The organism is Prochlorococcus sp. MIT2304 (assembly GCF_059772405.1).
In genome coordinates this window covers 1,462,318-1,519,557 of the sequence record NZ_CM186286.1, presented here as the reverse complement: position 1 = coordinate 1,519,557, position 57,240 = coordinate 1,462,318, and the positions used below count along the sequence as shown (strand labels likewise).

The following is a 57,240-nucleotide window of genomic DNA, read 5'->3' as shown; positions in this document are numbered from 1 at the left end:
GATGATCCCTGGCGCCGTTTTGGAAGAATTAGCGAACACAACACCTTGGATTGAAAATGCGATGTCAAAAATACCGGTTCTTCAAGTGGGGCAATTTATGCTCCCTTTAATAGGTTTTTCAACTATGGCTTTACTTTTGCAGGGCTTACTTCCTAGTAGAAGAGTACCTTTGAAACCACTAATACCAGGAGCTTTCATGATTGGAACCTTGCTAACTATTTTAAATTTAGCGGTTAGCAGAAGTATCCTCTCTTTGGGGTCAAGGTTTCAAGCTTATGGATTCATCGGAGGAGTCTTAGTATTGACTCTTTGGGTTTGGATGGTAGGTGTCATTATTTATTTTGGTCAGTGTTGGAGCGTTGTAATTGCAAGCATGCGTCGCAATCGATACGTTTAAACATCAATTAAACAAGCATCAAAATTTAAATTACAATAAACAAGCAGATATCTTAAATACTCATGAACAAGCCATCTTCATTAATTTGGATGGTATGTATTTTACTTCTCATTTTTCCTACACCAGCTGGGAAATTCATTATTGATTTAGCCGGTGGAATATTCATTTTGATTACATTAATACCACTAATATTAGGAGGGTTAGGATGGTTTTCTTGGAAAAGAATCCAATCAAAAATACAAAAATGTGATTCTTGTGGTTCAAGCTTTTTAAATAATCAAAATATTTGTCCAATATGTGGGGCAAATATTAATAATAGAAAGGATATTCTCGAAAACATACCAGCAAGTGCGGCAACAATTGATATTAAATCGGAAGATATGAGTTTATAAAATTAGTCTAGTTTTATAAACGCAGAGTTAATTTCAGTAATCTCTTGTTCAACAACTTCCAGAAGTTCCTCACAATGTTTAAGAAGTAAGTGACCTTTGACATAATTAATCTGAATTTTGTCTAGTGAAATATTTTCATCCTGTATATTTGTTAAAATGGATTCCAATTCAGAGAGAGATTCTTCATAACTTAATTTATTAATATCTTTTTTAAAAGCTTCTATAGTTTTAATGCTGGCAACTTTTTTTGACATTGATGATTTTTTAGTACCCACATCTTCACATTAAATAGAATAAAGAGGTATTATTCAGTAATTTATATTTTACTATAATTGATACTATCAACCTCTGCAGTGATTTCCCCATCCAAAAATTTAACCACGAGCTTATCTTTTGCCTTCACACTTTGTACACTATAAATCGAATTACCTTCCTCATCATTAATTAAAGCAAAACCTCTTTTCAGCCATTTATCCGGGGACAATGCTTCGAGAAGCTGATATATATAATTTAGTTTTCCTCTTTGATTTTTTATTAATAGCTGAGGTGAATGAGATAGAAAAAAAGATTTTTTTGTATTTAAAAAATTCTTTTTGTTCTGAAAACAAATTTTAAAATAATTATTGAGTGTTTTCTTATTGTGCAAAAATTTGTTTTTTTCAATTTCTCTTGAGGGTAAGAGATCAACAATTGCAGCAGTTGGAGTAGCAGATCTATGGTCTGAAACAAGATCAGAAACTGTTAGATCATCTTCGTGGCCTATCCCTGTAATTACAGGTATGGAAAATTGTGCAATCTCTCTAGCAATAATTTCAGAATCAAACAAGATTAAATCTTCTCTATTACCTCCTCCTCTAGCAATAACTATCGCATCTAAAGCTAATTTATTTTTCCTCAATTTACTCAAAATTGTCTTTAGTTCAGATTCATTATTACCTTGAACTGGAATAGGAATTATATACAGTTTTGTCAAAGGCCATCTTTCCTTAGCAGTTCTAAGCATATCGGCCAATGCAGAGCTTGGAACACTTGTAAGAATTCCAATAGAATTTGGATATTTTGGTAATTTTCTTTTTAATAAATCATCTATCAGACCTTCTTTAATAAGCTTGGATTTAACTATTTCGAACTTCTTGAAAACAGTAGAAATACTTGCTCGAATATCAAAAACTTGTACAGATAATCTTGCTTGGGATTCCCAAAAATTTAATTTTCCAACAATAACAACTCCATCGTCCTCCTTGGGTAGAAATTTTAAAGACTTGATTGTTGATGACCATGCAACTGCATCCACGCTTGCCTTTCCATCAGTCAAAGTCAACCATAAATGACCTTTTTTTATTTGAGATTTAGAAACAGTGGCGTGAAGTATAAATTTCGGTGCAAACCCTCTAGATAATAATAAACCAATAGATTCATTTAGCTCTTCAACACTATATGTAGGTAGAGATTCTTTGTGTATTTTAAAATTAGTCAAACTATGAAAAATAAAAAACTAAGAATTAGTTTTTTCAGCCAATTCCCATCTGAGTTAAAATTCCCTGTCCAGTTAACAACTCTGTCGTCAATCCTATTAATATTCCCATCATAGCCAATCGGCCATTCCATATTTCCGCAAAGTTGACAAAACCATAACGAGGCTCGAAGTTATCTTTCATTTGTAAATCAAATTCAAACTAATAATACTAAAGAAATGCTCCAAATGAGAAAACAAAAAACTTAACTATTGAAATTAATAACCTATCGAACATGTTTGGATCCATCAACTGGATGATAGTCCTCGCCGGTTAGTTCCTCATAAATAATTGCTGGCAATCCAGTTTCAAACATTGTTTGAAGAGCTTCTTTCAAATAAGGATTCCATCCACCTGTACTAACTTCGCCATGGCGTACGGTCCAATCCCATGTTCCTTGTAAATCTCTGGGCATTCTTCCTTCTCTGTCCCTTCTAGCAACCAAATCAAGTGATTCCACCAATCCAACTTGAATAGGATCTTTACCATAAGCAGGGGTGAGACTTAGCTCAAGCCTAACAGGATCTTCCTTTAATAATCTGAGACGAAACCGAGGAGGTAACTTCATATTTTTCAAAACTGCAGCGACTATGCGGGTTCGTTGTTCCAAAATTAAAACCTCGTTGATAACTATTTTATGTCAAACCAAAAAATCTAATGAAAATTATTCAGAAGGCTTTTCAGATGATTGTGGATGATCAGTGTCCTTTGAAAAACGAACTGTGAGCAAATCTTCATCAGTGATGCAGCCATCTTCATTTAACAGCTCAGGATGCACAGTAACCAAACCTGTTCTATCGTCACGTCTTTTTTGTGAAAATGAATTTTGAGTATTTAATGATTGACCTGAGAAAAACCCGTTCAGCATTATTCTTGCCGCTACAATCAACAAAATAAAAACTGAAAGGCCATAAAGAAAAGGTAAGAAATTGCTCAACATTTGCAAAATGAGAAATCAAAAAACTGAATAAATCATTAAAACTGAGTCTTGAACTCAATTTAGTTTCATAGACTTTCCCAGAATAAAGCTATTAAGATTCTAAAGGAAATAAAGTTTGAATAGCAGTTCTTTAGTAAAAATCTATGGTAATCAAATTAGGGGGGCTTTGAAATTCTAAATTGGCTATCATGAGTCTTCGAGTTAAAAACTAATCCCTTCCTAAAGATCATGCATGGATTAGATACAACGAGACTTTTAATAGGATACCTGAAATTAGAAAAGCAAAAATATTTCAAAATTCTTGTCCTATTTGTACTTATTGTTTGTAATTTACGATTGAATACTCCTGTCTATTCTCGTGAAACTTTACAAGTAACCCCACAAAATCTAAATAAACTATCTTTCGTCTCAAAAGCATTAGACCTCATTGGAAATGCAGTCGTCACTATAGAAACAGAACGCAAAGTGTTGACTTCTAATGAAATGTTTTTACCACAAGGAATTTTAAATGATCAATATTTTGAACGTTTCTTTGGTCTAAGAGGACTTCAAATTCCTCGATCTAGAATTGAAAGAGGTCAAGGTAGTGGAGTAATTTTTTCTGAAGAAGGTCTTGTCTTGACGAATGCACACGTAATAGAAAAAACTGACCAACTCATAGTTGGTTTATCAGATGGACGACGAGTGATTGGTAAAGTCGTTGGGGAAGATTCTTTGACGGATCTTGCAGTTATTAAACTTGAGGCAGAGGGTCCATGGCCGACTGCTCAATTGGGTAATTCTGATAATCTAAAAGTTGGTGATTGGGCAATTGCAGTTGGGAATCCTTTTGGACTTGAAAATACCGTAACCCTTGGAATAATTAGTAATCTAAATAGAGATGTTGCACAGCTTGGGATATCCGATAAAAGAATAGATCTGATACAAACTGATGCAGCCATTAATCCCGGTAATTCTGGAGGTCCCTTATTGAATTCTTTGGGAGAAGTAATTGGCATAAATACGCTTGTTCGCTCAGGGCCAGGAGCAGGGTTAGGTTTTGCAATCCCAATAAATAGAGCGAGAAAAATCGCGCAAGATTTAATCACTAGTGGAAGAGCTGAGCATCCTATTATCGGAGTATCACTTTCAAGCAATATCAGGCAAAAAAGTAATTTTCTTTCCCAAAGAGAAAGTGGAGCAATTATTAAATATTTGATGCCAAATGGTCCTGCTGAAAAAGGAGGATTAAAAGTTAATGATCTAATAATCTCGATTAATAATGAAGAAATTTCAACTCCCGCAGATGTCGTAAAAAAAATCAATCAGAGTAATTTAAAATCAACTTTAGAAATTAAAATACTTAGAAAAAATAGAGAGTCCATAAAATATATCAAACCAATTGATATTTTTGATCTGAAAACATAAAATCCAAAAGTATTTTTAAGAATAATTATTTCTTTTTAATCTGTTTTTTCTTTCTCTGTTTTTCTCGATTAGCCAATCTTTTTCTCTCACGTTCTGCAAGTTTTAATTCTTTTTCTTTTTCCTTTTTTTCCTCAATTTTTTTCTCTTTAAAATATTGATAATCCCCTTCATATTTAATTAATTGACCATCTCTTATTTCAACAATTTTATTTGCAACTTTGGAAATAAAATATCGATCATGAGAAACTATTAATGCACTACCATTATAGTTGGATAATGCTTGCTCCAGCATTTGCTTCGAAGGTATATCTAAATGGTTTGTAGGTTCGTCAAGAATAAGCAAATTTGATGGCTTTATAATCATTAATGCCAAAGCTAGCCTTGCTTTCTCGCCTCCACTTATTTGGCTTACCTCCTTGAAAACTGAATCATTAATTAAGCCAAAGCTACCTAATAATGATCTAACCTCTGTTTGAGTCCAGTTAGGTACGGATTGTGAAATTGTATCAATTACCGTCATTTCTAGTTCAAGAGCTTCAGCCTGGTTCTGTTCAAAGTAACTGGGAATAATATTATATTTACCTATTGAAATAGATCCTTCTTCAGGTTCCTCCAAACCCATAATTAGTCGTAGCAAAGTAGATTTTCCAGAACCATTTGGTCCTATAAATGCTATTCTTTCACCTGGCTGTACCTCTAAAAAAGCTTCCAAAAATAAAATATTTTCATCATAACTATGCGTTAAATCTTTAATACTTAATATATCCTTTCCCGACCTTGGTGCGTCCATAAATTTAAAATTAGGTCCTTTCAATCTCTTCTCAGGAGCTTCAATCTTTTGAACTTTATCTAATAACTTTTCTCTACTTTTAGCTTGTGTACTTCTAGTAGCACTTGCTCGAAATCTTTCAATATATTCCTTTTGAACTTGCAGATCCTTCTGCTGTTTCTCATATGCAATTTTTGTTGCTTCCAATTCAAAATCTCTCTGTTGCAGATATGATGAATAGTTTCCAAGATAACTTTTAGATCGACCTCGCTCTGTATTCACAATTCTTGTGCAAACTTTATCTAAAAAAGATCTATCATGGCTAACAATTACCATGGCAACTTTCTGATTAAGTAAATATGTTTCTAACCATTCAATAGTTTCTAGATCTAAGTGATTAGTCGGTTCATCCAATAACAATAAATCAGGACTTTGCAAGAGAATCTTTCCTAAAGCTATTCTCATCTGCCAGCCACCAGAAAAATCTCCTACTAATCTGTCTCCATCGTTTTGGTTAAAACCAATAGTTGGTAATAGTTTTTCAACTTTAGATTCTAAATCGTACCCATTTATTGATTCAAATTTGCTTTGAATAAAGCTTAATTCTTTAATTAATGAATCAAGATAATCTGAATCTTTAGCGGCTAATTCAGATTCCATATTATTTTGAATTAGTTTTTGACCATGAAGTAAATCGGATGCTTCTTTAAATGCCTCAAACAACTCTTCTCTAACAGTTCTTGCAAAATCAACATCAAATTCCTGTTTTAAATATGCAATCGATGGATCCCCTTCAGTAATCAACGATCCATCTGATGCCTCTTCTAAGCCAGCAATAATTTTTAATTGCGTAGATTTACCTGCTCCGTTAACTCCGACTAAACCGATTCTTTCTCCATTTCTTATTTCCCAACTGACATCTTTCAAGACTTGTCCAGTTGGATATATCTTACTAATCTTTTCAAGTCGCAACACTACAACAAAACCTCAAGTGAATTACCTTTAATCATTTAGCTTTAAAAGATTCCGACTGATTTAAATTACATTACATAAGCAGGCCATGTTAAGACTCGAACAAATTACTGCTTTAGTACTTGCCGCTGCTCTTGCAATTCCTAGTTATTGGTTTTTTTGGACGATGGCGGGAGGAGGTGGCTATGAACGTAGAGAAATTAAAGAAAATAGTAAAAATTCATTCAGAACCCCTACTTCTTCCAAAAATTAATTACATTCCCCCCCTAGCCTTTATCAGCCATTGTTTAGTCTCTGAATCATCAATGGTATTCAAATATTCTTTTACCTCTTCAGAAGTAACTGGCAAATTCATTTTGATCCCAAAAGCGCATATAGATTGCATAGCACCCTTGGGGTTTTGAAGGGCTTGACGAAAAAGTTCTTGTTTTTTCTTTGGATCAGCATTTATAAGCTTATAAAGCTCTGAAGCATTGCCACTCATAAAAAAACATTCATTAATTAAAAGAATATTCAATTATGCAGCTTTTGTCTCGCAATCATGAGATTCATTGCACATATCCAAATCACTTTCCTTTAGGCCTAGTGCAGACGCGTCTTTCATGCTTCTAGCATCCATACAAAGGACTTTACGAAGTTGAGCAAAGTTTGCAGCATGAGATGACCTTCCTTCTTTGCTAGCTCCATATTCCGCTCTTTGCAAAACATGGTGTAAATGTGTCAATAAGTAAGAGCTGACAACAGCAGAAATTAGAACATCTCCATTCTTACCGTTACTACGACTCTTCCTTCTCTGTCTTTTTACAGCCCTTTTTTCAGCAACAATACTTGAAGAAAGAGGTTTAGATGTTTGTGGAAGAGATGGCTGAGACATGAAATACTCCTTTTAAATCGAAAAATTTAAGCGAAAGATTGACAAGACAAAGCTGTCCAGATTGGTAAGTATCATACACAAGGATACTACCCTTACGTACAAGTGTACACTATTTACTACTTGGTAGTTCTTTGTACGCATGGCTACTCGTCAAAACTCATCTAACGGGAAGCAAAAATCGCCTCGCATACAAGTTGTTCTCCCAGAAGATTTATGTGAAAGATTGTCAGAATTAGCAGTAAAAGAATCTAGAACTGTCAGCAATATGGCCAAAGTTTTAATTCAGGAAGGGGTTAAGAATCACGAATTGAAAGAAAGTTCAGTACCAAAAGAATTAGAAACTAAGAAAAATCAAACACAAAATTTTATCAATGCATTAGAAAAACAAAAAACACAAAGACTTAAAGGGATTCCAAAAAGATTAAGGTTTAAAAGAAATTAGCTATTGAATTAATTCATATCAAGGATCAACTCTCAATCCATATAAAAGAGATTTATTTGCTCCGGTTATAAACTTCGAATTAACTTTTTTACCTAAGACATTCCACCAAGATAAAATTGCGAAAGCTAGTGCCTCTCGATGCTGAGAAGGAATACCAATTTCATTTATTGGACGAACACAAACCCCGCAGCATTTTTTCTGTAGTTGTTTCATTAGAAATAAATTTTTGGTCCCACCTCCAGCAACCAAAAGCTCGATTAAACGTATCTTTCTGAACCTAAAAAGATTATCTAAATCTTGAGAAATTATTGATGCTGTAAATGTAGTTAGTGTTGATATTAAATCTTCTGTTGATAAATCACCCAATTGCTTTTTCCTTTTTTGTAAATCTTGACTACCAAATTGCTCTCTACCTGTGGAACGTGGAGGTTCAAGATGAAAGAAAGGTTCCCTCAACCACTTTTCGATAATATTTAATTTAGGTATCCCAAGAGATGCTAAAGATCCATTCTGATCAAACTCTAAAGATGAATCAGTACTTTCTTTAATAGCTAAATCAATTAAAGAATTAGCCGGTCCGCAATCCCAGCCCAAACACTCAGAAGTTTTATCAATTCCACTCTTGGGTGGAATAATAGTAAGATTAGCTATTCCTCCAAGGTTGAGAACTCCTCTCCATCCATATACCCTTCCAAATAACGCTTCATCCACTAACGCTACTAATGGGGCACCATGACCACCTAAAGCAATATCCTTTGATCTAAAATCAAAAATAACAACTTGATTTAAAATTTTTGCAAGTAATGGTCCTAAAAGAATTTGAAGACTTCCTCCTCTTTTAGATTTCTTTACACTTCTATGAAATAAAGTTTGTCCGTGACATCCAACAACCTCAGCAGTTGAATCAGGATCACAAGTCCTTGCAGCAAAAGCATTTAGTTCAGTAATTTCTTCAGCCAGTTCAAACCAATCCTTACTATTCATTTTCAACCCTTGACCAACTTGTATTATTTTTTCTTTAGTCGAGGATGGATATTGATAAGAGCTAGTATTTAAAATTTCCCATTTCGGCTTTGAAGGATCACCTGTAAATTCAACTAAAACTGCATCTATACCATCAGCACTCGTACCACTCATTAAACCCAATACACGCATAAATTAAGTTTGAGGGAGCTTTTGAAGATCTTCCATTGAACCCATAACTACAAGCACATGATCTTTCTCTAAAATATATTTCGCTGGAGGATTAACCGTTAGTAGTTGAGCAGGACCAGCAGCTAAAACGTTTACAAAATAATTTTTTCTAAGATTCAAATCCCGTAACGAACGGCCTACAAACACCTCAGGCACTTTAATCTCATCAATCCCGGTTTTATCATCTAATTCTAATCTTTCAATCAAATTAGGTCTGACCAATTCCAAACCCAATCTTTCACCTTGCATTCTTGAAGGAAATACAACCCGATCCGCACCAACCCTTTTCAACATTTTTTCATGAAGATCACTTGTTGCGCGCGCAATAACCTGCTTAACCAAACTTCCCTCTGTGTCTTTTGCAATAAGAGTTGTTGTAATACTTGCCTCAATGGGCTCACTAATACCTACAACTACTGTCCCCATTTCAAGAACACCTGCCTCTTTCATAGACTCTTCATCAGTTGAGTCAACTACCCTTGCTTCGATTGTTGGCTCTAGTTGACGTAATTCCTCTATTGCCTTCTCTGATGAATCAACAGCTAAAACATCAGCACCATTTCTCAATAATTCTCGACATACAGCGCTTCCAAAACGACCAATTCCAACTACAGCAAAACCAAGTTTCTGATTTGCTTTTATGGGAGACCATTGCCACCAATCACTCATGATTTGTGTCCTCATTAAACATAGAGATCCTCCCTTGGGTAGCCAATTCGATTGCGATGTTGAAGCTTGGTTTTATAGAGAGCTTGCCACATAGCGCTCAAAAACAAAAGAATACCTAGTCTGCCAACAAACATCCCAATAACAAGTATTAATTGACCTAAGTGTCCTAGCTCTGAGGTAACACCAAGATCGAAACCTACAGTTGCAAAAGCAGAAATACAAGTAAAAAGCATTTCTAAAAATGAAAAATTCTCTCCACTACTAAATCCATTACTCAAGCTTAATAATAAAGCCATAATTAATACAAATAAAAATGAACCAACTGTTATACCAACAGCTTTAAGAACGACTTTGTCAGATATTTGACGATTACGAATAATAATTTCATTTTGACCACGCAAGGTTGCTCTTGTTGCTGCCATCAATGCGGCAATAGTTGTGGTCTTAATTCCTCCTCCAGTACCACCTGGACTTGCTCCAATAAACATCAGAAACATAATTAATAGAAGGCCTGAATCAGAAACGCTATCAATAGAAATTGGCAAATTCGTAAAACCTGCCGTTCGAGCACTAACAGAGGTAAATAAAGCAGTTAAAATACGATCATCAAAATTAATCAATGAAAAGAAACTCCCCCTAGCCAAAGATTCCGTAAAAATCAAACCCAAAAAACCCAGGGAAATTAATATGAAAGAGGATCTAATTACTAAGCGTGTATGAAGGGTTAAATTTCTCAATTTTAAAGATCTACGATTTATCCAAATATCATTTGTCACTCTCCAACCAAAACCACCTAAAACAATCAAAACAATTAAAACAAAGTTCACTACCCAGTTGGTTCTGTAGGATTCTAAACTTGTAGACCACAAGCTAAATCCAGCATTGTTATAAGCAGAAATACTATGGAACACTGACGCCCATATCCTCTCGCTTGAGTTAGCAATATTATTAAAACCAAAAAAGTATAAAATGGAAGCACCAAAGCTAATAAGAATAGCAGCTGTAATCGCTATTCCCTTAAAGGTCTTACCAACACCGCCAACCCCAAATTCATCTAAAGTTTTCCCTCTATCAAGACGTGTTTTTAACTCTGTTCCGCTAACAATAAAGCCCTGCAAAAATGTAGTAATTGCCATTAAGCCTAAACCACCAATTAATAACATAATTGCCAAAATCAGTTGTCCAAAAAAAGTCAAATCTATTCCTACATCAATAATTGATAATCCTGTAACGGTGACAGCAGAAGTTGCAGTAAATAAGGCTTCCCATAGACCTACATTTTCATTAGAACAAAAAGGTGTCGACAACAATAATGTTCCGCAAGTAATAACAAGTAAACCAGTTACCACAGTGAATTGTGGAACCGTAAGCCTTCTGTAAGTTTCTTGTCTGATACTCACTTCCTCTGACAATAGATAGATACTAATTTTGAAAAGATTAAATAATCAAAATTAGAAGAAAGATCTAAAATCTCACCAAAGCTAATAATCATACTCCTCATATTTAATAAATACTATACTTTAATAAAATTAACCAAGGAACAAGAAACGTCATCAAGATTGTCAATCCCGCTCCGTATCTGGTGACATCTAAAAATTGATAACGCCCAGGACCAAATACCATCAAATTTGTCTGGTACCCCATAGGAGTAAGAAAAGATTGACTAGCGCCAAAAAGAACTGTTATCAATAAAGCCAAAGGAGGCAGGTCCAAACTTGGTGCCAATTGAACAGCTATTGGCGCCAGAAGAGCCACAGATGCAGCGTTACTAACAAATTGAGTAAATATGGTAGTTGAAAGAAAAATAACTAATAAAGAAGTGTAAGTAGGTAAATCTTGCAATATAAAAATCAAACTATTGGCAAAAGCATCAGCAAGACCGGTCGTCTGCATTGCAACACTAAAACTAGAAAGAGATCCAAGCAAAAGGATGACATCAAGTCGAATTGATCTTTGGACCTCTGCTGGCCTTAAACATCCACCCCAGACCATTGCAATTACTGCCATTAAGACAGAAGCTACTAGAGGCAAATCAGTAATTGAAGGAATTATCAACATTGCGATGGCTATACCAATTGCTATTGGTTTTCTTGTGACAGTGGGTAGATCATTCTCAAATTGATCTAAAACTAAAAGGTCATTACTATCTTGTAATCCCCGAATTGAATCTCTAGGAGCTTGGAGAAGTAATACATCTCCCTCTCTCAAAATTGCTTGACCTAAGCGTTCTTGAACAGTTTGCTGACCTCGTCTTAAGGCCAAAACAGTAGCATTGTGTCTTTGCCTAAATCGCAATTCACGCAAGCTTGCGCCGGCCAAAGTGGACCCTGCTGGCAAAAGGACTTCTACGGTTTGTTGGTTTTCATCAATATTGGATAGAAAAAAATTTTTTTCAATATTTAAGTTTTTATTTAACTGAACAGTATGTTCTTGTTTTAAACGCAAAAGATCTGACCGAGTAATTCTTATCAACAATCGATCGCCAGACTGAATAATTCGATCAGCTAGAGGTGGTAAAAGTATTTCATTTTCTCGCTGTATTTCTAAAACATCCACATCAAATCTTCTTTGTAAGCGGCTATTTCTCAATGAATGTCCAACAAGTTCAGAATCAGAAGGAATAGTGACTTCAGTAAAATAACTCGTTTGATCCGAGCTCCCTCCATATTCAGAACTAATGCGCCCTCTGTCAGGTAATAGAGAGTTTGGGGCTAACAGCATATATGCTGTCCCAAAAAGCCATATAGGTACTCCTATTGCCGTAAATGTAAATAGATCAAAAGCACCGTAGCCAAGTTGATCACTAATATCACTAACTAACAAATTTACTGAACTACCTAAAAGAGTTAAAGTTCCACCCAGGACCGTGGCAAAAGATAACGGTAACAATACGCGAGAGGGAGATAGTTTTCGTTTAATGCACCACGCTTCGATTACTGGCAAAAGTGAAGCTACTACAGGAGTATTGGGAACAACACCTGAAACAGGAGCCACAACTAATCCAAGCAAAGCTATCAATCTGCGTGGAGTTCGAATGCTTTCGGAGGCAATTAACTCTCTTAAACGATCAAGGGCGCCACTTTTAAAAAGTGCAGCAGAAACCGCAAATAAACCCATCAAAGTAATCAAAGCAGGACTTCCAAAACCAGCCAATGCTTTTTGAGGGGAAAGAACTCCCGTAGCCATCAATAATGCAACGCTCAAAAGCCCCGTCAGTTCAGGAGCCAAAGCACTGCTCACGAACAAAAAAACTGCAATAATTAATACTGCCAAAGTTATGACAGCTTTAGGATTCTCTAAAATAGTTAATATCTCATTCATATTCTTTAATTAATAACCTGTTCACCTGACGCTGTCCAAATATTGATTTTAAGAATACTGTGTAAAGGAACTAAGGATATTGAGAAAATAAACGATTAGTTATTTGTTACTTAATAGCCTGGATCCTGCGGATTTTAAAGAAACAGAAAAACCTGGCATTCGCATCAAATATGCATAATGCCTTACTTTAAAAGCTATCGGTCCTGCCAAAGTGATTCCATATCCAGTGATTGATGCATTACCAATACCTAGACTCAGCATTTCTCCAAGATCTTCAAATTGAAATGATTTAAGTTGATTACCCATCCTAAGGGAAATAATATTCTGAGCTGTTAGATAACCCTGCTGCATAGCTACTTGAGCTGATGAAGGAAAAGGATAATTCTCACAAAAAACAATATCTCCTACGAAAAAAATATTTTGATGTTCGTTTATTTGCAGAAATTGGTTTACGTTAATCTTCTTATTTTCATCTAAAAGCTGATCCACTATTGGTAAGCTAAAAGGTCTTAATCCAGCAGTCCATACCAAGGCAGAATAATTAATTTCAAGGGAATTATTTCTCTCGCTCTCAAGACTTGATAGTTTTATAATCCTTTTATTAATAGATTCAATATTATATTCTAAGTATACTTTAATATTTCTCTCAGAAATTGCCTCTATTGCTTTTGCTCTATTGAAAGATTTGGATTTAGATAAGATTTTATTCCCTCTATCAATTAAACATATTTCCACTCTGTTATTAACTAAATCAGATAATTTACAGGCAAGCTCAACACCAGTTGGTCCTGCCCCAGCGATCACTAAAGGCTTTGTGAAATTAGAAGAATGATTGATAGAAGTTATTAACTCTTTAATTCTTAGGAGATCATTTAAATTAGAAAAACCATAAGCATATTCTTTTAAAGCTTCAAAATGAGAATAATCCGTTGTTACTCCTGTGCTTATAACAAGTTGAGAGTATTTAACTTCCCTCTTAGATGAAGTAATTAACTTCCTTTCAAGTTCATTAACTTTCACTACATACTCTTGTAAAAAAATAAATCCTAATTCTGCGGCTAAGGCGGAAAATTGCGGTGCAACCTCCCATAATTCAAGCTCACCGCTTAATAATTCATAAAGCAATGGCTTAAAAAGAAATCTTGGGCTTTGATCAATCAAAATGATTGGTGTTCCATCCGAGCAAGCTAATAATGCTTGGACAGTAGAGAGTCCTCCGAAGCCGCCACCAACAACAACAATTGGATCTGATTTCAAATTGTTCAAGTCCATAGGGACTAGATCTAAGATGATTTAAAAGACCCTAAACAAACTTTGACTAATTCGGCATACAAAACTCAAACATGAAGAAAGAATCTAAAGAAAATTACACCAATGATTTGAGAAAAGCCGCTCAATTCCATCAACCTTCTCTGATGAAATCAATTCATGAGACAAGCAAAAACCTAGAGCAACTGTCCGCTCAAGCTCAACTTGAATGGGGCTTTGAACAATTTGATGAGAGATTTGTTCTAACAACCAGTTTTGGGATCCAATCTGCTGTCTTACTTCATATGACGATGGCATTAAAATCTAATCAAAAGCCAAAGGTCATTTGGATTGACACAGGCTATCTTCCAAAAGAAACTTATAGCTACGCAGAAGAATTAACAAAACTATTCGAATTAAATTTAGTAGTTGCTCAAAGTCCGATATCCCCAGCAAGAATGGAGGCTTTATATGGTCGTCTTTGGGAAACAGGAGTGCAAAAAGATCTTGAAAAATATCATCAGATTCGGAAAGTTGATCCTCTTGAAAAGACTTTCTCAGACCTAAATGTTCATTGCTGGGCAAGCGGAGTAAGAAAAGGCCAAACCAAGAACAGACAATCAATGTCTAATGTTGATTTTATTCGAGAACGTCTAACTCTCCGACCACTTCTAAACTGGACTAAAAAAGATATTTTCTATTACATGGAGAAAAACAAATTACCTCAACATCCATTATTTGAAAAAGGCTATTCCACTGTAGGAGATTGGCACTCTAGCGAAGCAGAAAATAGTAATGTCAAAGGAAGGTCAACGAGATTTGGGGGCCTAAGTGAAGAGTGCGGAATCCATTTAAATACTCAATAACAAAGAATAAACTCATGTACGCAGAAGAAAATTATTTAATGATTGGTAATACGAGATGGCATTGGGCAAGCGTAGTAAACAAAACTTTGAAATATTTTCATACCCCACCAAATCCAATAGAATTTGCAAATAAAGATTACTCTCAATTAATTTGGGCTTCAGTAGGTACTGTCCCTGAGAATATTAAATTAACTCTTTCAAAAAAAATAATTTTAGATAAAGTACCCCTAAGTAATCTTCCATCTAATTTAGGAATTGACAGAGCTCTTGCTTCATGGAGTGCTTTTAAAAAGCACTCATCTTCAAAAAGCAAAGAAAAAGATTTAATTGTTATAGATGCAGGTACAATCTTAAGCGTCACAAAAATAACAAATAAAGGAAAATTTGCTGGAGGGCAATTAATTCCTGGCTTCAGTCTTCAATTATCTTCGATGGCCACTGGCACATTAAATCTAGAGGCTCCAGTTGTTAAAAAAATACCGGCTGGAATATTTCAACATGAGACAGATAACGCTATGATAAAAGGCTCAATAAATTCATTAATAGGGTTAATCATAAAAATTTTTGAAGATACAAAATTACCAATATGGATGTGCGGAGGTGATGCACCATTAATATTAAATGAACTTAAAAATACAAATATTAATATCAATCATTGCCCAAACCTAGTTCTAGAGGGAATGATTGATATATACAAAAATTAAATCAATTTGAGATCATTTAAAATTTGATTAGCCATATTTTCTGATTTTACTTTTAAGTATATTAATTCAATTTTTCCGTCTTTATCTATTACAAAAGTATGTCTCATCATTCCAAAGTACTCTCTACCCATAAATTTCTTCAAGCCATAACTTTCATATAAAGTTGCAACAGGGCAAGGGTCACTGTCAGTAAGAAGTGTAAAAGGTAATTTATGCTTATCAATGAATTTAATATGTGATTTTGAGGCATCCTTACTAATACCTAAAACGTGAATATTGTTTGATTTAAAAAGCTCCCAATTATCTCTAAAGCTGCAAGCTTCTTTAGTGCAGCCAGGGGTATTATCTTTTGGATAAAAATAAATTACTACTCTCGAACCTTTAAATGATGAAAGACTGATATCAAGACCATCTTGATTAAGGAGAGTAAAGTCTGGTGCAGAATCACCAATACAGAGAGTCATGAATACAACTCAAATTAACAATCAAAGCGTACTAGGTCTTTGGCTTTTTCTGATGTCATCAAAACTTTTACCAATAAGCAGCGAAGAAAAAAAATGGGTTCAAAAGTTAAAACCAAAAAGGGGGATGATTTATCATTTCTCGAGAGGCTGCATCAGAAATGTAATGTCCAACATGACAGGCTTAGACCCTCTCGATATACCTCTCAAAGCCGACCCTGGAAAACCGCCTTTATTAGCGGAAGGATGGGGTCATATCAGCATAAGTCACTGTTATGATGCTTTATTAATCGGATGGTCCTCAAAAAAAATTGGAGTAGATATAGAAAGAAAGGACAGACAATTTCAAGCTCAAAAATTGTCAAAACGTTTTTTCACTCAATATGAAAATTGCGAAATAGAACATTTAAACCCGTTCCAAGCTAGAGAACTAGTGCTTAAAAGATGGGTCGTCAAAGAAGCTGCAATCAAATGGCAGAGTGGCAAGATAGCGACAAATTTAAATCAATGGATTTGGAAGAATAAATCACAATTTGCCTATAATAAAAAATTTGGACATAAAGTAAAAATTTACGAGCAAAGTCATGATCAATGGACTTTTGCAATTGCATTAGATGGAGATTTAATAACTAACGAACCAATACTTTGCCTTAATTAATTATATTTTAGCAAGAAACTTAGTATGTATAAGTTTCTGTTTTATAGTCCGTCCGTTCAATCTTTTAAATAATTCTTTCAATCGATTCAATTTTTCTTCCTCATAATCTTTCAGAATAATTTCACGATAATCACTGCCGTAAGTAAGCCACCTTTTTATTATAGAGGTATCAATTTTTTGATATACATACTCAGTCCACTCCTCTAAAACAACATTCCAGCCTAATTTTTCCAATTGTGAAATAAAATTCTTTTTATTTTCTTGTTTCTTTAACCACTTCTCTTCGGTGGAAATTAAATTATTTAATAATTGAAAATCAGTATTTTTATTATTGCTATAAACTTCTAAGTTTTCCCGTAAAGCAAAAGCAGGGCCAGAACATGGATTGCTTATAATCAAACTTAATTCTGCGTTTGCTGTACATTTTTCAGCCAGAATCGGCCACAATTTAGAAAAATTTGATTCAGAGAAAACTTTCCAAGGGATCCTTCCTCCTATTACCTCAAATTTAAGATTATCTTCTAATTTTTTAATTGATTCAACTTTTGAATCAATTAAAACAGGTCGCTGAATTAGAGCCAAAATCTCTAATTCAGCTAATAACCTTGGATGCTGATCTTCTGATACAGCTAAGAAAACGCCACCTTCAGAAGTCTCTCTTAAAGGCTTTAACGACCAAAGCAAAGAACTAGGCGTTAAGACTAAAACTCTATGATTTTTTTTCCAAGTAACACCTGACCATAATTTAGTTGCCAAGTTACTCAATCGTTCCCCCTCTTGCAAAGCTTGGCGACATAACCATTTCTCCAAATCATTATCAACTTTTCCAGATGTAATAGTTAAAGGATTTTGGTACTCAACTTCACCTAAAGAGGCTAACTGCTCAGATCTTCTCTCATTCAAAAGGGACCGTCTTTGCCCTTCCCAACCACATTCAGTTGGCTCCCAAAAAATCTCTTTTACTAAGCTATCCGGCAAATATTGTTGAGGGACCCAATGTTTTGAAAAAGAATGGGGATATTTGTAGCCTATACCATCTCCAAAAGCTTCTTTATCTCGATTTGCATCTTTAAGATGAAAAGGAACGTTTTGCTTATGGGAATCTTTCACTTTCTGAACTGCTTTAAAAATAGCCTTCACGCTATTGCTCTTCTCAGTTGAAGCCAAGTACAAAGTTGCTTGCGCCAGCGGGTAAATACCCTCTGGCAAACCGATTCGATCAAAAGCAGCGGCGCATGACTCAACAATGACAATTGCATTGGGGTCAGCAAGACCAATATCCTCTCCCGCAGCGATAAGCATACGTCTAAAAATAAATCTTGGATTCTCTCCTGCTTCCAACATTCGAGCAAGCCAAAATAATGCCGCATCAGGATCAGAACCCCGTAATGACTTAATAAAAGCGCTTATAGTATCGAAATGAGCATCACCTTTTTTGTCGTATAAAACCGCTCTTTCTTGAATTGAATCCTCAGCAATCTTTAGATCAATAATGATTGAACCATCTTGATTGGCAATGGTGCTCTCTACAGCAAGTTCAAGAGCATTAAGAAGAACGCGTGCATCGCCATTACAAACATCAACCAAATGGTCTTGGGCAGCAGTGGCTATATTAATTAATTTCAATCCATAACCCCTTTCCTTATCGCTCAAAGCTCGTTGCAATAATTGATGTAATGCTTTTACGTTAAGACTATTTAAACGAAATAATCTAGATCTGCTTACCAAAGCTTTATTTACTTCAAAATATGGATTCTCCGTAGTTGCACCAATTAGTGTCAAAGTTCCATTTTCAACCCAAGGTAATAACGCATCTTGTTGAGCAGTATTAAATCTATGAACCTCATCAATAAATAAAATCGTGCGTTTACCATATTCATTTAATCTATCTATTGCAGAGTCAATCTCAGACCTTAAATCCTTGATGCCAGCCAGGGCAGCATTTATGACACTAAAGTGAGACAGAGTGTTTGCAGCGATAATTCTAGCCAAAGTAGTCTTACCAACTCCCGGTGGTCCATAAAGCAACAAATTCCCTACTTTATCAGCGATAATTGAACGTCTCAACAAACGCCCTTGTGCAAGAATATGATCTTGACCAACAAATTCATCAAGTGTTTGAGGCCGCAAGCGATCAGCTAAAGGAGCATTATTCTGTATTAGCTGTTCACCATTAAAAGCAAACAGATCTTTGGCCAAAGCTAACAAACAAACATTTTTATTACTCTAAAAGCAAACAAAAACTTATAAAGTTGTTTTGATGATTTCCAATTGGAAGACTTTTGGTCTAAGTAATAACTGTAGGATTTGACATACCTGTTAGTTTTGAAATCTGAGCTAGAGAGTCAATACTTTTAATTAAAGGGTCCAAGGCTAACTGCGGATCTTGATTGATATCACCATTATTTGGAACAAAGCTTTCAAAGTAGACTCTCAAAGTAGATCCTTGAGTACCCGTACCAGAAAGTCTCACTAACACTCGACTACCATCATCTAATAAAATTCTCAAACCCTGGTTAGGCGTTATTGAACCATCCACTGGATCTGTATAGCTAAAATCATCAGGATTTTTAATTGTTCTTCCAGCAAAAGATTTATCTTTCAGACTGGGAAGCATATTACTCAGTCTGGAATAAAGAGTATTTGCAACTTCAGATGGAATAGCTTCATAATCATGGCGAGAATAATAATGACGACCAAAAAATAGCCAATGGTTTCTCATTATCTCAGAAACAGACTTTTTCTTGGAAGCAAGTATCTGCAACCAAAAGAGAACAGCCCACAATCCATCTTTCTCTCTTACATGATCACTTCCAGTCCCAAAGCTCTCCTCTCCACACAGAGTAATTTTATTGGCGTCCAAAAGATTACCAAAGAATTTCCATCCTGTAGGGGTTTCAAAGCAATTTATCCCTAAATGTTTTGCCACAACATCTACAGCTGAACTTGTCGGCATGGAACGAGCAACACCAGCTAAACCTTTGGCATAGCCTGGGACACAATCGTAATTCGCAGCCAAAACTGCAAGACTATCACTAGGATTTACAAAGCAACCACGTCCTAAAATCATATTTCTATCGCCATCTCCGTCACATGCTGCTCCGAAGGAAAATAAATTCCCTTTTAAAAGCAAATCTGCAAGATCTTTTGCATAAGTCAAGTTTGGATCAGGATGAAGACCTCCAAAATCTTCCAAAGGTTTTCCATTCCTTACTGTTTCTGAATTGGCTCCTAAATGATCAACAAACAGACGCTTTGCATATGGCCCAGTAACAGCATTTAATGCATCAAAAACGATAGGAAAATCTTTGTTGATATAGGAACTAATCAAATCAAAGTCAAATATTTTTTTCATTAAATCTAAGTAATCTTCTATCCCGTCAATGATCTCAACAATCATTGACGCTAATTTATATTTACCAGTTGAAAAAGAATTATTGGATTCACATTGTACGATCTTATATTCCGTAAGATTTTTTGAGTAATTATAAATTTGATCAGTTAAAGATTCGGAAGCCGGTCCACCATTTGAGCCATTTAGCTTGACTCCAAAATCACCTTCTATTCCACCTGGATTATGACTAGCAGACAAAATAATTCCACCTATCGCTTTATTGATGCGAATCAAATTTGAAGCCGCGGGGGTAGACAAAATCCCATCTACAGTTGTTATAACTTTTTGAATTCCATGTGCGGCTGCCATCCGAATAATGATATCAATAGCTCTTTTGTTGCCGTATCTTCCATCACCTCCTACAACCAATACTCCTCCTCGCACACCAGGCAGGGAACACAAGATTGACTCAATAAAACTCTCAAGGTAATGAGTCTTTTCGAATTGCAAAGTACTTTTTCGTAATCCAGAGGTGCCTGGTCTTTGATCAGTAAAAGGTGACTTTAACTTAACTGTAAGTTGACTAAATTCTGAAGAAAACACTTTGGAAATGGGTTAGTGAATGATATAAAAGATGAATCGAGAATCGAAATGGCAACTTTTAATTCAGTGGGGCATTTCAGAAGTACGAAGCATTGCAATAAACCAAAGGGTACTTAAAATCAACGCACTTAAAACACCCGGACCAAGTCCTAAACGTTGAATCGTTGTAGGAATTAATAAAGGAAAAGCAATAGCACCTACTAAGGGAGTAAAAGCAACAATTAAACGAACCATCAATCTATTGGGATTAAATTTAAAACCATTCTGATTCAGCCTTAGAATTTGGATTCGTATTATCAACTGGGGTAACTCTTTCGAATTTCATTGTTATGTTCCTTGAATCTATTCCATCTTTATCTATAGCTTTGATTGAATAGTTCTGAATACCATCTCTAAATGGTACTTGCAACCTAAAAGTTCCATCATTTGCCAATGGAACCTCTTCATCTTCGATAAACAATTTAGCTGAAGGATCAGTAGCTCCATAAACAATTAATTCTGCATCAGCAACCAACCAAAAAGAGCGAGTTTGCGGAACCCCTCCAATACCAGATTCATTCAAACCACTAGCCCAAAGACCAGAACCAGATTCGTTAGTTGAATTGATATCTCCTGAAACGCCCTCTTGAAATTCTTCTGAACCAACTCTTCGTGTTCTGAATTTTGTTGTTGCTGATTGATACAAGCGCTCATGCAAACCACTATCTGGTTTTTCTGATGCAAAATTTTCTATTTTAGGATCAGATGTAGTCACTGGTGCTTCCAAGCTAAAAGGAACAAATTGATCAAGAATTTGCTCACTTGGATGTAGTGAGGGTACTTTGGCTGAAGATGAATGAGCAAGTGACATCCATTTGTGACCAATTCGATAACCGAGTTCGACCATGTAATCTCTCCCACCTAAAGGAATGGGTAAATACCACTCAGTACTGTGACTATCAACAACAACTTCTTGAAGAGTTCCAGGATTAGCTTCTCCATTATTTCTGTTTGTGACATCAGCTAACCGCAAACAAAGCCTATTAGCCCCTTCATTTTGAGCATTAGCACGATCTTTATCTGAAATCTCCCAAAATACGTATGCCCACTCGGGATCACGAGGTAGAAAAACAACTTTAGTCTCGGAGGAACTTGAATAAGTTGTTTCGTTAGATGGTTCGACTTTATTGCTTATTAACTTTTTTTCTAATTCCTTTTTTTCCTCATAAAGAAAAACACCTTTTACTAAATCAGCCTTTGATTTTCTACTGTAAAGAGGAATGCCTAGTTTACTCGCTTTAATACGAAGCTGACGAAGTGTTAAACGTGACAGGGATTCTTGATCAATAGTCACGCCCATAAACCTCCATTTTTTGTTTGGGATCAGTGCGATAAGTATGTGATGAAATGTGCTCTTCTCGTTGATGTGGTCAGCATCTACTGACTCCAATCAAAGATCAAAAATTGTGATCTTCAGAGAAAAAGCATTGCTATAACTAAAAAATAAGAGTTGCTTATCAATCTAAGAATTCCAAAGAAACGAATTAAATTCCAATTCATTCAAAAAAATAAATCCTGATTCTGCAAATTTCTAAGACTTTTCTTTGGGATCATCTTTCTCAAAGAAATTTTCCCTTATGAATTGAACAGAGTGATGTCAATCTTCATAAGCATCGATTAAATTTTTCAAGGTCAACTCCAATGGAGGAATTTTTAAATCATTTGACAATCTTTCCAGTTGAATAGCTGCTCCAGAAAATTGCTCAAACATAACCTGCACGAACTCGTCATCCTTAAGCATGAGTGGATTTTTTAAACACCATTCAAGCCATTCCTCCTTCACAGGAAGCAAACCGCCTGAGTGCTCTGTATTCATTGATTTAAAGCAATGCAAACAGTGTGCAAGCATCCTTAAATGATGCTTTTCACTCACTGAAAGATTAGTCAATGAGATCAAATTTACATCGTCTTTACTTAGGGGGCTATCTGGGAAACCATCGACAAAATTAGATTGAATCATCAGACAGGGGGACGATCTCTTACATGTAAAGTTTAAAAGAATATTTATCTTTTGATAGATTTTATCTTATTTTTCTGAACTGATAAGCAGGCTAAAGATACTCATTCATTGACTATTAGAAGCTCAAAAAAGGAATTTATAAATGAGATCATGAGTTTTAATAGGGAGTTACACAACTATTTATGTACATTGAAAAATCTTTTAGAAATTTCAAAAAGATTAAGAGCCCATTCCAGCACAATTACAACTGGAAACAATCGCAAGCATTTTGGCGTAAGGTAATGGGAGATTAAAACTGCTTTCGTAACACTAGGTTTTCCCCCTTGATTTGACTTAGAATGAAATTTGAAATCCAACTATCAAGACACTCTCATCCAATGACATACCTCAAATGTCATAATTCATGATTATCCTTGGATTTTTAAAAGCCAAACTTTTCATAAATAAAAACTACTACGACTTGATTGAATCAAAGTAAAATGACCCAAACTAATACTGTCGAAGAAATTGTTGCCCAACCTTACAAATATGGTTTTACCACTGAAATAGAAACTGAAAAGATCCCAAAAGGATTGAATGAAGATGTTATTAGGTTAATTTCCGAAAAAAAGAATGAGCCAGATTTTTTATTGAAATTTCGTTTAAGAGCATATGAACAATGGTTAAAGATGAAAGAGCCTGATTGGTCAGGATTAACTTATTCCAAAGTAGATTATCAGGATTTAGTTTATTACGCTGCTCCAAAACAAGATATAAAAAAGAAGAGTCTAGATGAAGTTGACCCTAAATTACTAGAAACTTTTGAAAAGCTTGGAATTCCACTTAGCGAACAAAAAAGATTATCTAATGTGGCTGTAGATGCAGTATTTGACAGTGTTTCAATAGCAACCACATACAAAGAAAAACTCGCTGAGCATGGCGTAATATTCTGTTCTATTAGTGAAGCAATAATTGAACGTCCAGATTTAGTTGAAAAATATATGGGCACAGTTATTCCTATAAATGATAACTTTTTTGCAGCCCTAAATTCTGCTGTTTTTAGTGATGGTTCATTTGTATATATACCTAAAGGTGTCGAATGTCCCATGGAATTATCATCTTATTTTCGAATAAATTCTGGAGATACTGGGCAATTCGAACGAACTTTAATTATCGCAGAAGAATCTTCCTCTGTTAGTTATCTAGAGGGTTGTACAGCGCCTATGTTTGATACAAATACTTTACATGCTGCTGTAGTTGAGCTTGTCGCACTAGATGATGCAAATATTAAATATTCAACTGTGCAAAATTGGTATGCAGGCAATGAAAAAGGTGTTGGAGGAATATATAACTTCGTCACGAAGAGAGGGGAATGTAGAGGCAAGAGAAGCAAAATAAGCTGGTCGCAAGTCGAAACAGGATCTGCTGTTACGTGGAAATATCCAAGTTGCGTACTACAAGGAGACAACTCAATTGGTGAGTTTTATTCAATTGCACTTACGAATAATTTCCAGAAAGCTGATACGGGGACAAAAATGGTTCACATAGGAAAAAATACAAAGTCAAAAATCGTTAGCAAAGGTATTAGTGCTGGACAATCTAAAAACAGTTATAGAGGTCTCGTCTCTATAGGCCCTAATGCTGAGGGCTCAAGAAATTACAGCCAATGTGATTCCATGTTGATAGGGGACAAAGCCAGCGCAAATACATATCCATATATTCAATCCAAACAACCTCAGTCAAATATTGAGCATGAAGCTAGCACTTGTAGAATTTCAGAAGATCAACTTTTTTACTTACAAAGTAGAGGAATTGATTTTGAAGAATCTGTTTCAATGTTAATTAGTGGATTTTGTAGTGATGTTTTCAATGAATTACCTCTGGAATTTGCATCTGAGGCAGATAAACTTCTAGCTCTAAAATTGGAGGGTTCGGTTGGATAAACTTAAATTAAAATGATACTTTTCACCTCAACAAATTTACCTCTAATTTAGTGATTCTATCAACCTCAGAAACAATATTATCTATAAAAGATCTTCATGCTAGTGTTGAAGATCAAGAGATACTTCATGGAGTCAATCTATCAGTAAAAGAAGGCGAAATACACGCAATTATGGGTCGCAATGGGAGCGGGAAAAGTACACTTTCGAAAGTTATAGCTGGGCATCCATCTTATACAGTTTTATCAGGATCTATACAATTTAAAGGTAAGGATATTCTCGATCTGGCCCCAGAAGAAAGAGCAAGGATAGGGATTTTCCTTGGGTTCCAATACCCAGTAGAAATTCCTGGTGTTAGTAATTTAGAGTTCCTAAGAGTTGCCACAAATTCAAGAAGGAAAGAATTGCTTCAAAATGAATTAGACACTTTTGAATTCGAAGATCTAGTCAAAGAAAGAATGAAAATAGTAGAAATGGATCCAGCCTTTCTAGAAAGAAGCGTAAATGAAGGCTTTTCTGGCGGAGAGAAAAAACGTAACGAAATCCTTCAAATGGCTCTTTTGGAGCCATTCATATCAATACTCGACGAAACTGACTCAGGCCTTGATATTGACGCTCTAAGAATTGTTGCATCTGGAATCAATAAACTATCGCAACCAAATTCGGCAACCATTTTAATAACACATTATCAAAGATTGCTCGATGAAATCACTCCTGACTTTGTACACATCATGGCTGATGGGAAAATAATAAAAACTGGAAACAAAGAGCTAGCAATTGACCTTGAAAAGTCAGGTTATGACTTCATCGATAAAAACAAGAAAGACACGGAGATGGTTAGTTGAAATTATCAACTATTTGCCAAGATTGGCTTGATTCCCTCCCTCCAACTCGAGGTTGTTTAAAAAAAGAACAATCACTGGGTCGAGAATTACTATTAGAACAAGGAATACCCTCCAATAAAGATGAAGCTTGGCGATTATGCAACTTCAATAGATTAAATAGCTTTTTATCGTTACCAACAATTATTAAAAGCGAAGATGTTAAATCTAAATTTCCTGATAAGGATAAAAATAGCGAAAGAATCATAATTAATTCTACTAAAAATCAATTTGAAAATATTAATTTAACTAATGGTATTGAGAAACTAAGTGAAAGAGAAATTGAAAAGCATCTCGGTAAAATAGTTAAGTCAACCAATGTAAAAAACGACTTATCAGTATGTCTTAACCAGGCATCTAGTTTAGAACTTTTAGCTTTAAAGGTTACACGAGATTTCAATAAATCATTAGAGATAGTAATTCAATCGATAAAGGAAAAATCAATCTCAACTAGAATCTATCTGCTTGTAGAAGAGGGAGTGAAATTAGATCTTTTACAAGTTTTTCTAGGTAATAATAATTCGGCACAGAATCACTTAATCGAAATAAAGCTAAAATCTAAAGCAGAGTTAACACATGGATTAATTTCTTTAGGTGAAGATAAAGAATCCTCCTCAATTTGCACTTTAGCCGTAGAACAATCAGAGAAGAGCAAATACTCTCTTCATTCAATTCATCATGGTTGGGATTATGCCCGATTTGAACCAAGAATAATGCAAAGTGATGGGAACGCTTCAACAATCATCAAAAACCTCCAAGTCACCAAATCAAAAGAGCAAATAGCCACCCACTCTCTAATAAGATTTGAAGGCCCAAATGGAAAGCTTGATCAACTACAAAAAGCAGTAGCTTCTGATTATTCCCATTGCATATTTAATGGTTCAATTGAAGTGCCACAAAAAGCTCAAAAGACAGAAGCTGCTCAGCTAAGTAGAAATTTACTACTTTCCAAACGCGCTAGAATCGATGCAAAGCCAGAATTGGAAATAGTTGCTGATGATGTTAGGTGTACTCATGGTGCAACTGTAAGCCAACTTCAAGATGAAGAGTTATTTTATCTTCTTAGTAGAGGTATTGATAACGAACATGCTAATTCTTTATTATTAAAAGGATATTATGATGAAGTTATCTCACACTTACCTAAAGGTTCTGAAAAATGGAATTTTGTTAAAAAATTAATGAAAGATATAAAATAGTGAAAAATTTAATAAAAAATATTGCTGAAAAAAGTCGAAAAGATTTTCCACTATTTGCTGGAAATAATAACAATTTAATATATTTAGACCATGCTGCTACAAGTCAAAAGCCACAAGAAGTAATTGATTCTTTAAAAAAATACTACAGCTTTGAAAATGCTAATGTTCATAGAGGTGCTCATCAGCTAAGTGCAATCGCAACACAAAAATTCGAACATTCACGAAAGTTAACTGCAAATTTTATTAATAGCAATAATGAAAAAGAAATTATTTTCACTAGAAATGCAACCGAAGCTATCAACCTTGCAGCTTATGCATGGGGAAATTATGAACTTAAAGAAAACGACGAAATCTTAATAAGTTTAATGGAGCATCATAGTAATATAGTTCCTTGGCAATTGATTGCAAACGCGAAAAAATGCAAACTAATTTATATCAATATCAACAAAAATGGAGAATTAGATCTTGATGATTTTAAGAAGAAATTGAGTGATAAAACCAAAATAGTCAGTCTTGTTCATGTGAGTAATACATTAGGTTGTTGTAATCCTATCGAGGAAATTACCAACCTTGCACATAAAAAAGGTAGCTTAGTTCTTCTAGATGCCTGTCAAAGCCTTGCTCATAAGCCCGTAGATGTAAAGAAACTAGGTATTGATTTTCTGGCAGGATCTTCTCATAAACTTTGCGGTCCTACAGGAATAGGTTTTTTATGGGGTAGAGAAGAAATTTTGGAGAGAATTCCTCCCTTCCTTGGTGGAGGAGAAATGATTAATGAAGTGTTTAAAGATAAAAGCACATGGGCAGACTTACCGCATAAATTCGAAGCGGGAACTCCAGCCATAGGAGAAGCAATTGGAATGGGAACCGCACTTAATTATTTACAATCAATTGGATTGAACGAAATCAATAATTATGAGAAAGAATTAACAAAATATCTTTTTGAAAAATTAGATGAGATTGATGATTTAACGATTCTTGGGCCTAGCCCTTTAATTCAAGCTGATAGAGGACCATTAGCTACCTTTTATATAAAGGGGATACACTCTAATGATGTGGCTGAGTTACTTGATAGTAATAACATTTGCATAAGAAGTGGTCATCATTGCTGCCAACCATTGCATCGCTTCTATGGGGTAAAAAGCACAGCTAGAGCAAGTTTGAGCTTTACATCTACTACAGCAGAAATTGATTCTCTTGCTGAAGAACTAAAATCAGTAATTTCTTTTTTAAGGAAAAATTCTTAAATATTTAGATTTAGATATTGTCTAAAAAAAGCCTCTGTTTTTTTTAAAACATCAACTTTTATTTTTCCATCCTTAAATCCATGACCTTCGTTCTTAAATAAATAAATTTCAACTGGGATTTCACGTTTTATTAATTGATCCTTAATTGCAATAGATTGATCAGAAAGTATAACTTTATCTTTTAAACCATGAAACAAAATCAATGGACTATTGATAAAATTGACATTTTTAATTGGCGATCTTTGAACATATTTTTCATAATCAGTTTGGATATTTCCTACTAAATGATCTAAATAAAATTCTTCAAATTTATGCGTTGAATTAGCCATACCTATCAAATCAGTTACAGCATATTTACATGCTCCGATATTAAAAATGTCAGTAGATGCCAAGCAACTTAAAGCTGTATAACCCGATGCACTACTCCCTACAATTGCAATACGTTCCTTATCAACCTTACTAGAAGCAATCAATGACTGAGCTGCCTTAGCACAATCGAAAACATCGATTAAACCCCAATTACCTTTTAATCGATCTCTATATTCCCTACCAAAACCAGAAGAGCCTCCGTAATTAACATCAACAACTGCCCAACCTCTCGATGTCCAAAATTGCACCTCTAGATCCAATCCACAACGAGCCATGCCTGTAGGACCGCTATGACTTTTGACTAATAATGGAGGTAACAATATTTCTTTATCAAGAGGTGGATAATACCAAGCATGCACACTCTCTTCATTTGATCCGGAAAACCAAAAAGATTCCCCTATGCTTATTTGCCTTGGGTCCAAGCTAAATGAAGAGGCAGGAGTATGGTCCCAACTTTGACTCAATAAATCTATTTCAAAAATACCTTCACTTATTTCTGAACTACTGGCAATTGCAACAAGTCGATTTTGAGACGAATGAAGACCTGAGAACTCAATAAAAGGTTGATCAATAATTTGGATGTAACCATTTTTTTGAAATAAAGCTAAAGTCCAAATTCCTTCTTGAGCAAAAACCCCAACAACATCATCCCCGACACATGAAAAGCTCGACATCCCAAGGACCCATTGCGGAAAAGCAATTTCAGCCTTGATAGTCCATTGATTCTGAAAAACAGTAATTGAATTATTATTAGTGTCAGTTTTAATCTTTGTTAAATTCCACCATCCACTACTATCTTCAGCCACGAAAAGATCTCCATTATCAGACCAAGTTGGATTAAAAAATGATATTTTTTCTGTGTATTTCAAATATTCGCCATTTAAATTTACTATATTAAATAGATCTCCTTTCTCATCTAATTGGGCTAATTTTAATTCGTTCAGATCCCAAGGCATAGACGTATTTCTCCACTCAATCCATGCCAACTTTCTATCTTTAGAATTCATCGCAAGATAACCTAAAGAACCTTGGGATGAATAAATAATTTTTGGATTTTGATCCTTTTGTTCTAGAGAATAAGAAACTATATGATCTCTTTCTCCATCTTCCATTAATCCAATCCAAATATTTTTTTCAAGATCAATTACACCACCTGCAAGAAAATAATTATGTTTTTTCGAAAGACAAATCGCTTGTATTTTAGGTGTTAATTGAAAAGAAGAAGATTTTTCCTTGTCTCCCCTAGAAGACCAAGTTCTCATCCATAGACAGTTATCTTTATTGTCTACCCAAGTCAATATTAAATCTGTTCCATTGAGGGTGGCTGTTAAAGGAGCACCCCCATATCCATGAATTTTTGTCTTTAAATCACTTGGATAAGGTGTTAACTCTTGTGGCGATAGGTGTTTTTTTCTCCAAGGTCTAATTAAAGCTGTAGTTCTTCCTTTTTCATTTGGTCTTTGTTCTAACCACAAAATCCATTCACCTATGATCCTAGGCTCCTTAAATATTGGGGCTTCTCCATAAACTTTTTCAGCGTCCAAAATTGTCATTGTTTGATTCTTCGTTGATGTTGAGAGTCGATAATTAATTCGCTAATATCAGTGAAAACAAAGTAAAGTATCAATTGATGTTTTCCTAATATTCCTTTGGCTGGAAGTTTTGCTCAACTTGCAAAAAATGCAGAAAAGAAGAAACCTTTAATGTCAGTTTCTAAAGAAGCTGTAAAAAATCCTCCTTTAAAGATTTACATGCTTGGTCAAGAGACGTTGAGAACACCTGCCAATCGAATAGTAAAGGTTGACGATTCAATTAGAAAGCTTGCCAAAGATATGCTCATAACCATGTATTCAGCAAAAGGAATTGGTTTGGCAGCACCACAAGTTGGAGTTCAAAAGAGAATACTTGTTATTGATTTAAATTTTGAAGACCCAGCATCACCTCCTAATGTTTTCATAAATCCTGAAATAATTTCATCTAGTGCAAGCGTAGATACTTATGAAGAAGGGTGTCTAAGTATTCCTGGTGTGTATCTCAATGTCGTAAGGCCCTCTTCAATTAAATTAAGTTATCGAGATGACATGGGTAGACCAAAAAAAATGAATGCTGATGGTTTAATGGCACGTTGCATTCAACATGAGATAGATCATCTCAATGGGGTTTTATTTGTTGATAAAGTTACTGATCAAGATGAGCTGAAAAAACAATTAAAAGAAAATAAATTCAACGAAAAACATGTAAGACATGAAACTATTTAAAGAAATTTCAGTAAAAGCTTTAAAAAAAACTCAACAGTTTCAAATTTTTTATCTTTCTTCAGATTAAATGACAACTATTTTCGATAAAATTCTGAACGGCGAGATACCTTGTGATGAGGTTTTTAGTGATGATAAATGCCTAGCTTTCAAAGATATTACCCCCCAAGCACCTACTCACATTTTAATAATTCCTAGAAAACCGATTCCAAGTCTGCAATACATAAAAAAAGAAGATCAAGAATTACTAGGACACTTACTTTTGAAAAGTACCGAAATTGCCAAAGCTGTTGGTTTAAAAAGTTGGAGAACCGTTATCAATACAGGCGAAGAAGCAGGCCAAACAGTCTTTCACTTGCATATTCATATCATCGGCGGAAGGAAATTAGATTGGCCACCTGGCTAAATATTGATTTTTTCATTATTTTTTTCCCTGATCAATCAGCACGATTGCTTTACTGGCTGAGTTACTAACTCATCGCTACCCATTTATGCGCTATAAGGTATTTAATTAATTGTGATCAATGAATTCTCAAACTGCAGATAAAAAAGGCATCATTAATAAAATAAATACTAATATACAAGATTTTTGGTCAAATCTTAGTGATAAGCAGCAATCTATTTTAAAAAAAATATGGTCGATTTTAACTTATAAATGGCAATGGCAGATTGTTCTCAATGCACCTTTTCTGGTTATTTGGGTCTTAGATCAAACAGTTCCCGCAGTTCATTCTTTCGATGTAAAGCTTATCTCGTCTCTTCCACTACCAATGATCATAAAAACATATTTAGGTTTTAGCTAGAATTTTCGAACATATGAATTTGATGAGTTTTTTCTCTTACAAAAATCTCAAGTTTAATTTGAGTAAATAAGCTAACCTAATTTCCGATCAAGTAATTATTGACTTTGAAATAATCAAATTAATATGACCTCATCAATTTCTAAAGCTCAAAAGGGACTACTTAGCCAACTTATCAAATTAAGAAAGCTAACTCAGCCATATTTTTTACCTTATACAAAGAACAATGGCTGGTTATTTGTCTATTTATTAATAGCTTTATTATTCTGTGTAGGCGGAACAGTTTTATTTTTACTAACAGGTTTAATGAGCCTGTTAAGCAATTTAGCTCCAGATATCACTAACCAATTTTTAGGAGGGGTACAAAATTCCTTAAAGATAATATGGGATGGTCCCTCAGGAATAATAATTTCAAGCTTTTTTGCCTTGGGTATTTTTTCGTTTATCACGGTTCGAGGTCAGTTAAGACAAAGGAGATGGCTCCCTTGGCTTTTGCTTGGAGTGATTATATTGATGTTACTTTCTGTCAATGGAATTAATGCTGGAATCACTTTTCTAGTTAGAGACATAACTAATGCACTAATTCAAAAAGACGAGAATGAAAGTTATAAAAATTTGTGGATTCTTGGAATTTGTTTTATTGCAGCACTTCCAATAAGAAGCTTCCAATTTTATTTTTCAGCAAAACTTCAGCTTTTATGGAGAGAGTGGTTATCGAAAAGCTTAATCACAGACTATTTAGATGATAGGACTTATTATATATTAAATCCTAACGATGAATCTGAAACAAATGTCGATAATCCGGATCAAAGAATCACAGAGGATGCAAGAGACTTTACAGCGCAAACAATTGACCTATCGTTAAATATTTTTGATTCTTTATTGGTATTTTCATTAAACATTTTTATTCTATTAAGTATAAGCAAAGAGCTTACACTTGCTTTAATTGTTTACGCCACAGTAGTTTCCTCTTTATTACTTTTTGCAAGTAGAAAACTGTTTAAATTAAATTATGATCAATTACGATTCGAAGCTGATTTTCGCTATGGTCTTGTCCATGTAAGAAACAACGCAGAATCAATTGCTTTTTATTCTGGTGAAAATCAAGAAGAAAAAGAAGTCAGTAGAAGGCTTAAGTCTGTAGTTGAAAACTTTAATCTTTTGATAATTTGGGAAGCATTATTAAGAGTGCTTCAACGCTCTGGAATTTATGGAAGTGTTTTTATTCCTTTCATTATTCTCTCAGGACCAATCCTTAGTGGTCAAATGGATTATGGAAGTTTTCAACAAGCAAATTTAAACTATAACCTTCTTGAGGGATCATTATTTTTTATTATTTACAAAATAGAGGCTTTAGCCAGATTTTCAGCTTCAATCGGCAGACTTGAAGGATTTCAATCAAACATGAATGAGATACGTGATAACAAATTCGATGATTTCAACGTAGAGATAAAGGTCAACGAGTCGATTATTCTTAAGAATGTAAGTATTAAAACTCCTGGAAAAAATAATTTTCTAATTAATGACTTAAATCTAAGTCTAGAGACAGGTCAAAGTTTGCTCGTAGTAGGTCCTTCTGGTTGCGGGAAAACGTCTTTACTTCGAGCCATTAGTGGACTTTGGGCCATACAATCTGGTGAGATAAACACACCTTCAAATGGTGATTTGCTTTTTATTCCACAAAAACCATATATGACTCTTGGTTCTTTGAGAGAACAGCTTTGTTACCCATTAGATAAAAATAGATTCAGTGATGACCATCTAAAGGCTGTTTTACAAGAAGTCAGATTACCTCAAATTATCCAAAGGTATCCTGATCTAGATATCAAACAAGATTGGCAAAGACTATTGTCTCTTGGAGAGCAACAAAGGCTTGCTTTCGCAAGACTTTTGCTGAATTCACCGAAATATGTTGTTTTAGACGAAGCGACAAGTGCATTGGATGTAAATACAGAAAAACATCTATATAAACTTCTCAACCAACGCGAGATGGCTTGCATTAGCGTTGGTCATAGGCCAACCTTGAAGAACTATCATGAAACTGTACTTGAAATCACTGAGAACAAAGGTTGGCGATTATTGCCTGCTGCAAGTTACCAATTTACTGAGAACTAGCTTATTTCTATGAACTCAAATACTGAAAAAATCCAAAATATTCAGTCCACTGAGCCAGAGCAAACTGATTCAGAAACTAAAGATCTTACAAATAGCGCAACCACAAATGATATTCCTGAATTTGGATGGAGTGGCTACGCAGAAAGAATTAATGGAAGATTTGCAATGGTTGGTTTAATGGCAGTGATAGTTGTAGAAGCAATTAGCAAGATATCTTTTTTAGAATGGGCAGGAATAATTAGTAAATGATAATTTTTTACTTAATCATCAAATCTTGAATTGTTATCTCTAGGTCTCGACTTTCTTGTGGATGATGAATATGAACCTTTTGAAGATGATCTTTTGTTAGCAGAAGGGTTAGCACCGGAATTTTGTTCCGCTCTTCTACTAGCTCTTTTTACACCCTTATCAACACTAGAAAAAGCCGCGTCCTCAATATTTTTATTAGTTTTTGGAGACCTGCTAGATCTGTAGGAAGGTCTTTTTAAATCATCAGTGTTTGTCGATAATGAAGATCGTTGGGAGGTGTTAGATATATCATTTCTTCTACGACTTGAAGTTTCTCCACTGGCAGACGGACGAGTTCCTCTTCTGCTCTCTTGACGGCTAATTCGCCTTTCTCCAAAATTTGAAGATCTTGCTGAAGATGATTCTGGATTGTTAAACCTTTCCATTCTCCTATCTCTCTCTTCTCCTCGAGAATTAATTCTTGAAGAATCGATATCTCTTGGCCTTCTACTTACAGCTTGCTCAGGGATGGCAGCCCTAGAAGGACGTCTTCCATAACGTTCATCGTCTGCATATTCTTCTTGATACCCATCCCTACCTGAAAATCTTCTATTGATAGGTTCAGATTCCTCAAATCGATCATAATTCCTGTCAGAGCCTGCATCAGACAAACCTCCCCTAGAAGATCTTGGCAACTCAAGTTCATCATCAAAATATGAAGATCTGCGTGCTTGATCGGTTGAAATCCCTCTTAGTCGAACACTCTCATACGCAAAGAAGACAGTAGTCCCCGCAAGCAAAAATTGTCCAAACTGAAGAATAGGATCTAAACGCCATCCTTGAAAAAAAAGTATTCCGCCACAGAGCAAACCTATAGCGGCAAAAAATACATCGTAATCTCTTGCCAATGCTGGCTTAAAAGATCTGAGAAAATATAAGCCAGCTCCGCATACAGCAAGAACTATGCCAACAATGCTGGCCCAATTTAGACTGGCATTGACCAAGTTTGCCCTCTTAAATAAAGATTTTCAGGTTGAAAACAACCCTTATTTCTATCAGTCTATGGCATAAACAGGTGATTGCTAGGGCTATCTACTCAATGCATCTTTTTGGCTAACCCAAATCAATGCAGCTGCTGCAGGTGCAACTATCAAGGCACCAGCCGCAAGAAAACTGCCTATCATCCCTACAGCAGAACTTGTTGCAGCTTGACTGGAAGCTCCAGCACTAAGGAACAAATTTAATAAATGAAAAGCCATTTCAGCTAATTCTTATGCAAGACCGAGTAATCTTACGCAATAAAAGATGATTTATGCCATCTATTCAATAATGCTTTGAGCTTTGTGATGCCTCTGTTAATTAAAAGTCTTCCAACCCTGCATTTTTTAATGGGTTTTTTCATAGGTTTGCTAACCCTTGCATTCCTTCTCAGAATTATTTTGACTTGGTATCCAAAAATAGATTTAAGAAGTGGTTTGTGGCCAATTATCTTCTTACCAACTGAACCTATACTGATAGCTACTAGAAAGATTGTTGCTCCTATAGGAGGGGTAGATGTTACTCCAATTATTTGGGTGGGTCTCTTAAGTCTGTTTCGTGAATTAATTCTTGGCCAACAAGGTTTACTAACACAAATTATATATTGATCCTTCAAGCTATTTATAACATTTCTTGTTCAACAAACTTTGTATGAACATCCCCTTTTACAAATTCTTTTCTCTTAAGTAATTTTAAATGAAAATCAATAGTAGTTGTAATTCCTGTTACTGCACATTCGTTTAAAGCTCTTTCCATTCGTTTAAGTGCAGCTTCTCTATCTCGTCCCCAAACTATTAATTTTCCAATTAAAGAATCATAAAAAGGAGGTATATCGTAACCCGTATACACATGACTATCTACTCTTACACCTGGACCACCAGGTGGCAACCAGCCAGTGATTTTGCCAGGAGAGGGTCTGAAATTATGACTAGGATCTTCGGCATTAATTCGGCATTCAATTGCATGACCATCTAGCTTAATATCTGACTGACTAAATTGTAATTTTTCTCCTCCTGCAATACGTAATTGTTCTGCTATTAGATCCATACCAGTAACTAATTCCGTTACGGGATGCTCCACTTGTATTCTAGTGTTCATCTCCATAAAGTAAAAGTTACCTTGGCGATCTAGCAGGAATTCCACTGTCCCAGCACCTTCATAATTAATACTTTTTGCAGCTGCAACGGCTGCTTCTCCCATCTTTATTCTTAAGTGATCATCTAAAGCTGGACTTGGTGATTCCTCTAACAATTTCTGATGCCGTCTTTGAATCGAGCAATCTCTCTCTCCAAGGTGAACAACGTTACCAAAACGATCAGCAAGAATCTGTACCTCAACATGTCTTGGGAGATCAATAAATTTCTCCATATACAAACCTGGATTTCCAAATGCAGCTTCTGCTTCCCCTTGTGCAGCTTTAAAAAGATTCTCCAATTCATCTGAATGTCCTACTAAACGCATGCCTCTTCCACCCCCTCCTGCAGTTGCTTTTATCATTACTGGATATCCCATTTCAGAGGCAAGCTTGGATGCAGCTGAAACACTATCTAGTAAACCTTCACTTCCAGGTACGGTAGGAACTCCCACCTTTTGCATGGTCGATTTAGCCGTTGACTTATCTCCCATAGAACGAATTGCATGGGGAGATGGACCAACAAAAATAAGCCCGTGATCCCCACAAATCTCTGCAAATCGATCATTCTCGGCTAGAAAACCATACCCTGGGTGAATAGCATCTACACCTCTTGAGGTCGCTGCAGCTAATATATTCGGGATATTTAGATAACTCTTACTGCTAGGCGAATCTCCAACGCATACCGCCTCATCAGCTAATTGAACATGTAAAGCATTTTTATCAACCGTACTGTAAACAGCAACCGTTGCTATCCCCATCTCACGACAACTCCGGAGAATTCTTAAAGCTATTTCGCCACGATTAGCTATTAGCAATTTGCCTATGGGCATTCAAAATTATTGGGTCCTCAGCCGGATCGTATCAGTATTGGTACCCAAGATTAAAACCAATTAGGTAGAAGCTTAATAGGTTTAGCATTATGATCATGGTTACTTAGTGCTTAACTGAGTTAACTTGCGGATGTGGCGGAATTGGTATACGCGCATGTCTAAGGAACATGTGGCTTCGGCCTTGCGAGTTCAAGTCTCGCCATCCGCATTCTTAAAGCTGATGCTCATCTCTAAATGAGTAATAATTCTTTAGCAATTATTTTCATCTCAAATGGACCAGGCGAACTATCTACATGGGTTAAACCAATAGCCCAAGAACTTCATAAGCAAATAGCCTTAAGACCAAAAGCAAATAATTCTCCGATATCTTTAAATTTGGTATTAGTTCCATGCCCAAATGCTACTGGCTATGAAGCTGCTGTTGCAAAAGATTGGTTTCTATTTGAAAAGATAATAAAGGCAAATAATTTCTTAAAGCTTCTTATAAAACCTAAAAAATTTGGTTCATGGCCTTCCCAAGGGTTAGTAATTTTTTTAGGAGGAGATCAATTTTGGAGCGTTCTACTATCAGCAAGATTGAAATATTTGAATATGACATATGCAGAGTGGATTGTCAGATGGCCTTTTTGGAATAATCGTATCCTCGCAATGTCAGAAAAGATTGTTGAAAAACTACCTAAACAAATTCAAAAGCGTTGCTCTGTAATAGGAGACCTCACAGCTGACTTAAATGAAAGTGCAAAAATTGATAACCCCCTCCCTGCTGGCAAGTGGATTGCACTCATGCCAGGTTCAAAAAGCGCAAAATTAAAAATTGGAATACCTTTTTTTCTTGATGTGGCAGATAAAATATCCGAGTCAATGCCAGATTGTAAGTTTTTAATACCTATCGCTCCTACCACAAACTTAGATGAAATTAATTACTTTGGTAGTAGCAAAAATCCAATTTCTAAACAATATACATCTGGTATTAAATCAATTAATAAAGCCAATGATAAAGAAGAAAGAGGAATATTAATTACCACTAATTCTACAGTCATTTTTATACAAGAAAAGCATCCAGCATATAGTGATCTTAGCCAATGTGACATTGCCCTAACAACAGTAGGCGCAAATACTGCCGAGCTAGGATCATTAAATATTCCGATGATAGTCGTTGTACCTACGCAGCATATTTTAGTGATGGACGCATGGGATGGTTTCCTAGGCTTAATAGCTAGATTGCCAATTTTAAAATGGTTCATTGGATTGCTAATTAGCCTAATAAAACTAAAAAATAGAGGTTTCCTAGCTTGGCCAAATATTTCTGCAGAAAGGATGATTGTCCCTGAAAGAATAGGCAATATAACACCATCACAAATAGCTAAAGAAACTATTGATTGGCTAAATTCTCCTTCAAGGCTGTCTGGGCAAAAACAAGATCTACAAGCACTCAGAGGGAATAAAGGGGCAACAAAAAAATTTTGTCAGCAAATTATTAATCTTTTAGAAGAAAAGAAACTTTTAAAATAATTACCATGGATCTTCAATATCTAAAAGTTCTTTATCCTTAGGTTTAGAATCTCGAGATTCTTTGATAGATAATTTATCTAAGGGTTCTACATCTATAGGTTCTTGTTCTCTGATAATTTTTGATCTATTTTTAATTTTTGAAGAGGCTATATTAGCCTGAAAATTATCAGTCTTATTGTTTAATTGTGATTGATTATAGCCAACATCATCTGCATCAATTTCGGAGTAAATTGATGATTGATTTGATTCATCAAGATATCTTAGTTCTTGATCATATTGTTGTTCTTCTGAATCTTTTAATTCTACATATTCCATCTCTTCTTCTTCAAAGATTTCCTCTTGGGATTGTTCTAGAAGGGGTTGATCATAATTTTCACTATCGCCAGAGGTTAATTGATTTTCAACTGGGACAAGATTAACTCTATACCTATCTCTTTCGCTTTCTTCCCATCCAGAATTGCCTACACCAAGCTTTTCAAGAAAACCACTATTTAATTGTTTTAATTTCTCTTCAGCTCCCTCATAAACAATTATTCGATCTGGGCCACTACTAACTATTTCATCTACAGGCATTTCCCAAGTACTTAAAACCCCCTCGCCTAATAAAGGAACACCTAATGCTCCCATAACTAGTGTAAGTAATTCTCCTGTTTCAATATCAAAAGAAAATCCAAGTACTCTTCCTAACTGATCTCCTGATTCAGTAATTACCTGACAATTAATAACTTTATTAAATTTTTCGGGAACAAAGTTTTCACTTAACGAGTCTATTGTGTCTACCAAAATCACATCCCCTACTTGACGGATCTGATCAAGAGGAAGCCATCTAGGCAAACCAGGTAAAAAACGTGTTAAAGGATTATCTCGGAGTCCTAAAGCAACAACCTCTCTACGATCAATATCCACAACCACTTCTCCCACTAGGCCTAGCCTACGTCCAGTATCACGAGTAATAACCTGAGTCCCCATCAACTCAGAACGAAGCCATAATCTGTCACTTGGAACAGCTGATGGTGATCCTTGTTGGGCTTGAGTGTTGGTCAACTCAAATATGCAGTAATGAGATTGGTAAAACCATTTTGGACCATCTTAGTAAATTCAATCAAGCTGCGATTGGCAACCCAACAACTTGAGTATGATTTCCCCTCGCTTGCGTAACTCCAATAGTCCTCATTGAGGCTCCAATCATAGGTCTTCTATGACTTACGACAAGAAATTGTGCATGCTCAGCTTGCTTGGAGATTAAAGCGGCTAACCTTTCAACATTGACTCCATCCAAAAAACTATCTACTTCGTCGAGAGCATAAAAAGGAGAAGGTCTAAAACGTTGCAAGGCAAAAAGAAAACTCAAAGCAGTTAATGACTTTTCTCCACCTGACATAGCCGCAAGCCGTCTTACAGGTTTACCTTTTGGATGAGCAACCAAAGTCAAACCACCTTCCAAGGGTTGATCAAGATTCTCCAGTTGCAAATGTCCATCACCTTCAGAGAGACTTGAAAAAATGTCACGAAAATGAATATCAACTGCCTGAAAAGCCTCCATAAAGGCCTCCTGACGCAAGGTTGAAACAGTCTCTATTCTGAGCAATAACTCTGACCTTTCATCGGTGAGCACTTGAAGTCTGTTTTCAAGTTCATTAAGCCTCTCATCTAATTTAGCCAATTCTTCCAGTGCAAGCATATTCACAGGTTCCAATTCTTCCATCCTTTTCTGCAAAGCGTTCAAGTGAGACAGTAAAGCCTCTAGACCATTATCTCTAATTTCATCTGAGATCATGGGCATTGGGTTTGGAAGCTTTTTCTCTAATTCATTACATCGAATGGTTTCCATACGCATTTCTTCCTTCAAGTTTTTTTGATCTTCCCTTAAACGTTGAAGACTCCATTGCATTTCTTGTAGATTCAATCTTTTTTTAGCTACATCAGCTTCTACACAATCTCTTTCTTTTCGTTGTTCACCAAAGCGAATTTCTAAATCTTTTTGTTGATTGATCAAATCTTGCCGATTAGTATTGAGTAATTTGCTTTGCTCACGCCATGCGGTATGAGCAGAAGCAAGATTATCTATGGCATCCTTTAAACGTTTTTCTTCGCTGATTAAAGAAGCATCTTGATCATTTAATCGATCAATGGCAAGCTTGTTTTGGGATTGCTTGTTTGAAATTTCATCTCTTTTATTTCTAAAATTAAGAAGATTTTTATCAGCATCTTCTAGATCATTTTGTAATTTAGACCAAACAGATGCGTCACTTGATTTATCTATTGTTTTCTCTTCCTTCTCAATTTCTGATAAAACTAACTCTAAGGGTTTAATACTCGAATTGATTGACTCTAATTGAAATAGCTTTTCTTTTTTAGATTTTTGCAGATCATCAATCCTTTTTGAGCGATTACTTTGGCGTTCTAATAAAGGCGAATTTGATCTTTTAGAAGTTTCTCTTTCAGCATCGAGTGCTGCTTTCTTTTGTTCTAATGTACTTAGCTGAGTCCTTAGATTATCTAGCTTATGGATGAGTTGACTTTCGTTTTTTTGACAATTTACTAAGGTCTCGCCAATTTCTAATAATCTAATCTTCAATACATCACAATCATCGCTATCTTTTACTCTTCCAAAACTAAAACCCAAAGCTCTATTATTTAAACTCCCACCAGTCATTGCTCCACTCTTTTCTAACAATTCACCTTCTAAAGTGACAGCTCTTTTTATACCAATTTGATCACGTGCTGATGACAAGTCACTAAAAACAATTGTCTCACCAAATACATACAAAAAAACATCTTTATATATTGAATCAAATTGAACCAAGTCAATAGCCTTAGAAATTAAGCCAGTATTTTTATTGAAACTAGGTTGAACAGATCTCTGAAATACATCGGACCTGTTTTGAGAGTTTTTTAAAATCTTATTAAGAGGTAAAAAAGTTAATCTTCCAGCTCTTTTTCGTTTTAAAAGATCAATTGATTTTGCAGCAATCTGATCATTATCAACAACAACTTGCGCAAGTCGTGCTCCAGCAGCGACCTCTAGAGCAGTTCGATAACGATCTTCAACTTCGCCTAAATTAGCAACAGGTCCATGTATACCTTCTATCCCAGATTTTAATAATAAAGTTATTGCATTTGTCCCTCGGCTTTCGGATATAATTTCTTTCCTACTTTCTAAACGGGCAATATTATTTTGAAGCTTTACTTGTTCCTTCTCTAATCTATATTTGGTGCGCTCTTGTATGCCTTTCTCAGAAACCAATTCTTGAAACTCTTCTTTCTTCATTGATATTGAACTCAAAACATTATCCCATTCCTTATTCAGCTTATTAATTTCTATATGTACTTTATCATTGGAGGATTGATCAGCTTTCTGATCAGTTTGTAATTCTTTTAAAATAACATTTAATTGCAATAAACTTTCTTCAATATTTTGTTTCTCTAGTCTTTTAGGATCTAATTCCAATCGGATTTTTTGAAGTTCATCTCTGGCTTTCTGATGTTTTTCTATCAAAGCACCAGAACGACCTGCTACATCTGAAAGCTTCCTTCTAGAAGATTCAACCCAAGCCTCAGCTTCTTTACATCTTAAGTCAGCTTCCTCTAAATCTTTAGGATTAATCTCATTCAACTTAATTTGTAAATCAGTTTGATAATCTTTCTTTCTCTGGACAAGATTATTCCTAGATTCCTGTAATTTTTGTCCTTCATTTTTATGAGCAAGACCTTGTCTTTCTAGCTCTCTATGTTGAGATTCAATTCCTGCTAGTTTACCTTGAACTTCGAGCAATTGATCTTCACCAAGTTCTTTGACATTTTTTTGTAAAATATCTAATTTTTCTATAGATTTAATTAAATCATTTTCATTGTTAAGTAACTTTTCTGAATCTATTTTTTCTTTTTTAATTAATTCCTGATGATCAATATCTAATTTTTCCAATCCCTTTTTTGCATTTTCATACGATAAAACTAACTCTTGCTTTTTGCCAATTAATAATTGATTTTTCAGATCTTTATATAAACTTGCTTTCTCACAATCTTTTTGCAAACGCTGCTTAGAAAGAATTAGTTCCTGTTCAACGATACGACAACGCTCTTGCCTTTCATAAACATCATCCAACTTTGTACGAGTTTGATCAATACGAGTATCAAATAGTGCTACACCAGCAAGTTCGTCTATAAGCCCTCTGCGATCTTTATTACTCATAGAAACAATTCGAGTAACATCTCCCTGCATAACCACATTGCTCCCTTCAGGATCAATCCTTAGACGCCTCAATTGGGTTTGTAATTGCTGTAAGTTACAACTCAGACCATCTGCGCTATAGGTGGAAGCATATGATCCTCCTGGCATAACCTTTAATTTTCTTGATACTGTCCATTCTTTTTGATTAGGCTTAATCCAAGGCCCTTCCTCAGTAGGCTCTATACCTTCTTCGGCATCATCTGGCTGCCAATCAGTTAAATCAAATTTAACAGTTACTTTGGTTTCAGAGGATTTTCCAGCTTTCAACACGCCACTATTAACTAAGTCGGGTAATCTGTCAGCTCTCATGCCTCGGCTATTTGCAAGGCCTAAACAAAATAAAACTCCATCTAGAATATTGCTTTTACCTGAACCATTTGGACCTGTTACAACTGTAAAGCCCTCTTCAAGTGGAATCGACATCGATCCACCAAAGGACTTGAAATGAGACAAATCTACGTGGTTGATATGGACCAATAGAATGCATCCACTATAGGAATGACGTTAGCGAAATATGAGAAAAACTCAAGCCCTTCTGATTGACAAGAAATAATTAATATCTTTTGCTGAAAATTTTGAAACCATTTTCATCTATTACCAAATTAGATTCAATCTTTTCCCACTCTAGCGATAAATTTATGAAACTATTCTCAACAGATGGTAGAGATTCCAAAATAATTCCTTTTTTAATTCTAGTTGCAAATCCCCGATTACCAGACACAACCTTTTCTTCAATATCTAGCCAATAAAGATTATGAGGAGCGATATATACGGAAGATACATAAGGTCCATCCAATAATGGAATTTTATTCAAGCGCCAAGTTCTACAAAAATCTTTATCTTCTACAAGAAAATCAAAGTGAATACCAGCTTCATCATCGGGTGCACCAATATGTCTTAATAAAACCCACCTAAAAAATTTTTTATTACCAAAAGTATTCAAATTTTAAAATAATTCAAAGCTAACAAATAATTTCCCACAAAAACATATCAGGAGGAAATCTCCAAAATACAAATTGCAGAACGATAAACCTTTTAGCTTTTTGCCTCAGGTACAAATCTTAGAGCAATTAAAAGAAGGCTTCCTGCACCAGCTATTGCGGCTAAGACTAGGCCAAAGTCAGTAGGTATTGTATTAGAAGCAAAAACCATTGATGAAATTCCGACGCCCATGGGATATTGAGTAGATATGCATGACGTTTAGCACTATACGTATTCGAATAGCAATATTTGTAAGCAAAGACGACGAAAAATTCTCATGAAATTATGGAGTTCAAACATATAAAACCTAAAAAAAAAAGATTCTTGTAAAGGAACTTTCTAAATTGAACCGATTAAGGGGTTTCGATTAGGGCAATATCTCTCTATTCTTTAATAAACCTTTAGGTTTATGGAATCAGTGAATTCCTCGTCTTCTGCAACGTCAAATTCAGTCGAGGCTGAACAAGCTATTTCTGAAAAGTCTCCAGAGCAATGGTTCAATGAACAATTTGATAATTTATTGCCAAAAATTCAAGAGCGATGGCCGGATTTAGCCAAACAAACATTAGAAGCAACTAAAGGAAGTCTCGAAGATTTAATAAATGTCATATCCATTCATACAGGGAAAAACAGTTTTGGAGTACAAGAACAACTGGAAGAAATTTTTCATTCTGCGACTGACACAACTAGAGGGCTAGCAGAGTCTTTGGAACCTCTCGAAAAACAGCTTGAAAACCTTCTAGATGAATTAAACAGTACGCTAAGACCACGAATTGAGAAACCAGTAAGAAAAAGGCCCCTCTTGGCCATAGGAATTGCTGCTGGAATTGGAGTTTTATTTGGCATACTGCTTGGTGGAGGCAGAAGAAATTAATGACCAACTCAGAACGCAAAAAAGGGATAGGAGCTGCAGCAAGAGTTACTGCATTAGCAAGTTCGGTAATGGACCTTCATGTTCGCATTGCGCTGCAAGAAATGGACAGGGAAAAACGCCGACTTATAAGTGGGTTGATTTTCCTGGCTAGTGGAGGGGTGCTGATGTTATTTGCCTTACTTGGTTCTGAATTATTTCTTGGATATTGGCTCAGAGACTTACTTGAAATAGACAACAAATCAACAATTTTAATTTTAGTGCTTATAAATCTTGTGTTGGCGGGGATGAGTCTCAGAATTGGAGGATATCTAGCAAAAGGTCCTTACCTGCCAGAAACATGGGAAGGAATTGCAAAAACCACAAAAGCTGTTTTAGGAAAAAATTAAACTAATTAATTTTATAATTCAACCACCTGCAATCGATAGAACCATTATTTACTTGAAAACGTTGACATGCTTTCATCCCCAAATGTTTACTTAGGTGTGGATTCCCATTAAGTAACCAAAGATCCCAGCCAGAGGCTTTTTGTTTGCAATATTGACCTAGTTGTTGATAAAGCTTAGCTAGTTCATTTTCATTTCCTATTCTTTTCCCATAGGGAGGATTACAAATTAAAAGTCCTAGCCCAGGGGGTAATTGAAATTCTTGAAAAGGGCAGTTGATAATTTCTATATAATTTTCCAAGCCAGCTTTTCTTACGTTATCAGTAGCGGAAATGTAAATCATTTCATCAACTTCGCAGCCAATTATTTTAGGTAATTTCTTATTTAAGGGTTTCATCTTCTGTGCCATTTTTAATTCTTTATCCCATATAGAGATATCAAAATCCGGCCAATTCTTAAATAAAAACTGTCTATACAACCCAGTTGGGATTCCAAGCAACATGCTTACCGCTTCAATCAAAAATGTTCCAGAACCACATAATGGATCTACCAAATTAATAGTTCCATCCCATTCAGTCATTCGAATTAAACCAGCAGCTAATGTTTCCTTTATTGGAGCCATTCCAACAGCTGGTCTATAACCTCTTTTGTGAAGACTCGAATTACATCCATCAACACTCAAAAAGGCTTGATCATTTGACAAGTGCAAATGAAAACAAATATCTGGATTATTTAAATCGATGCTTGAACGCGAACCCCATCGTTCTCTTTGTAAATCAATAATTGCATTTTTTACTTGCAAAGCAGTGAAATGAGTATGTGATAATCCTGCTCCAAATCCAGTGACATCTACTCGAAAACTCTGCTGAGGGTGAAGCCAAGTTTCCCAATCAATTGACCTTTGAACACCGCTATAAAGTTCATGCGGGCCATTGCAAGGAAATCTAAAAATCTCTCTTAGAAATCTAAAAGACAATCGAGATCGCAAATGTATTCTGTATAAACAAGCCATATCAGCTTCGAATGATATATGCCTTCTTGAAGCTTTAACTGATTTAGCTCCAAGTTCTATCAACTCTTTTGCACCCTCTTTTTCAAGACCTTGAGAAATAGATGCAACAATTTTCATTGCTTTTAAATTATTTAGAAAGTACACAAAAGTTCTTTGAACACTAATCGATTAATTCCAAAAGATCTGCCAGAATGTAAGTGTCTATTTTCCAATGGACTAGGTGATTCACACCAGTATCTCGGACAGCGGTTCGATTCCGCTCAGCTCCATCAATGGGGCTGCAATGGCTTCGACGGGGTATCAGGCGAATGACTGAAGCCTGCTCGGTCAGAGCAAAACCATAACTGCTAACAACATCGTTAGTTTCTCCCGTCAAACAGCCCCAGTTGCTGCTTGATCTTTTAGGAGATGGGGTTAGTTCAGCCTTATTACCCAATTGATCCACGAGGCCTGCGAGGGCCTCACTCTCATTCCAGCAGAACAAGTCTCATAATTAGCTGCTTCTAGAAATATCAAAGTTATGACAAATCTTATGACAAATAGTCATAAAGGACTGAGCGAAGTCAGCCTAAGTGAAAGCAAAGTATGGACAATAAGAAATTGAATTCAACTATCTAGACAAGGCTGTTTCCTGTTGTCTGACGAGTTCAAAAAATTCTTGTTTTAAGCTTGGATCGTGCCTGAAATCACCTCTTACAACCGAATTAACCATGCTGCAATGTGATTCTTTGACACCTCTTAATTTCATACAATAGTGATCTGCTTTAACTATGATTCCTAATCCTTGTGGCTCGCATAGTCGTTCTATCTCATCAGCAAGAATCATCACAGCTTCTTCTTGAATATGTGGCCTAGAAAAAACCCAATCTGCAACTCGAGAAAACTTGGATAAACCAATCACTCTTTTCCCAGGTTTAATTCCAATCCAACAATTTCCAATAATTGGTACAAAATGGTGAGAACAGGCAGACCTAATAGTCATAGGTCCGACAGTGTATATCTCATCTAAATTTTTTACATTTGGGAAACTTGTAACTTTTGGTTGTTTATGATATCTGCCCTTAAAGACTTCATTGATATACATCCGAGCGACCCTTTCTGCCGTCTCTAATGTGTTGTGATCATTATCAATATCAATAATTAAACTTTTTAATAAATCTCTTATTCTATCAGCAACTTCAGCTTCTAAATCCTCTATCTCACCTGGTTCAATATGATCAGCGATATTGTCATTAGCGAAAAAAGAAACGTTTTTCTTCAAAAGGCGAGAACGAATAACTTCTGAAGTTAAATGCTGAGAAAGCGGATTAAAATTATCGTCAATTTCTTCAATTTTTGTAGTAGAAGTCATAAACCCTTATTGAGGAATCAATAAACAATCAACCAGCTAATGACACTAACATATTGAGACCACAAAGCGAGACACAAAGGTTGCTTAAAAGTGTATTCATCTATTGATCCCTATAGATTAGAAAGTGCTCTATTCAAGTAGGCGCAATGTTTTTGAAGCCATTAAAAAGGACTGACCTAGATCAGCCCTTCGGCTTCCGATCCCAATCGGCTGCAAACAAACTAATTAACCTTCAACATTAGTGAGAGTAGGAACTCCCTCAGCGGCTGCCACAACAACCCACATAACTGATGGTACTTTTCCATTATTAGCCATGGTATGAGGAGGAGTATCAGCAGATAAAACGAAAGAATCTCCCTCCATGAAAGTTTTACTCTTACCTTTCTTAGTCTTTAGTGTTAATTGACCTTCATCGATATAACCAGTTAATGGTGCCTCATGAAAATGAAGAGGGACAACGCCACCTGGTTGAACATCAACTTTATAAAGCCTCATTTCACCTTTACCTACAGGGTATGTGAAAGATTCTCCGTAAATTGGTTTTGTGCTTGTGAAAAGTTCTTGTACATCAACAGGAGGCTTCTCATCAACTGCCATAGCAATCGGCGAATAGCTCATCAAGGCGAAAGCCATACAGGCTAAAAGGCTGAAGATCTTTTGAAGCATTAATTTTTAATTGAATGAATCTTGATTGTATCCACTGCGAAAAATTTGAGAAGTCTAAATTAATACAAATGGGCTAGGCGATAAATAGATCCAGAAAATGATTTTATAGCTTGTAATTAGCCTAGATAAATCTTTTAAAAGTACAAACTTAGCCCCAAGAAACACACATGCATGACAGCTAAAAGTGCCACTTCTTAATTCCTCCTGTAAGAGCTAAAGATTTATTTCTATAAAGCCTTCATTACCAAACTAGAAAAGAAATAATTAGAAACAAAACAATAGAATATCTTCATAACTACATAACAAATAAAAAATTAAAATGATAATTTTATCTATAAAAATAGCTGTAATTATACTTCTATTAGTTATTAAGTAATTTTTTTATTTAATAGATTTCATATATCTTTATTCCTTACAATAATTTTTAATAAGCAATTAGATTGATAATAAATATACTGATAATATCTTATAAAATAATTGAATCCATGCATTTCCCTTTTTTTGCTTTAGCTTCATCCGATTGGGGCATTGCCAGATTTACAACCGACTCTTTTGCTTTAATCGCATTAGCAATATTGGTTACACTTCCTATCCGATTACTCAGGGCCAAAGCCGGCTTCAAAAGTATGTGGGCAACAGGAAACGCACTTTCTAAAAAATAAATCAATTTTTTATTAAATTTATTATCTATTTATAAATTAGAATTAAGCATTATCTAGCTATAGATTTGTTGGAGACATTTAAGACATTTTTGCGAATAAGTCCTTGTGATAGTCAACAACATTTTGACAGCTTATCACCGGAGTAATTTCCATATCTATACCAAACTGAGCTCTCCATGGGGCAAAATGTTGAAACAGTTCCTTATCACCATTTGCATTGCAGAGAATCACAACACGACCCTCTCCAGGAGCATGAACACGAAAAAGCATTTCAAATCCATCAAATTTATCTTGCTTAGACATCTCTCCATTTTCCCAAAATTCTACAAACTGTTTATAAGCAGCAATTTGATTGTCAATATCAGTGAACTGACAATCAACTAAATAGAGTTGCATTAGGCTTAAAGCAAAAACCAACTTTAGCTGGAATCAAAAAATAAATTGTTGATATATCGATCAATAAACAAATGATGTTATAAAAAGAAGATAAAAGCTACAGAAATTCCTAGGAACTGATTTTTATATCCAAAAAAAATTACGCTCCGTCTTTCATAGATTAATCAAATTATCAAGGAGAATTGAAAAATCCGTTCGAAAATAAAAATAAACACATAAGAATAAGGGGGCCTACTCCAAATACAAAGAGAACAATTTTTGCAGTTCTTGGTGTTGTCTTTTTTTCTTCAATTGCTTGAGTTATTTTAGAAGTTAATTTTTTTTTTGATTTTCGACTAGGCATTTCTAAAATATTCTTATAAAAATCATAATAGCAGTAATAAATTAAGATTGATGGACCATCAGGAAAAGGAATTACAATCAATAGCGTAATAATTTTTTAAATCTAAATAATAATGAAATCAAATCACAAAATTCTTTCGATATTTGATGATTTCAATATTTTCTTTTACCCCACTTACATTGCTAAATAAAAACTTCAAAAAATAGGTTAATCAATTTCTTGAATAATCTTTTCAATTGTTCTGGCAGTATCAAACCAATTAAAAGATTCAGCTCTTGCCGGGCCCTCTTGAAGAGCCTGTTCGAAACATTTTCTATCATCTATAACTGCCTTCATAGCTAAAGAAATTGATTGAATATTGAATGGATTCACTAAATAACCATAATCTCCAAGAATCTCAGGTAAAGCGCCTCTATCAGATGCAATAACTGGTGTTCCACAAGCCATTGCCTCAAGAGCTGGAAGGCCAAATCCTTCCCAAAGACTCACAATAATGAGTGCATGACATTCGTTTAATAACGATAATTTTTCATCTTCATCAATCCAACCTTTCCAAATACACAAATGTTTTAGATTATATTTATCAATTAATTTTATAAGACTTGGTGTATATCTCTTATCAAAAGGTCCTACAAAAACAAGCTTATAATCGTTTACTTTTGCATTTGCAAATGCCTGGATAAGCCTCCGCAAATTTTTATGTGGATTATGCCTACCAATAATAAGAAAAAATTTTTTTCGTTGTTTTTTTATTGGATAAAACTTTTCATTATCAAATCCTAATTTGATTGGGAATAATTTATGCATAGGCACATTATAATATTTATTTAAATCATGAGCAGTAGAAATAGAATTACATAAAATTATCTTTGATTGTTTTAAAATCAAAGGAATATAAATTAAATGGTATAAAGTTAAAAATGATATCGTAGGGTACCTAATTGGTATTAAATCATGAGCCAAAACGACAGATTTAATATTAGTAAATAATGGCGCTTCCAATAATGGCGATAAAAAATATTCAGCATTTAATTTATTCATTAATTTTGGAACAGCATTTTGAAGCCAATACAATCTTCTAAAATGGCTTTTGATACCTGAACCTGGAGATAAGTTATTAGGTATATAAATATCACCTTTGATACCGATATCTTTTGGAATAAGTGTAGTGATTTTTTGAGGTGAAAAAGAATTTAGTAAATCCTTAGAAACGACCCCAATACCTGTATTTTTCTTGGTAATGTAGCTCCCATTAAAAACTATAGAAGTCATGGTTATAATATACGCATTGAAATCTATCTTAGATAATAGTCATTCAAATGTTTAGAGCAAACTTTTTTTCTAAATTTTTTAAATATAATCAAAATAGTAGTTGTGAAATTGTACAATATAATTCAAATGAGAATTTTTCCCTACAAGATCAAATCAATACTAATATTGTAGAGATAGATAAAAAAATATCAGACAGTAGCAAAGCCCTTATGGAGGCACAAATTGTAAAATTGAGATCCACATTCTCAAGATCGAATAATTTTATAGAGCAGATTGGAAAGAATGTTTACAAAGCAAAATTAGATGACTCAATCAACTGGTATCAAAAAGAACTAAGAGAACTATATCTTAGACGCAAAGAGCTGAAAATCAATCTAGAAAAAACTCAAGGTATATTTTGGTGGAATAGAATCAAAAGATTTCTGAGAATGTTACTAATAGGATTTTTCATCTCTTTAAGTCTAATTATCTTGTTGTCTGGTTTTATGATTATGATTTATTTATTACCACTTATTCTATTAATCTTCTTAGTTATTTTTATAGCTAATAAAAGATATTAATCTAGTTTTGAATATCAATTATATTGGAAAAATTTTTAAATTAAAAAAATTCAACCATCTCTAAAAAATACTTTCTCAAAATTTTCTTTGTAAACTTCAAAGCTTTACCCTGAAAAACTGAAAACCAAACACCCAAAGAACTGGCTGAATCGCGATAAATAATTTCTCAAAAGTAAGTAATTTTATTAAATGGTTGGTACAAGCAAAACATATCGTCTTTTGATGCGCCTGCTTAGGGCACTGCCGGTTAGAAGAAGAAGGTCTCTATTAAAATTAATTCCTGTAGCAGCCTTTACTGGCTTAACAGATGTAATTGTAGTTGGACTTGTTTCTAGATTATTTACTGTTTTTATAGGCCAACCCAATCAACCACCCTTACCATTTCAAACTTTTATACCTGAAGACCCGAAAACAAAAGTCATCAGTTTAGTGGTTATATACATAGGAATGAATTGGCTGGCATCATTTTCTAAATTATTTCTTAAAGCAGCCCAAGAAAGACTGAGAGTAGCAGTTTGGAGAGACTTATCAGAATTAGCACAGAAAAAATTACTATCTCAACCATATGAATTTTTCTTGGACAAGAAAAAATCTGATTTATCATCAAAAGTTCTAATAAATATATCTAGAGTCTCAGAATTTCTAGTAAGGCCAATCCTTCAAATTTCAAGTGGTTTATGTGTGATTGCGTTTATATGTGTTGCTGTTCTTCTCATAGCAAAGTCGATAGCTCTTTATTTAATTATTAGTCTCTTGATTTTTTACATCTTTATTTCGTTATTTGTAACACCTTTTATAAGGTATTCTTCTCGACAAAGAATCAAATTAGAGAAAGAAACAAACAATATTCTAACAGAGTCAATGAGTACAATTATAGATGTACATCTCACTGGCTCAGAATCATATTTTGAAAAGAGATATAAATTAGCAAGTAAAAACTCTTTCCCTTTTATTTGGAAAGCTGAAGTTTTACCGGAATTTCCTAGATCATTAATAGAGCCATTTGGTATTACATTAATTTTTGCAATTGGTCTTGTCCCTTACATAAATGGGCAAAACACTTCAATACTTATTGAGATAGTTCCATTTTTAGCAACAATTGCAGTAGCTGCTTTAAAACTAACTCCTCCATTACAAGATTCCTTTAGAGCATTAACTTCTATGCGGGCATCAATCCCTGATTTAGAAGAAATACTGAAATTAATAGAACTTCCATCGAGTCGACTAACGAAAAGATCAATAGGAGTTCCCACAAAAAAAGGGATTGAACCCAGAAACAACATCAAGCTTGAAAATCTGAGTTACAGATATCCCAACAGCAAGGAATACACACTAAAAAATATAAATCTTACTATCCCCATTGGGTCAAGAATAGCTTTTGTTGGAGAAACTGGAAGTGGAAAAACCACCACAGCCAACCAACTGCTATGTCTTCTTAGACCAACAGATGGACAACTGTTATTAGATGGGCTTACAGTTAACGATGCTGAAGTTCCAGCTTGGCAGGATTGCTGCTCTTACGTTCCACAATCAATTACTTTGTTAAATAGCAATATTATTGAAAATATCGCATATGGATTAGATAAAGAATTAATAGATCTTAAAAGAGTCTGGGATGCACTAAAGGCAGCTCAATTAGCAGAATTAGTGTCAGATATGCCAATGGGTTTAAATACATCAATTGGTGACAATGGCATCAGACTATCTGGAGGACAAAGACAAAGATTAGCCATAGCAAGAGCTTTTTATAGGCAATCAAAATTATTAGTTTTAGATGAGGCAACTAGCGCTTTAGACAACAGAACGGAAGCAGAAGTAATGGATGCAATTGAAATTATCGGTAGACGATGCACAATAGTAACAATTGCTCACAGATTATCTACAATTGAAAGATCAGATTGTATTTATGAATTTAAAGATGGAAGAATAAATGCCTTCGGAGATTATCATCATCTACTAAAAAAATCTAAAACTTTTTATGAAATGGTAGAAATAGCGAAAAAAAAACACAGTTCTAATATATAAATTACATATATTCAAAAATGTCGAAAAATATATGGGAAGAAATCAAAATTTAAAAAAGTAGTTTAAAATCTATAAATCCTTTAATTGAAAGATACAGCATTAAACCTGTTCCAATTATTGATCCAGATAATCCTCCAACGAACCCAAAAAATAAAGTACTCAAATTTTTCCCATCGGTTGTAGGTGATTGAGTAGAGATAGGTGGTTTTTCAACTACTTTTAAGCGCTCAACAGCTGGTCTTCGACTGGTTTGTTGATGTCTGACAAGTGCTTCGAAATCTGGCATTGAATTTGTTTAGCAATGGAGCAATAGGCCGACCAACCCGACATTCGCCTGGGATCGGATCGACCTTTATCATCTACTGCATCAATTACGGCGGCCCCCTGATTTTCTGCTTTATCAAAAGCTGATAACAAAGGAATCTCACCTTCTAGGACCGTTAAATCAAATTTTTTTAAAGCCTCTCTGGCTTCATTCGCAATTCGCTTTTGGCGACAATCGACCTTAACTAGCAAAACTGCATGAGGAATATTTAACTGTTTTAATAAAGTTGCTAATTCGACGGTTAATTCAACCGATCTAGCTTTTGGGGCAGTAGGCAAAAGAACAAGATCAGACCCAGCTGCTAAATGTTTTAGCTCTTCTTCATCAGTACTCGCTTGACCATCAGTTATCACAATTTCTGAGAATCTCGTAGCTTTAGCAGCTGCTTCTACAGGGACTATGTTGAATTTAAGATTACCTCTTGATCCATAAGCAAGAGCCGATCGATTTCTATCAGCATCAACTAGACAAACGTTTTTCCCTTGAGAATTCCAAACACTTGCCAAATGAATTGAGGTACAAGTTTTAGCTACTCCACCTTTTTGGCCACATATAGTTATGAACAAAGGCAAGAAACCTATATCTAAAAATAATTTGCAGGATTTAATTACAAAGTCAAGTAGCCACTTAAAGACCAATCAAGCAATGCTAATAATACATGACTAAAGGTATAAGAATTACAAATATATATTTTGCATTTTGTATTTTTTTATACTTTTTTCTACCATAATTCACAGATTAGTCATCAAAAGAAAATATTTATCCTTGCAAGAAGTTTTTTCTAATGCATATTTAATAATATTTATTAGACACGTAAATGTTCGTTGAAAAGATCTTATTAAATACAAAAAGAAAACTTTCTAAGATTTTCAATAAACACGAAAAAAAATTGTCGGATAGATTCGAAAATATAACTTCTATTCCAGGGATAGGAACCAAAAACTGCAATAATTTCTATAAAGCTGGTTACACGACGCCAGAATCAATTGTTTCAGCCTCTGATGAGGAACTGTTAAATATACCTGGCGTTGGCATTAGCTTTATTGAAAACTTAAGAAAAACATTAGGTAATACATAATTATAAGAAAATTCTTTTACCAAGGTAAAATCTCACCATTGGAATGCCAAAAAGACCCAGTATTATCAAGTGTAAGTTCATCAATTCTTTGAATCAGTCCTTTGACGGATTGTTCAGGCTGAATGCCATTTGAAGTAAAGCCTGTCATTCGAGTACTTACTAAACCTGGATGTAAAATTGCTACCGAAATACCTTTGGGCTTTAAATCAACAGCTAAAGATTTACCAGCCATACATAAAGCAACTTTAGACATCCTATATCCATAAGAACCACCAGAACTATTATCTTCTATTGAACCCATACGACTACTTATTAAAGCTATTTTTGCAGAATCACTTAGACGACTTAGCATAGTTTGTACACAACAAAGAGGACTTAAAGCATTGACCTCAAATTGATGAACAATACTTTGAGGATCTAAATTTTCAAGAGAATTAAATTCTGCAATTCCAGCATTTTGAATCAAAACGTCAATTTTAGTGTCATTTAAATTCTCTCTGAGCTTAATAACGGAATCTCCAGAGGTGATATCAATATTCGTTTCAACTCTTACTGACAAGGCATTTAATTCTGAAGATGCCGATCTACAAGTAGCAATTATATCTTCTCCTCTAGCTTTCAATTGACGAACAAGTTCTAAACCAATACCTCTATTGGCACCTGTAATTAGATAAGTAGACAAAATTAGTTTTAATCTTTCACAAGATTAAAACAAAAAATAAAAAAAAACGAAAATCATTAAAATTTCAACAAAAAAGCATATAAAAAAATTGTTGATAATTTAAAAAAGCATGCTCAATAATTTTGATCTTCATAAATAGAATCGCATAGAGTTTCTGAAGATCCTGAAAGAATATTTGGACCATATAAAAAAACAAATCTTGTTTGACTTCGTAAATCTCCTGACAGACGAATACAGCAAAAACCTTTTTTTATTACAAGTAATCGCCAAAACTCATTCCAATCTATACATTGATCAAAAATTTCATGTATGTATAAAGTCTTATCTGAAGAATTGATTTCAAATCTTAATTGGTCTCTGAGAAAAAAATATTTTGCTAATCTTTCATTTTTAGAAATGATCAAGCCAAGATAATTGGTATTATTTAAATCGTAATCTAAAGTTTCTAGATAATTAACAATCTGAGCAATATCAATATTACTGAAAGCATGACATTTTAAAGTTTTTAACAGTGGCGAGTCCCCTGACATTATTCAAAGATTATACTTATTTTATATTTTAAATCTAGAAATTGAAAAAGGTAAAATAAATTAAATATTTAATAAAAAAATTTGTCTTCATCAATAATTTTTTTTATTAAAAATCTTCTTTTTCATTAGAAATATTCTCAGAGCCACCAATTCTTGAGTTTAATGCAAGTTGATAAGTCTTTTCATGAAGACTTTGATCGGCATTCTCAACTATGATTTCAGGATCAAACCAATTGTCATTGTCGAAAGATTTGGTTATTTTTCTTATCCTGTATCCCAAATTAAGATAATTTTGTGAAAGCTTTCGCCATTCACCATTTTTCTTACGATAGCCAAACTCAAAATAATACTTACCTTTATTTATAGGGATAGGGAATGAAATAGAGGATTGAAATTTGCTTACCTGAATCTCTTTCATAATACAAGTTGAATTATCTTTATTGCTATTATTACTAATATCAAATAATCTAATTGCATAAAAACAACTTTTACTAAACTCAATCCTAAAATTATCAACCGGACTAATCTCCCAACAACATTTGACATAACCATTGCCAAGATTATTAACGGTTAAATTACTAAAGCTATTAGTTACTTTATTTAGAGTATACCAAAAATATTCTTTTAAGTTTAAATTTAGAGGAATTTTCATTTTTTTTGAAAAAAATTATTTAATATTATAATTAATTTTGTTTTTTTTACCATAAAATTTTATTATAAAAGATTTTTATTCAATACCTAATAAGATAGCCGACATATAAACAGATATAGTAAAAAATTTGATGAGCACAAAGTATATTGAATTATGCTGCTTGGGTCTCCTGATTTTCATTAAGAATTGACTCTACAAAATCAACAGTAGCTCTTCTGGATGAAATATTACTTGTCTTCCAGTGATTAATTAAAGTTTGCAACTCGAGTATCCTTTGTTCTGCAACTTCAATTTTTTCTTTATTATACATTGAAATAAAAAATTTACTTTTATACTTCACCCTACCTTTTATAAAATATATATCAAGAGATAAGTAAAAAGTCTTGAGCCTATTCAAAGATCATTTCAAGATAGATCTTGAGAAAAAATTGATTAATAAAAAAGCCAGGCACTTAGTACCTGGCAAGTTAATTAATAGATAAATGGTAACTATATAAATCTATTAATAATAAAACCCTTCAAGGCAGGAGAAACAGAACTGACAAATCTTCTCATTTCCATTAACTCATGACCGATTGGTAGATGCGACAATGGATCACCTCCTTAAATAAACATAAATAAAGAATAGCCAAAAAATGCTGTATGTCGGTAAATTCGGTTACATTTTTCTGAAAAACGAAAATTACTTGTGAAATCAGTCACCTCATCTTTGTGGATCGGTTAGAAACTGCTTCAGTTATGACTTGGAAAGATAATGATAAATAATCCAAATACATTATGAGTTCACAAGGACGAAAAATAAATAAATAAAGTAGAAATAGTCTCCTTTGACGCGTTGAGAAGAATAAGTCGCTAAAACATTAATCCTATCTCTACTCAGATGAGTCAACTAATCTTTGGCGGTTTGCTATCCACTCCCGCTCCCACA

Annotated in this window: 64 protein-coding genes and 1 tRNA gene (2 of these 65 cut by a window edge); 27 read left to right on the top strand and 38 right to left on the bottom strand. The window is 34.6% G+C overall.

The window, feature by feature from the left end; all coding sequences use genetic code 11:
- On the top strand, positions 1-397 hold the end of the coding sequence (locus AC6EIY_RS08730) for a YihY/virulence factor BrkB family protein (protein WP_498506539.1). The gene continues 512 nt to the left of window position 1, outside the view; the window shows 397 of its 909 coding nt (coding positions 513-909); the start codon falls outside the window, past its left edge; it ends in the stop codon at positions 395-397.
- 62 nt (positions 398-459) lie between these two features.
- On the top strand, positions 460-789 hold the full coding sequence (locus AC6EIY_RS08725) for a hypothetical protein (protein ID WP_498506538.1): 330 nt from the start codon (positions 460-462) through the stop codon (positions 787-789).
- A 2-nt stretch (positions 790-791) separates the two neighbouring features.
- On the opposite strand, the gene xseB is transcribed toward AC6EIY_RS08725, so the two are convergent.
- From xseB to AC6EIY_RS08700, 5 genes are all read right to left on the bottom strand, one after another.
- Positions 792-1,043 carry an exodeoxyribonuclease VII small subunit gene (gene xseB, locus AC6EIY_RS08720; RefSeq protein ID WP_498506537.1) on the bottom strand — a complete coding sequence of 84 codons (252 nt, stop codon included), beginning with the start codon at positions 1,041-1,043 and terminating at the stop codon, positions 792-794.
- Between the two features lie 62 nt (positions 1,044-1,105).
- Complete coding sequence (gene xseA / locus AC6EIY_RS08715) at positions 1,106-2,266, bottom strand: exodeoxyribonuclease VII large subunit (RefSeq protein ID WP_498506536.1); 1,161 nt, start codon at positions 2,264-2,266, stop codon at positions 1,106-1,108.
- A gap of 34 nt (positions 2,267-2,300) precedes the next feature.
- Positions 2,301-2,447 carry a CAB/ELIP/HLIP family chlorophyll-binding protein gene (locus AC6EIY_RS08710; protein ID WP_011294091.1) on the bottom strand — a complete coding sequence of 49 codons (147 nt, stop codon included), beginning with the start codon at positions 2,445-2,447 and terminating at the stop codon, positions 2,301-2,303.
- 82 nt (positions 2,448-2,529) lie between these two features.
- Positions 2,530-2,913 carry a DUF8663 family protein gene (locus tag AC6EIY_RS08705; protein ID WP_498506535.1) on the bottom strand — a complete coding sequence of 128 codons (384 nt, stop codon included), beginning with the start codon at positions 2,911-2,913 and terminating at the stop codon, positions 2,530-2,532.
- Between the two features lie 54 nt (positions 2,914-2,967).
- Positions 2,968-3,243, bottom strand: a complete 276-nt coding sequence (locus tag AC6EIY_RS08700; RefSeq protein WP_498461983.1) for a DUF2973 domain-containing protein — start codon at positions 3,241-3,243, stop codon at positions 2,968-2,970.
- 228 nt (positions 3,244-3,471) lie between these two features.
- On the opposite strand from AC6EIY_RS08700, the gene AC6EIY_RS08695 reads away from it, so the two are divergent.
- The gene (locus tag AC6EIY_RS08695) at positions 3,472-4,650 is read left to right on the top strand and encodes a trypsin-like peptidase domain-containing protein (protein WP_498506534.1); all 1,179 of its coding nucleotides are present in this window, start codon (positions 3,472-3,474) and stop codon (positions 4,648-4,650) included.
- A 25-nt stretch (positions 4,651-4,675) separates the two neighbouring features.
- Here the strand turns inward: AC6EIY_RS08695 and AC6EIY_RS08690 are convergent, their stop codons facing one another.
- Positions 4,676-6,394 carry an ABC-F family ATP-binding cassette domain-containing protein gene (locus AC6EIY_RS08690; RefSeq protein WP_498506533.1) on the bottom strand — a complete coding sequence of 573 codons (1,719 nt, stop codon included), beginning with the start codon at positions 6,392-6,394 and terminating at the stop codon, positions 4,676-4,678.
- A gap of 85 nt (positions 6,395-6,479) precedes the next feature.
- On the opposite strand from AC6EIY_RS08690, the gene AC6EIY_RS08685 reads away from it, so the two are divergent.
- Positions 6,480-6,644: a hypothetical protein gene (locus AC6EIY_RS08685; protein WP_498506532.1), complete on the top strand. Its 165-nt coding sequence runs from the start codon at positions 6,480-6,482 to the stop codon at positions 6,642-6,644.
- On the opposite strand, the gene AC6EIY_RS08680 is transcribed toward AC6EIY_RS08685, so the two are convergent.
- Together AC6EIY_RS08680 and AC6EIY_RS08675 are read right to left on the bottom strand one after the other, a co-directional pair.
- Complete coding sequence (locus AC6EIY_RS08680; protein ID WP_498506531.1) at positions 6,645-6,875, bottom strand: DUF8665 family protein; 231 nt, start codon at positions 6,873-6,875, stop codon at positions 6,645-6,647.
- Between the two features lie 33 nt (positions 6,876-6,908).
- A complete protein-coding gene (locus AC6EIY_RS08675; RefSeq protein ID WP_498506530.1) occupies positions 6,909-7,265 on the bottom strand; it encodes a DUF8682 family protein in 357 nt (118 codons plus the stop codon).
- A 139-nt stretch (positions 7,266-7,404) separates the two neighbouring features.
- Between AC6EIY_RS08675 and AC6EIY_RS08670 the strand changes: the two genes are divergently transcribed.
- Positions 7,405-7,707, top strand: coding sequence for a ribbon-helix-helix domain-containing protein (locus tag AC6EIY_RS08670; protein ID WP_498506529.1), 303 nt, complete (start codon positions 7,405-7,407; stop codon positions 7,705-7,707).
- Positions 7,708-7,725: 18 nt separating this feature from the next.
- Here the strand turns inward: AC6EIY_RS08670 and AC6EIY_RS08665 are convergent, their stop codons facing one another.
- The 5 genes from AC6EIY_RS08665 to AC6EIY_RS08645 all read right to left on the bottom strand — a co-directional run bounded on the left by AC6EIY_RS08665 (position 7,726) and on the right by AC6EIY_RS08645 (position 14,163).
- Entirely contained in the window at positions 7,726-8,862 is a 1,137-nt protein-coding gene (locus AC6EIY_RS08665; protein ID WP_498506528.1) for an anhydro-N-acetylmuramic acid kinase, read from the bottom strand.
- 3 nt (positions 8,863-8,865) lie between these two features.
- The gene (locus AC6EIY_RS08660; RefSeq protein ID WP_269609359.1) at positions 8,866-9,570 is read right to left on the bottom strand and encodes a potassium channel family protein; all 705 of its coding nucleotides are present in this window, start codon (positions 9,568-9,570) and stop codon (positions 8,866-8,868) included.
- Positions 9,571-9,584: 14 nt separating this feature from the next.
- Positions 9,585-10,970, bottom strand: a complete 1,386-nt coding sequence (locus tag AC6EIY_RS08655) for a TrkH family potassium uptake protein (RefSeq protein WP_498506527.1) — start codon at positions 10,968-10,970, stop codon at positions 9,585-9,587.
- Between the two features lie 103 nt (positions 10,971-11,073).
- Entirely contained in the window at positions 11,074-12,891 is a 1,818-nt protein-coding gene (locus tag AC6EIY_RS08650) for an SLC13 family permease (protein ID WP_498506526.1), read from the bottom strand.
- Positions 12,892-12,990: 99 nt separating this feature from the next.
- A complete protein-coding gene (locus AC6EIY_RS08645; RefSeq protein WP_498506525.1) occupies positions 12,991-14,163 on the bottom strand; it encodes an NAD(P)/FAD-dependent oxidoreductase in 1,173 nt (390 codons plus the stop codon).
- Positions 14,164-14,234: 71 nt separating this feature from the next.
- Between AC6EIY_RS08645 and AC6EIY_RS08640 the strand changes: the two genes are divergently transcribed.
- Positions 14,235-15,005 (top strand): phosphoadenylyl-sulfate reductase, encoded by a 771-nt coding sequence (locus AC6EIY_RS08640; RefSeq protein WP_498506524.1) that lies wholly within the window; start codon positions 14,235-14,237, stop codon positions 15,003-15,005.
- 14 nt (positions 15,006-15,019) lie between these two features.
- A complete protein-coding gene (locus AC6EIY_RS08635) occupies positions 15,020-15,709 on the top strand; it encodes a type III pantothenate kinase (RefSeq protein WP_498506523.1) in 690 nt (229 codons plus the stop codon).
- Here AC6EIY_RS08635 and bcp read toward each other — a convergent pair.
- Positions 15,706-16,173: a thioredoxin-dependent thiol peroxidase gene (gene bcp / locus AC6EIY_RS08630; protein WP_498506522.1), complete on the bottom strand. Its 468-nt coding sequence runs from the start codon at positions 16,171-16,173 to the stop codon at positions 15,706-15,708. The genes AC6EIY_RS08635 and bcp overlap by 4 nt on opposite strands.
- Here bcp and AC6EIY_RS08625 point away from each other — a divergent pair.
- A complete protein-coding gene (locus AC6EIY_RS08625) occupies positions 16,172-16,828 on the top strand; it encodes a 4'-phosphopantetheinyl transferase family protein (protein WP_498506521.1) in 657 nt (218 codons plus the stop codon). The two genes, bcp and AC6EIY_RS08625, sit on opposite strands and share 2 nt — an antisense overlap.
- On the opposite strand, the gene AC6EIY_RS08620 is transcribed toward AC6EIY_RS08625, so the two are convergent.
- The 5 genes from AC6EIY_RS08620 to AC6EIY_RS08600 all read right to left on the bottom strand — a co-directional run bounded on the left by AC6EIY_RS08620 (position 16,829) and on the right by AC6EIY_RS08600 (position 22,764).
- Complete coding sequence (locus AC6EIY_RS08620; protein ID WP_498506520.1) at positions 16,829-19,027, bottom strand: AAA family ATPase; 2,199 nt, start codon at positions 19,025-19,027, stop codon at positions 16,829-16,831.
- Positions 19,028-19,115: 88 nt separating this feature from the next.
- Positions 19,116-20,765 carry an alpha-D-glucose phosphate-specific phosphoglucomutase gene (locus tag AC6EIY_RS08615; RefSeq protein WP_498506519.1) on the bottom strand — a complete coding sequence of 550 codons (1,650 nt, stop codon included), beginning with the start codon at positions 20,763-20,765 and terminating at the stop codon, positions 19,116-19,118.
- A gap of 63 nt (positions 20,766-20,828) precedes the next feature.
- Positions 20,829-20,999, bottom strand: a complete 171-nt coding sequence (locus AC6EIY_RS08610; RefSeq protein ID WP_498506518.1) for a DUF8677 family protein — start codon at positions 20,997-20,999, stop codon at positions 20,829-20,831.
- Between the two features lie 19 nt (positions 21,000-21,018).
- A complete protein-coding gene (locus AC6EIY_RS08605; protein ID WP_498508194.1) occupies positions 21,019-22,098 on the bottom strand; it encodes a DUF4912 domain-containing protein in 1,080 nt (359 codons plus the stop codon).
- A 303-nt stretch (positions 22,099-22,401) separates the two neighbouring features.
- Positions 22,402-22,764 carry an NDH complex assembly factor CRR9 gene (locus AC6EIY_RS08600; protein WP_498506517.1) on the bottom strand — a complete coding sequence of 121 codons (363 nt, stop codon included), beginning with the start codon at positions 22,762-22,764 and terminating at the stop codon, positions 22,402-22,404.
- A 479-nt stretch (positions 22,765-23,243) separates the two neighbouring features.
- On the opposite strand from AC6EIY_RS08600, the gene sufB reads away from it, so the two are divergent.
- From sufB to AC6EIY_RS08580, 4 genes are read left to right on the top strand one after another with little or no spacing between them, the layout of a single operon-like run.
- Positions 23,244-24,686, top strand: coding sequence for a Fe-S cluster assembly protein SufB (sufB, locus tag AC6EIY_RS08595; RefSeq protein WP_498506516.1), 1,443 nt, complete (start codon positions 23,244-23,246; stop codon positions 24,684-24,686).
- A gap of 50 nt (positions 24,687-24,736) precedes the next feature.
- Positions 24,737-25,528, top strand: coding sequence for a Fe-S cluster assembly ATPase SufC (gene sufC / locus AC6EIY_RS08590; RefSeq protein WP_498506515.1), 792 nt, complete (start codon positions 24,737-24,739; stop codon positions 25,526-25,528).
- Positions 25,525-26,760 carry a Fe-S cluster assembly protein SufD gene (gene sufD, locus AC6EIY_RS08585; RefSeq protein ID WP_498506514.1) on the top strand — a complete coding sequence of 412 codons (1,236 nt, stop codon included), beginning with the start codon at positions 25,525-25,527 and terminating at the stop codon, positions 26,758-26,760. Before sufC ends, sufD begins: the two co-directional genes overlap by 4 nt.
- Positions 26,760-28,007 (top strand): aminotransferase class V-fold PLP-dependent enzyme, encoded by a 1,248-nt coding sequence (locus AC6EIY_RS08580; protein WP_498506513.1) that lies wholly within the window; start codon positions 26,760-26,762, stop codon positions 28,005-28,007. The genes sufD and AC6EIY_RS08580 overlap by 1 nt, the downstream gene beginning before the upstream one ends.
- On the opposite strand, the gene AC6EIY_RS08575 is transcribed toward AC6EIY_RS08580, so the two are convergent.
- Positions 28,004-29,929 carry an alpha/beta hydrolase family protein gene (locus AC6EIY_RS08575; RefSeq protein ID WP_498506512.1) on the bottom strand — a complete coding sequence of 642 codons (1,926 nt, stop codon included), beginning with the start codon at positions 29,927-29,929 and terminating at the stop codon, positions 28,004-28,006. The two genes, AC6EIY_RS08580 and AC6EIY_RS08575, sit on opposite strands and share 4 nt — an antisense overlap.
- A 96-nt stretch (positions 29,930-30,025) precedes the next feature.
- Here AC6EIY_RS08575 and def point away from each other — a divergent pair, with 96 nt between their 5' ends.
- The 5 genes from def to AC6EIY_RS08550 all read left to right on the top strand — a co-directional run bounded on the left by def (position 30,026) and on the right by AC6EIY_RS08550 (position 33,795).
- Positions 30,026-30,634 carry a peptide deformylase gene (gene def, locus AC6EIY_RS08570; RefSeq protein ID WP_498506511.1) on the top strand — a complete coding sequence of 203 codons (609 nt, stop codon included), beginning with the start codon at positions 30,026-30,028 and terminating at the stop codon, positions 30,632-30,634.
- A 67-nt stretch (positions 30,635-30,701) separates the two neighbouring features.
- Positions 30,702-31,037 (top strand): histidine triad nucleotide-binding protein, encoded by a 336-nt coding sequence (locus tag AC6EIY_RS08565; RefSeq protein WP_498506510.1) that lies wholly within the window; start codon positions 30,702-30,704, stop codon positions 31,035-31,037.
- 118 nt (positions 31,038-31,155) lie between these two features.
- Positions 31,156-31,434 carry a hypothetical protein gene (locus AC6EIY_RS08560; protein ID WP_498506509.1) on the top strand — a complete coding sequence of 93 codons (279 nt, stop codon included), beginning with the start codon at positions 31,156-31,158 and terminating at the stop codon, positions 31,432-31,434.
- Between the two features lie 123 nt (positions 31,435-31,557).
- Positions 31,558-33,546, top strand: a complete 1,989-nt coding sequence (locus AC6EIY_RS08555) for an ABC transporter ATP-binding protein/permease (protein ID WP_498506508.1) — start codon at positions 31,558-31,560, stop codon at positions 33,544-33,546.
- Positions 33,547-33,555: 9 nt separating this feature from the next.
- Positions 33,556-33,795 carry a CAB/ELIP/HLIP family chlorophyll-binding protein gene (locus tag AC6EIY_RS08550; protein ID WP_498506507.1) on the top strand — a complete coding sequence of 80 codons (240 nt, stop codon included), beginning with the start codon at positions 33,556-33,558 and terminating at the stop codon, positions 33,793-33,795.
- A gap of 11 nt (positions 33,796-33,806) precedes the next feature.
- On the opposite strand, the gene AC6EIY_RS08545 is transcribed toward AC6EIY_RS08550, so the two are convergent.
- Together AC6EIY_RS08545 and psbX are read right to left on the bottom strand one after the other, a co-directional pair.
- A complete protein-coding gene (locus tag AC6EIY_RS08545; protein ID WP_498506506.1) occupies positions 33,807-34,778 on the bottom strand; it encodes a Ycf66 family protein in 972 nt (323 codons plus the stop codon).
- 84 nt (positions 34,779-34,862) lie between these two features.
- Positions 34,863-35,033 carry a photosystem II reaction center protein PsbX gene (gene psbX / locus AC6EIY_RS08540; protein ID WP_269609333.1) on the bottom strand — a complete coding sequence of 57 codons (171 nt, stop codon included), beginning with the start codon at positions 35,031-35,033 and terminating at the stop codon, positions 34,863-34,865.
- 87 nt (positions 35,034-35,120) lie between these two features.
- On the opposite strand from psbX, the gene AC6EIY_RS08535 reads away from it, so the two are divergent.
- Complete coding sequence (locus AC6EIY_RS08535; protein ID WP_498506505.1) at positions 35,121-35,420, top strand: YggT family protein; 300 nt, start codon at positions 35,121-35,123, stop codon at positions 35,418-35,420.
- A gap of 13 nt (positions 35,421-35,433) precedes the next feature.
- On the opposite strand, the gene accC is transcribed toward AC6EIY_RS08535, so the two are convergent.
- Entirely contained in the window at positions 35,434-36,777 is a 1,344-nt protein-coding gene (accC, locus tag AC6EIY_RS08530; RefSeq protein WP_498506504.1) for an acetyl-CoA carboxylase biotin carboxylase subunit, read from the bottom strand.
- Positions 36,778-36,903: 126 nt separating this feature from the next.
- Here accC and AC6EIY_RS08525 point away from each other — a divergent pair.
- Positions 36,904-36,985: transfer RNA gene (locus AC6EIY_RS08525), tRNA-Leu, on the top strand.
- 26 nt (positions 36,986-37,011) lie between these two features.
- A complete protein-coding gene (locus tag AC6EIY_RS08520) occupies positions 37,012-38,289 on the top strand; it encodes a glycosyltransferase family protein (RefSeq protein ID WP_498506503.1) in 1,278 nt (425 codons plus the stop codon).
- Here AC6EIY_RS08520 and AC6EIY_RS08515 read toward each other — a convergent pair whose 3' ends face one another.
- The 4 genes from AC6EIY_RS08515 to AC6EIY_RS08500 all read right to left on the bottom strand — a co-directional run bounded on the left by AC6EIY_RS08515 (position 38,290) and on the right by AC6EIY_RS08500 (position 43,693).
- On the bottom strand, positions 38,290-39,333 hold the full coding sequence (locus AC6EIY_RS08515) for a PRC-barrel domain-containing protein (protein ID WP_498506502.1): 1,044 nt from the start codon (positions 39,331-39,333) through the stop codon (positions 38,290-38,292).
- A gap of 58 nt (positions 39,334-39,391) precedes the next feature.
- Positions 39,392-42,997, bottom strand: coding sequence for a chromosome segregation protein SMC (smc, locus tag AC6EIY_RS08510; protein ID WP_498506501.1), 3,606 nt, complete (start codon positions 42,995-42,997; stop codon positions 39,392-39,394).
- A gap of 76 nt (positions 42,998-43,073) precedes the next feature.
- Entirely contained in the window at positions 43,074-43,463 is a 390-nt protein-coding gene (locus AC6EIY_RS08505) for a hypothetical protein (RefSeq protein ID WP_498506500.1), read from the bottom strand.
- A 92-nt stretch (positions 43,464-43,555) separates the two neighbouring features.
- A complete protein-coding gene (locus tag AC6EIY_RS08500) occupies positions 43,556-43,693 on the bottom strand; it encodes a hypothetical protein (RefSeq protein ID WP_011294050.1) in 138 nt (45 codons plus the stop codon).
- Between the two features lie 226 nt (positions 43,694-43,919).
- Between AC6EIY_RS08500 and AC6EIY_RS08495 the strand changes: the two genes are divergently transcribed.
- On the top strand, positions 43,920-44,375 hold the full coding sequence (locus tag AC6EIY_RS08495; RefSeq protein ID WP_498506499.1) for an ElaB/YgaM/YqjD family protein: 456 nt from the start codon (positions 43,920-43,922) through the stop codon (positions 44,373-44,375).
- Positions 44,375-44,761: a phage holin family protein gene (locus AC6EIY_RS08490; protein WP_498506498.1), complete on the top strand. Its 387-nt coding sequence runs from the start codon at positions 44,375-44,377 to the stop codon at positions 44,759-44,761. Before AC6EIY_RS08495 ends, AC6EIY_RS08490 begins: the two co-directional genes overlap by 1 nt.
- Before the next feature lies 1 nt (position 44,762).
- On the opposite strand, the gene AC6EIY_RS08485 is transcribed toward AC6EIY_RS08490, so the two are convergent.
- The 3 genes from AC6EIY_RS08485 to AC6EIY_RS08475 all read right to left on the bottom strand — a co-directional run bounded on the left by AC6EIY_RS08485 (position 44,763) and on the right by AC6EIY_RS08475 (position 47,754).
- Entirely contained in the window at positions 44,763-45,887 is a 1,125-nt protein-coding gene (locus AC6EIY_RS08485; protein WP_498506497.1) for a THUMP domain-containing class I SAM-dependent RNA methyltransferase, read from the bottom strand.
- Positions 45,888-46,380: 493 nt separating this feature from the next.
- Positions 46,381-47,121, bottom strand: coding sequence for a GTP cyclohydrolase I (gene folE / locus AC6EIY_RS08480; protein WP_498461943.1), 741 nt, complete (start codon positions 47,119-47,121; stop codon positions 46,381-46,383).
- A 225-nt stretch (positions 47,122-47,346) separates the two neighbouring features.
- Positions 47,347-47,754: a cupin domain-containing protein gene (locus tag AC6EIY_RS08475; protein ID WP_498461942.1), complete on the bottom strand. Its 408-nt coding sequence runs from the start codon at positions 47,752-47,754 to the stop codon at positions 47,347-47,349.
- A 518-nt stretch (positions 47,755-48,272) separates the two neighbouring features.
- On the opposite strand from AC6EIY_RS08475, the gene AC6EIY_RS08470 reads away from it, so the two are divergent.
- Entirely contained in the window at positions 48,273-48,449 is a 177-nt protein-coding gene (locus tag AC6EIY_RS08470) for a hypothetical protein (protein ID WP_498506496.1), read from the top strand.
- A gap of 78 nt (positions 48,450-48,527) precedes the next feature.
- On the opposite strand, the gene AC6EIY_RS08465 is transcribed toward AC6EIY_RS08470, so the two are convergent.
- Entirely contained in the window at positions 48,528-48,845 is a 318-nt protein-coding gene (locus AC6EIY_RS08465; RefSeq protein ID WP_498461940.1) for a DUF3303 domain-containing protein, read from the bottom strand.
- A gap of 550 nt (positions 48,846-49,395) precedes the next feature.
- Entirely contained in the window at positions 49,396-50,460 is a 1,065-nt protein-coding gene (locus AC6EIY_RS08460; RefSeq protein WP_498506495.1) for a glycosyltransferase family 4 protein, read from the bottom strand.
- 47 nt (positions 50,461-50,507) lie between these two features.
- Between AC6EIY_RS08460 and AC6EIY_RS08455 the strand changes: the two genes are divergently transcribed.
- A complete protein-coding gene (locus AC6EIY_RS08455; RefSeq protein WP_498506494.1) occupies positions 50,508-51,020 on the top strand; it encodes a hypothetical protein in 513 nt (170 codons plus the stop codon).
- A gap of 189 nt (positions 51,021-51,209) precedes the next feature.
- Entirely contained in the window at positions 51,210-53,045 is a 1,836-nt protein-coding gene (locus AC6EIY_RS08450; protein ID WP_498506493.1) for an ABC transporter ATP-binding protein, read from the top strand.
- A gap of 49 nt (positions 53,046-53,094) precedes the next feature.
- Here the strand turns inward: AC6EIY_RS08450 and AC6EIY_RS08445 are convergent, their stop codons facing one another.
- Both AC6EIY_RS08445 and AC6EIY_RS08440 read right to left on the bottom strand, forming a co-directional pair.
- Positions 53,095-53,331, bottom strand: a complete 237-nt coding sequence (locus AC6EIY_RS08445; protein ID WP_498506492.1) for a hypothetical protein — start codon at positions 53,329-53,331, stop codon at positions 53,095-53,097.
- Positions 53,265-53,936 carry a nucleotide-binding protein gene (locus AC6EIY_RS08440; protein WP_498506491.1) on the bottom strand — a complete coding sequence of 224 codons (672 nt, stop codon included), beginning with the start codon at positions 53,934-53,936 and terminating at the stop codon, positions 53,265-53,267. The genes AC6EIY_RS08445 and AC6EIY_RS08440 overlap by 67 nt, the downstream gene beginning before the upstream one ends.
- A 251-nt stretch (positions 53,937-54,187) precedes the next feature.
- Between AC6EIY_RS08440 and AC6EIY_RS08435 the strand changes: the two genes are divergently transcribed.
- Positions 54,188-54,448, top strand: coding sequence for a helix-hairpin-helix domain-containing protein (locus tag AC6EIY_RS08435; protein WP_498506490.1), 261 nt, complete (start codon positions 54,188-54,190; stop codon positions 54,446-54,448).
- Between the two features lie 16 nt (positions 54,449-54,464).
- On the opposite strand, the gene AC6EIY_RS08430 is transcribed toward AC6EIY_RS08435, so the two are convergent.
- From AC6EIY_RS08430 to AC6EIY_RS08415, 4 genes are all read right to left on the bottom strand, one after another.
- Entirely contained in the window at positions 54,465-55,130 is a 666-nt protein-coding gene (locus tag AC6EIY_RS08430; RefSeq protein WP_498506489.1) for an SDR family oxidoreductase, read from the bottom strand.
- 113 nt (positions 55,131-55,243) lie between these two features.
- Complete coding sequence (locus AC6EIY_RS08425; RefSeq protein WP_498506488.1) at positions 55,244-55,660, bottom strand: hypothetical protein; 417 nt, start codon at positions 55,658-55,660, stop codon at positions 55,244-55,246.
- 106 nt (positions 55,661-55,766) lie between these two features.
- Complete coding sequence (locus AC6EIY_RS08420) at positions 55,767-56,312, bottom strand: DUF4912 domain-containing protein (RefSeq protein ID WP_498506487.1); 546 nt, start codon at positions 56,310-56,312, stop codon at positions 55,767-55,769.
- Positions 56,313-56,463: 151 nt separating this feature from the next.
- Complete coding sequence (locus tag AC6EIY_RS08415; protein WP_498506486.1) at positions 56,464-56,622, bottom strand: hypothetical protein; 159 nt, start codon at positions 56,620-56,622, stop codon at positions 56,464-56,466.
- A 570-nt stretch (positions 56,623-57,192) separates the two neighbouring features.
- On the opposite strand from AC6EIY_RS08415, the gene AC6EIY_RS08410 reads away from it, so the two are divergent.
- A protein-coding gene (locus tag AC6EIY_RS08410; protein ID WP_498506485.1) for a hypothetical protein crosses the window boundary here: on the top strand, positions 57,193-57,240 show its beginning. 123 nt of this gene lie beyond the right edge of the window; only the first 48 of its 171 coding nucleotides appear in the window; it begins with the start codon at positions 57,193-57,195; its stop codon lies beyond the right edge, outside the window.

Excerpts from the sequence above, each read along its gene's own strand:
- AC6EIY_RS08670 (WP_498506529.1), top strand. The coding sequence starts at position 7,405 with ATGGCTACTCGTCAAAACTCATCTAACGGGAAGCAAAAATCGCCTCGC.
- xseB (WP_498506537.1), bottom strand. The coding sequence starts at position 1,043 with ATGTCAAAAAAAGTTGCCAGCATTAAAACTATAGAAGCTTTTAAAAAA.
- AC6EIY_RS08500 (WP_011294050.1), bottom strand. The coding sequence starts at position 43,693 with ATGGGCGTCGGAATTTCATCAATGGTTTTTGCTTCTAATACAATACCT.
- folE (WP_498461943.1), bottom strand. The coding sequence starts at position 47,121 with ATGACTTCTACTACAAAAATTGAAGAAATTGACGATAATTTTAATCCG.
- AC6EIY_RS08725 (WP_498506538.1), top strand. The coding sequence starts at position 460 with ATGAACAAGCCATCTTCATTAATTTGGATGGTATGTATTTTACTTCTC.
- psbX (WP_269609333.1), bottom strand. The coding sequence starts at position 35,033 with ATGGCTTTTCATTTATTAAATTTGTTCCTTAGTGCTGGAGCTTCCAGT.
- AC6EIY_RS08565 (WP_498506510.1), top strand. The coding sequence starts at position 30,702 with ATGACAACTATTTTCGATAAAATTCTGAACGGCGAGATACCTTGTGAT.
- AC6EIY_RS08485 (WP_498506497.1), bottom strand. The coding sequence starts at position 45,887 with ATGAAAATTGTTGCATCTATTTCTCAAGGTCTTGAAAAAGAGGGTGCA.
- AC6EIY_RS08680 (WP_498506531.1), bottom strand. The coding sequence starts at position 6,875 with ATGAGTGGCAATGCTTCAGAGCTTTATAAGCTTATAAATGCTGATCCA.
- AC6EIY_RS08645 (WP_498506525.1), bottom strand. The coding sequence starts at position 14,163 with ATGGACTTGAACAATTTGAAATCAGATCCAATTGTTGTTGTTGGTGGC.
- accC (WP_498506504.1), bottom strand. The coding sequence starts at position 36,777 with ATGCCCATAGGCAAATTGCTAATAGCTAATCGTGGCGAAATAGCTTTA.
- AC6EIY_RS08425 (WP_498506488.1), bottom strand. The coding sequence starts at position 55,660 with ATGTCAGGGGACTCGCCACTGTTAAAAACTTTAAAATGTCATGCTTTC.
- AC6EIY_RS08435 (WP_498506490.1), top strand. The coding sequence starts at position 54,188 with ATGTTCGTTGAAAAGATCTTATTAAATACAAAAAGAAAACTTTCTAAG.
- sufB (WP_498506516.1), top strand. The coding sequence starts at position 23,244 with ATGACCCAAACTAATACTGTCGAAGAAATTGTTGCCCAACCTTACAAA.
- AC6EIY_RS08600 (WP_498506517.1), bottom strand. The coding sequence starts at position 22,764 with ATGATTCAATCTAATTTTGTCGATGGTTTCCCAGATAGCCCCCTAAGT.
- AC6EIY_RS08450 (WP_498506493.1), top strand. The coding sequence starts at position 51,210 with ATGGTTGGTACAAGCAAAACATATCGTCTTTTGATGCGCCTGCTTAGG.
- AC6EIY_RS08635 (WP_498506523.1), top strand. The coding sequence starts at position 15,020 with ATGTACGCAGAAGAAAATTATTTAATGATTGGTAATACGAGATGGCAT.
- AC6EIY_RS08610 (WP_498506518.1), bottom strand. The coding sequence starts at position 20,999 with ATGGTTCGTTTAATTGTTGCTTTTACTCCCTTAGTAGGTGCTATTGCT.
- AC6EIY_RS08455 (WP_498506494.1), top strand. The coding sequence starts at position 50,508 with ATGTTTAGAGCAAACTTTTTTTCTAAATTTTTTAAATATAATCAAAAT.
- AC6EIY_RS08555 (WP_498506508.1), top strand. The coding sequence starts at position 31,558 with ATGACCTCATCAATTTCTAAAGCTCAAAAGGGACTACTTAGCCAACTT.
- AC6EIY_RS08710 (WP_011294091.1), bottom strand. The coding sequence starts at position 2,447 with ATGAAAGATAACTTCGAGCCTCGTTATGGTTTTGTCAACTTTGCGGAA.
- AC6EIY_RS08665 (WP_498506528.1), bottom strand. The coding sequence starts at position 8,862 with ATGCGTGTATTGGGTTTAATGAGTGGTACGAGTGCTGATGGTATAGAT.
- AC6EIY_RS08420 (WP_498506487.1), bottom strand. The coding sequence starts at position 56,312 with ATGAAAATTCCTCTAAATTTAAACTTAAAAGAATATTTTTGGTATACT.
- AC6EIY_RS08695 (WP_498506534.1), top strand. The coding sequence starts at position 3,472 with ATGCATGGATTAGATACAACGAGACTTTTAATAGGATACCTGAAATTA.
- AC6EIY_RS08470 (WP_498506496.1), top strand. The coding sequence starts at position 48,273 with ATGCATTTCCCTTTTTTTGCTTTAGCTTCATCCGATTGGGGCATTGCC.
- AC6EIY_RS08520 (WP_498506503.1), top strand. The coding sequence starts at position 37,012 with ATGAGTAATAATTCTTTAGCAATTATTTTCATCTCAAATGGACCAGGC.
- AC6EIY_RS08660 (WP_269609359.1), bottom strand. The coding sequence starts at position 9,570 with ATGAGTGATTGGTGGCAATGGTCTCCCATAAAAGCAAATCAGAAACTT.
- AC6EIY_RS08575 (WP_498506512.1), bottom strand. The coding sequence starts at position 29,929 with ATGACAATTTTGGACGCTGAAAAAGTTTATGGAGAAGCCCCAATATTT.
- AC6EIY_RS08675 (WP_498506530.1), bottom strand. The coding sequence starts at position 7,265 with ATGTCTCAGCCATCTCTTCCACAAACATCTAAACCTCTTTCTTCAAGT.
- AC6EIY_RS08415 (WP_498506486.1), bottom strand. The coding sequence starts at position 56,622 with ATGTATAATAAAGAAAAAATTGAAGTTGCAGAACAAAGGATACTCGAG.
- AC6EIY_RS08700 (WP_498461983.1), bottom strand. The coding sequence starts at position 3,243 with ATGTTGAGCAATTTCTTACCTTTTCTTTATGGCCTTTCAGTTTTTATT.
- AC6EIY_RS08625 (WP_498506521.1), top strand. The coding sequence starts at position 16,172 with ATGAATACAACTCAAATTAACAATCAAAGCGTACTAGGTCTTTGGCTT.
- AC6EIY_RS08475 (WP_498461942.1), bottom strand. The coding sequence starts at position 47,754 with ATGGCTTTCGCCTTGATGAGCTATTCGCCGATTGCTATGGCAGTTGAT.
- AC6EIY_RS08650 (WP_498506526.1), bottom strand. The coding sequence starts at position 12,891 with ATGAATGAGATATTAACTATTTTAGAGAATCCTAAAGCTGTCATAACT.
- AC6EIY_RS08535 (WP_498506505.1), top strand. The coding sequence starts at position 35,121 with ATGCCTCTGTTAATTAAAAGTCTTCCAACCCTGCATTTTTTAATGGGT.
- AC6EIY_RS08445 (WP_498506492.1), bottom strand. The coding sequence starts at position 53,331 with ATGCCAGATTTCGAAGCACTTGTCAGACATCAACAAACCAGTCGAAGA.
- AC6EIY_RS08460 (WP_498506495.1), bottom strand. The coding sequence starts at position 50,460 with ATGACTTCTATAGTTTTTAATGGGAGCTACATTACCAAGAAAAATACA.
- AC6EIY_RS08550 (WP_498506507.1), top strand. The coding sequence starts at position 33,556 with ATGAACTCAAATACTGAAAAAATCCAAAATATTCAGTCCACTGAGCCA.
- AC6EIY_RS08465 (WP_498461940.1), bottom strand. The coding sequence starts at position 48,845 with ATGCAACTCTATTTAGTTGATTGTCAGTTCACTGATATTGACAATCAA.
- bcp (WP_498506522.1), bottom strand. The coding sequence starts at position 16,173 with ATGACTCTCTGTATTGGTGATTCTGCACCAGACTTTACTCTCCTTAAT.
- AC6EIY_RS08560 (WP_498506509.1), top strand. The coding sequence starts at position 31,156 with ATGAATTCTCAAACTGCAGATAAAAAAGGCATCATTAATAAAATAAAT.
- AC6EIY_RS08685 (WP_498506532.1), top strand. The coding sequence starts at position 6,480 with ATGTTAAGACTCGAACAAATTACTGCTTTAGTACTTGCCGCTGCTCTT.
- AC6EIY_RS08490 (WP_498506498.1), top strand. The coding sequence starts at position 44,375 with ATGACCAACTCAGAACGCAAAAAAGGGATAGGAGCTGCAGCAAGAGTT.
- AC6EIY_RS08640 (WP_498506524.1), top strand. The coding sequence starts at position 14,235 with ATGAAGAAAGAATCTAAAGAAAATTACACCAATGATTTGAGAAAAGCC.